Annotated in this window: 55 protein-coding genes (2 of these 55 running past the window's edge); 13 read left to right on the top strand and 42 right to left on the bottom strand. The window is 57.2% G+C overall.

Annotation, left to right across the window (positions count from 1 at the left end; translation table 11 throughout):
- From NG99_RS08850 to NG99_RS08830, 5 genes are all read right to left on the bottom strand, one after another.
- Positions 1-209, bottom strand: partial view of a PTS sugar transporter subunit IIB gene (locus tag NG99_RS08850; RefSeq protein ID WP_034890987.1) — the 5' portion only. Its footprint begins 91 nt before the window's first position; 209 of the gene's 300 nt are visible here — the first part of the coding sequence; it begins with the start codon at positions 207-209; its stop codon lies off the left edge, out of view.
- Positions 210-219: 10 nt separating this feature from the next.
- Positions 220-1,209, bottom strand: a complete 990-nt coding sequence (locus NG99_RS08845; RefSeq protein WP_034890984.1) for a 6-phosphofructokinase — start codon at positions 1,207-1,209, stop codon at positions 220-222.
- A 12-nt stretch (positions 1,210-1,221) separates the two neighbouring features.
- Positions 1,222-1,665, bottom strand: a complete 444-nt coding sequence (locus tag NG99_RS08840; RefSeq protein WP_034890981.1) for a PTS sugar transporter subunit IIA — start codon at positions 1,663-1,665, stop codon at positions 1,222-1,224.
- Positions 1,666-1,898: 233 nt separating this feature from the next.
- Positions 1,899-2,486 (bottom strand): AAA family ATPase, encoded by a 588-nt coding sequence (locus NG99_RS08835; RefSeq protein ID WP_034890978.1) that lies wholly within the window; start codon positions 2,484-2,486, stop codon positions 1,899-1,901.
- The gene (locus tag NG99_RS08830) at positions 2,479-3,417 is read right to left on the bottom strand and encodes a tagatose-bisphosphate aldolase (RefSeq protein WP_034890975.1); all 939 of its coding nucleotides are present in this window, start codon (positions 3,415-3,417) and stop codon (positions 2,479-2,481) included. The genes NG99_RS08835 and NG99_RS08830 overlap by 8 nt, the downstream gene beginning before the upstream one ends.
- Before the next feature lie 265 nt (positions 3,418-3,682).
- Here NG99_RS08830 and NG99_RS08825 point away from each other — a divergent pair, with 265 nt between their 5' ends.
- Both NG99_RS08825 and ftnA read left to right on the top strand, forming a co-directional pair.
- Positions 3,683-4,579 carry a sugar-binding transcriptional regulator gene (locus tag NG99_RS08825; RefSeq protein ID WP_034891112.1) on the top strand — a complete coding sequence of 299 codons (897 nt, stop codon included), beginning with the start codon at positions 3,683-3,685 and terminating at the stop codon, positions 4,577-4,579.
- Between the two features lie 289 nt (positions 4,580-4,868).
- On the top strand, positions 4,869-5,378 hold the full coding sequence (ftnA, locus tag NG99_RS08820; RefSeq protein ID WP_034890973.1) for a non-heme ferritin: 510 nt from the start codon (positions 4,869-4,871) through the stop codon (positions 5,376-5,378).
- A gap of 508 nt (positions 5,379-5,886) precedes the next feature.
- On the opposite strand, the gene nadS is transcribed toward ftnA, so the two are convergent.
- The 7 genes from nadS to NG99_RS08785 form a co-directional block, all read right to left on the bottom strand.
- Positions 5,887-6,183 (bottom strand): NadS family protein, encoded by a 297-nt coding sequence (gene nadS / locus NG99_RS08815; protein ID WP_034890970.1) that lies wholly within the window; start codon positions 6,181-6,183, stop codon positions 5,887-5,889.
- A gap of 2 nt (positions 6,184-6,185) precedes the next feature.
- Entirely contained in the window at positions 6,186-6,497 is a 312-nt protein-coding gene (locus NG99_RS08810) for a type II toxin-antitoxin system RelE/ParE family toxin (protein ID WP_034890967.1), read from the bottom strand.
- A 199-nt stretch (positions 6,498-6,696) separates the two neighbouring features.
- Positions 6,697-7,992: a c-type cytochrome gene (locus NG99_RS08805; RefSeq protein ID WP_052130626.1), complete on the bottom strand. Its 1,296-nt coding sequence runs from the start codon at positions 7,990-7,992 to the stop codon at positions 6,697-6,699.
- Between the two features lie 15 nt (positions 7,993-8,007).
- Positions 8,008-9,786 carry a GMC family oxidoreductase gene (locus NG99_RS08800; RefSeq protein WP_034890965.1) on the bottom strand — a complete coding sequence of 593 codons (1,779 nt, stop codon included), beginning with the start codon at positions 9,784-9,786 and terminating at the stop codon, positions 8,008-8,010.
- 3 nt (positions 9,787-9,789) lie between these two features.
- Positions 9,790-10,518 carry a gluconate 2-dehydrogenase subunit 3 family protein gene (locus NG99_RS08795; RefSeq protein ID WP_084110461.1) on the bottom strand — a complete coding sequence of 243 codons (729 nt, stop codon included), beginning with the start codon at positions 10,516-10,518 and terminating at the stop codon, positions 9,790-9,792.
- A 419-nt stretch (positions 10,519-10,937) separates the two neighbouring features.
- Complete coding sequence (locus NG99_RS08790) at positions 10,938-11,438, bottom strand: GNAT family N-acetyltransferase (RefSeq protein ID WP_034890959.1); 501 nt, start codon at positions 11,436-11,438, stop codon at positions 10,938-10,940.
- Between the two features lie 90 nt (positions 11,439-11,528).
- On the bottom strand, positions 11,529-12,803 hold the full coding sequence (locus NG99_RS08785) for an acid phosphatase (protein WP_034890956.1): 1,275 nt from the start codon (positions 12,801-12,803) through the stop codon (positions 11,529-11,531).
- Between the two features lie 303 nt (positions 12,804-13,106).
- Between NG99_RS08785 and NG99_RS08780 the strand changes: the two genes are divergently transcribed.
- Positions 13,107-14,036 (top strand): LysR family transcriptional regulator, encoded by a 930-nt coding sequence (locus NG99_RS08780; RefSeq protein WP_034890953.1) that lies wholly within the window; start codon positions 13,107-13,109, stop codon positions 14,034-14,036.
- Here the strand turns inward: NG99_RS08780 and mdcH are convergent.
- The 9 genes from mdcH to NG99_RS08735 all read right to left on the bottom strand — a co-directional run bounded on the left by mdcH (position 14,020) and on the right by NG99_RS08735 (position 23,019).
- The gene (gene mdcH, locus NG99_RS08775; RefSeq protein ID WP_034890950.1) at positions 14,020-14,925 is read right to left on the bottom strand and encodes a malonate decarboxylase subunit epsilon; all 906 of its coding nucleotides are present in this window, start codon (positions 14,923-14,925) and stop codon (positions 14,020-14,022) included. The two genes, NG99_RS08780 and mdcH, sit on opposite strands and share 17 nt — an antisense overlap.
- Positions 14,925-15,539 (bottom strand): malonate decarboxylase holo-ACP synthase, encoded by a 615-nt coding sequence (locus NG99_RS08770; protein ID WP_034890948.1) that lies wholly within the window; start codon positions 15,537-15,539, stop codon positions 14,925-14,927. Before NG99_RS08770 ends, mdcH begins: the two co-directional genes overlap by 1 nt.
- Position 15,540: 1 nt before the next feature.
- Positions 15,541-16,500: an AEC family transporter gene (locus NG99_RS08765; RefSeq protein WP_034890945.1), complete on the bottom strand. Its 960-nt coding sequence runs from the start codon at positions 16,498-16,500 to the stop codon at positions 15,541-15,543.
- Positions 16,501-16,635: 135 nt separating this feature from the next.
- Entirely contained in the window at positions 16,636-17,436 is an 801-nt protein-coding gene (gene mdcE, locus NG99_RS08760; protein WP_034890943.1) for a biotin-independent malonate decarboxylase subunit gamma, read from the bottom strand.
- On the bottom strand, positions 17,436-18,269 hold the full coding sequence (locus NG99_RS08755) for a biotin-independent malonate decarboxylase subunit beta (protein ID WP_034890940.1): 834 nt from the start codon (positions 18,267-18,269) through the stop codon (positions 17,436-17,438). The genes mdcE and NG99_RS08755 overlap by 1 nt, the downstream gene beginning before the upstream one ends.
- Positions 18,262-18,561 (bottom strand): malonate decarboxylase acyl carrier protein, encoded by a 300-nt coding sequence (gene mdcC, locus NG99_RS08750; protein ID WP_034890938.1) that lies wholly within the window; start codon positions 18,559-18,561, stop codon positions 18,262-18,264. Before mdcC ends, NG99_RS08755 begins: the two co-directional genes overlap by 8 nt.
- A 9-nt stretch (positions 18,562-18,570) precedes the next feature.
- Positions 18,571-19,431: a triphosphoribosyl-dephospho-CoA synthase gene (locus tag NG99_RS08745; RefSeq protein WP_034890935.1), complete on the bottom strand. Its 861-nt coding sequence runs from the start codon at positions 19,429-19,431 to the stop codon at positions 18,571-18,573.
- The gene (gene mdcA / locus NG99_RS08740; protein WP_034890934.1) at positions 19,431-21,086 is read right to left on the bottom strand and encodes a malonate decarboxylase subunit alpha; all 1,656 of its coding nucleotides are present in this window, start codon (positions 21,084-21,086) and stop codon (positions 19,431-19,433) included. The genes NG99_RS08745 and mdcA overlap by 1 nt, the downstream gene beginning before the upstream one ends.
- Positions 21,087-21,312: 226 nt before the next feature.
- Positions 21,313-23,019 (bottom strand): lysophospholipid acyltransferase family protein, encoded by a 1,707-nt coding sequence (locus NG99_RS08735; protein ID WP_034890933.1) that lies wholly within the window; start codon positions 23,017-23,019, stop codon positions 21,313-21,315.
- A 315-nt stretch (positions 23,020-23,334) separates the two neighbouring features.
- On the opposite strand from NG99_RS08735, the gene NG99_RS08730 reads away from it, so the two are divergent.
- Positions 23,335-24,558: a serine hydrolase domain-containing protein gene (locus tag NG99_RS08730; RefSeq protein WP_052130625.1), complete on the top strand. Its 1,224-nt coding sequence runs from the start codon at positions 23,335-23,337 to the stop codon at positions 24,556-24,558.
- A gap of 35 nt (positions 24,559-24,593) precedes the next feature.
- On the opposite strand, the gene NG99_RS08725 is transcribed toward NG99_RS08730, so the two are convergent.
- The 5 genes from NG99_RS08725 to NG99_RS08705 form a co-directional block, all read right to left on the bottom strand.
- Positions 24,594-25,304: a proteasome-type protease gene (locus NG99_RS08725; protein WP_034890932.1), complete on the bottom strand. Its 711-nt coding sequence runs from the start codon at positions 25,302-25,304 to the stop codon at positions 24,594-24,596.
- 19 nt (positions 25,305-25,323) lie between these two features.
- Positions 25,324-26,124, bottom strand: coding sequence for a transglutaminase family protein (locus NG99_RS08720; protein ID WP_034890931.1), 801 nt, complete (start codon positions 26,122-26,124; stop codon positions 25,324-25,326).
- A complete protein-coding gene (locus NG99_RS08715; protein WP_034890930.1) occupies positions 26,121-27,050 on the bottom strand; it encodes an alpha-E domain-containing protein in 930 nt (309 codons plus the stop codon). Before NG99_RS08715 ends, NG99_RS08720 begins: the two co-directional genes overlap by 4 nt.
- On the bottom strand, positions 27,044-28,480 hold the full coding sequence (locus NG99_RS08710) for a circularly permuted type 2 ATP-grasp protein (RefSeq protein WP_034890928.1): 1,437 nt from the start codon (positions 28,478-28,480) through the stop codon (positions 27,044-27,046). The genes NG99_RS08715 and NG99_RS08710 overlap by 7 nt, the downstream gene beginning before the upstream one ends.
- A 177-nt stretch (positions 28,481-28,657) precedes the next feature.
- Positions 28,658-29,257, bottom strand: coding sequence for a cupin domain-containing protein (locus NG99_RS08705; protein ID WP_034890927.1), 600 nt, complete (start codon positions 29,255-29,257; stop codon positions 28,658-28,660).
- A gap of 275 nt (positions 29,258-29,532) precedes the next feature.
- Here NG99_RS08705 and NG99_RS08700 point away from each other — a divergent pair, with 275 nt between their 5' ends.
- On the top strand, positions 29,533-30,015 hold the full coding sequence (locus NG99_RS08700; RefSeq protein WP_034890924.1) for a YlaC family protein: 483 nt from the start codon (positions 29,533-29,535) through the stop codon (positions 30,013-30,015).
- A gap of 11 nt (positions 30,016-30,026) precedes the next feature.
- On the opposite strand, the gene NG99_RS08695 is transcribed toward NG99_RS08700, so the two are convergent.
- Positions 30,027-31,451 carry an aminotransferase-like domain-containing protein gene (locus NG99_RS08695; protein WP_034890921.1) on the bottom strand — a complete coding sequence of 475 codons (1,425 nt, stop codon included), beginning with the start codon at positions 31,449-31,451 and terminating at the stop codon, positions 30,027-30,029.
- Positions 31,452-31,570: 119 nt separating this feature from the next.
- Positions 31,571-32,464 carry an SDR family oxidoreductase gene (locus NG99_RS08690; protein ID WP_034890918.1) on the bottom strand — a complete coding sequence of 298 codons (894 nt, stop codon included), beginning with the start codon at positions 32,462-32,464 and terminating at the stop codon, positions 31,571-31,573.
- 329 nt (positions 32,465-32,793) lie between these two features.
- Between NG99_RS08690 and tcuC the strand changes: the two genes are divergently transcribed.
- Positions 32,794-34,122 (top strand): MFS transporter, encoded by a 1,329-nt coding sequence (tcuC, locus tag NG99_RS08685; protein WP_034890915.1) that lies wholly within the window; start codon positions 32,794-32,796, stop codon positions 34,120-34,122.
- A 64-nt stretch (positions 34,123-34,186) separates the two neighbouring features.
- On the opposite strand, the gene exbD is transcribed toward tcuC, so the two are convergent.
- The gene (gene exbD / locus NG99_RS08680; protein ID WP_034890912.1) at positions 34,187-34,609 is read right to left on the bottom strand and encodes a TonB system transport protein ExbD; all 423 of its coding nucleotides are present in this window, start codon (positions 34,607-34,609) and stop codon (positions 34,187-34,189) included.
- A 5-nt stretch (positions 34,610-34,614) separates the two neighbouring features.
- Entirely contained in the window at positions 34,615-35,346 is a 732-nt protein-coding gene (gene exbB, locus NG99_RS08675) for a tol-pal system-associated acyl-CoA thioesterase (protein WP_072017568.1), read from the bottom strand.
- 247 nt (positions 35,347-35,593) lie between these two features.
- Between exbB and metC the strand changes: the two genes are divergently transcribed.
- On the top strand, positions 35,594-36,793 hold the full coding sequence (gene metC / locus NG99_RS08670) for a cystathionine beta-lyase (RefSeq protein ID WP_034890907.1): 1,200 nt from the start codon (positions 35,594-35,596) through the stop codon (positions 36,791-36,793).
- A 107-nt stretch (positions 36,794-36,900) separates the two neighbouring features.
- The gene (locus NG99_RS08665; protein WP_034890904.1) at positions 36,901-37,557 is read left to right on the top strand and encodes a DedA family protein; all 657 of its coding nucleotides are present in this window, start codon (positions 36,901-36,903) and stop codon (positions 37,555-37,557) included.
- A gap of 25 nt (positions 37,558-37,582) precedes the next feature.
- Here NG99_RS08665 and NG99_RS08660 read toward each other — a convergent pair whose 3' ends face one another.
- Entirely contained in the window at positions 37,583-38,476 is an 894-nt protein-coding gene (locus NG99_RS08660; protein WP_034890901.1) for an AraC family transcriptional regulator, read from the bottom strand.
- Between the two features lie 254 nt (positions 38,477-38,730).
- On the opposite strand from NG99_RS08660, the gene dkgA reads away from it, so the two are divergent.
- From dkgA to NG99_RS08645, 3 genes are all read left to right on the top strand, one after another.
- Complete coding sequence (gene dkgA / locus NG99_RS08655; protein ID WP_034890898.1) at positions 38,731-39,555, top strand: 2,5-didehydrogluconate reductase DkgA; 825 nt, start codon at positions 38,731-38,733, stop codon at positions 39,553-39,555.
- A gap of 256 nt (positions 39,556-39,811) precedes the next feature.
- Positions 39,812-40,027, top strand: coding sequence for a YdgH/BhsA/McbA-like domain containing protein (locus tag NG99_RS08650; protein WP_034890895.1), 216 nt, complete (start codon positions 39,812-39,814; stop codon positions 40,025-40,027).
- 290 nt (positions 40,028-40,317) lie between these two features.
- On the top strand, positions 40,318-40,800 hold the full coding sequence (locus NG99_RS08645) for an Hcp family type VI secretion system effector (RefSeq protein ID WP_034890891.1): 483 nt from the start codon (positions 40,318-40,320) through the stop codon (positions 40,798-40,800).
- A gap of 19 nt (positions 40,801-40,819) precedes the next feature.
- On the opposite strand, the gene NG99_RS08640 is transcribed toward NG99_RS08645, so the two are convergent.
- The 6 genes from NG99_RS08640 to NG99_RS08615 form a co-directional block, all read right to left on the bottom strand.
- Positions 40,820-41,137, bottom strand: coding sequence for a DUF1493 family protein (locus NG99_RS08640; protein WP_034890888.1), 318 nt, complete (start codon positions 41,135-41,137; stop codon positions 40,820-40,822).
- Positions 41,137-41,589 (bottom strand): STM2901 family protein, encoded by a 453-nt coding sequence (locus tag NG99_RS08635; protein ID WP_034890885.1) that lies wholly within the window; start codon positions 41,587-41,589, stop codon positions 41,137-41,139. Before NG99_RS08635 ends, NG99_RS08640 begins: the two co-directional genes overlap by 1 nt.
- Before the next feature lie 344 nt (positions 41,590-41,933).
- Entirely contained in the window at positions 41,934-43,352 is a 1,419-nt protein-coding gene (gene ftsP, locus NG99_RS08630; protein ID WP_034890882.1) for a cell division protein FtsP, read from the bottom strand.
- 111 nt (positions 43,353-43,463) lie between these two features.
- The gene (locus tag NG99_RS08625; protein ID WP_034890880.1) at positions 43,464-44,201 is read right to left on the bottom strand and encodes a 1-acylglycerol-3-phosphate O-acyltransferase; all 738 of its coding nucleotides are present in this window, start codon (positions 44,199-44,201) and stop codon (positions 43,464-43,466) included.
- Between the two features lie 196 nt (positions 44,202-44,397).
- Complete coding sequence (gene parC, locus NG99_RS08620) at positions 44,398-46,671, bottom strand: DNA topoisomerase IV subunit A (RefSeq protein ID WP_034890878.1); 2,274 nt, start codon at positions 46,669-46,671, stop codon at positions 44,398-44,400.
- Between the two features lie 149 nt (positions 46,672-46,820).
- A complete protein-coding gene (locus NG99_RS08615) occupies positions 46,821-47,588 on the bottom strand; it encodes a transporter substrate-binding domain-containing protein (RefSeq protein WP_034890875.1) in 768 nt (255 codons plus the stop codon).
- A gap of 161 nt (positions 47,589-47,749) precedes the next feature.
- Between NG99_RS08615 and NG99_RS08610 the strand changes: the two genes are divergently transcribed.
- Positions 47,750-48,331 (top strand): NAD(P)H-dependent oxidoreductase, encoded by a 582-nt coding sequence (locus NG99_RS08610; protein WP_034890872.1) that lies wholly within the window; start codon positions 47,750-47,752, stop codon positions 48,329-48,331.
- A gap of 33 nt (positions 48,332-48,364) precedes the next feature.
- Positions 48,365-48,673 (top strand): putative quinol monooxygenase, encoded by a 309-nt coding sequence (locus NG99_RS08605; RefSeq protein WP_034890869.1) that lies wholly within the window; start codon positions 48,365-48,367, stop codon positions 48,671-48,673.
- A gap of 74 nt (positions 48,674-48,747) precedes the next feature.
- On the opposite strand, the gene NG99_RS08600 is transcribed toward NG99_RS08605, so the two are convergent.
- The 5 genes from NG99_RS08600 to NG99_RS08580 all read right to left on the bottom strand — a co-directional run.
- Positions 48,748-50,004: a flavin-containing monooxygenase gene (locus NG99_RS08600; protein ID WP_034890867.1), complete on the bottom strand. Its 1,257-nt coding sequence runs from the start codon at positions 50,002-50,004 to the stop codon at positions 48,748-48,750.
- Between the two features lie 316 nt (positions 50,005-50,320).
- Complete coding sequence (locus NG99_RS08595; protein WP_034890863.1) at positions 50,321-51,358, bottom strand: ABC transporter ATP-binding protein; 1,038 nt, start codon at positions 51,356-51,358, stop codon at positions 50,321-50,323.
- A gap of 2 nt (positions 51,359-51,360) precedes the next feature.
- On the bottom strand, positions 51,361-53,133 hold the full coding sequence (locus NG99_RS08590; RefSeq protein WP_052130628.1) for an ABC transporter permease subunit: 1,773 nt from the start codon (positions 53,131-53,133) through the stop codon (positions 51,361-51,363).
- 50 nt (positions 53,134-53,183) lie between these two features.
- Entirely contained in the window at positions 53,184-54,269 is a 1,086-nt protein-coding gene (locus NG99_RS08585) for an ABC transporter substrate-binding protein (protein WP_034890861.1), read from the bottom strand.
- 62 nt (positions 54,270-54,331) lie between these two features.
- On the bottom strand, positions 54,332-56,486 hold the 3' portion of the coding sequence (locus tag NG99_RS08580) for a glycoside hydrolase family 3 C-terminal domain-containing protein (protein ID WP_034890858.1). The gene runs 215 nt beyond the window's last position; the window shows 2,155 of its 2,370 coding nt (coding positions 216-2,370); its start codon lies beyond the right edge, outside the window — the gene reads right to left on this strand; the stop codon is at positions 54,332-54,334.

The following is a 56,486-nucleotide window of genomic DNA, read 5'->3' as shown; positions in this document are numbered from 1 at the left end:
GAATTAATGGTGTAGTGCTGGAACTGCGAGCGGAAATTCTCGCCGGTCATAATAATATCGGCCCGCGATGACGTCGCGCTGGAGATATCACAGTGGGACAGATCAGCATCAACGCCCAGGTCTTTCAGCGCCGCCTCAATGCTCATTTCACAGGCGAAGCTGCTGCCCAGCCCGGCCCCGCAAACTGCAAGAATAGATAACTTTTTCATCAGGTATTCCTTAGTTGATCATCTGTAGGTTTCTTGCCGCTACCACTAAATGCGGATCTAATTGCCGTTTTTCTTTTGCGATCTCCCGCAGCGGCACGCCGATCGCGTTGCCGCGATCCATGCCGATCGCCAGCCCCAACGTCCCCTCGCGGATCGCCTGCAAAGCACGCTGGCCTAACGCCACGGCAGCCAGCCGATCTTCCGCAACCGGGATCGCCGCACGCTGGCAATACCCCGGCAGCGTATGCCGCACCGGCACGTCCAGCGCGGCGGCAAGCTGTTGGCCCAGCGCCAGCGAACCGCCCTGGCTGCCCACCACGGCCTTATCGGCAGCGCTGCCTTCCGCACAGACGACAATCCCGTAGCCGAAAGGCCCCGCCATGCACGCCCGCAATCGGGCTTGCAGCCACAGCCCGTCAACCGGCTGCTCCGGCAGAATCACCGCGTGTGCCGCGCCAGCCAGCGCGCCGCTCAGCGCGATATGCCCACTTTCCGCGCCAAACGCCTCCAGCACATAGATGCGTCCGGGCATGTTATGGGCCGTGCCGTGCAGCTGATCCAGCGCCTGCGTCACTACGGACACCGCGCTGCCAAAGCCCAGCGTGTAATCCGTGTAGCGGATATCGTTGTCAATGGTCATCGGTATCAGCAGCGTTGGCAGCCCCTCTTCATTCAGCAAATTAGCCGCCTGGAGCGAGCCGCCGCCGCCAAACACCACCAGCAAATCTATCCCCAGGCTATGCAGCCGCTGACGAATCTGCTGTCGACCCTCGATCTGCCAGGGCAGTTGACTGCGGGCGCTACGCAGCACATTACGGTTGCTGGCAACGCCCTCCCTCACCTGCTCCGGCCTCAGAATAAAAGCATCCTGTTGCACAATGCCGTCATAGCCGCCATGAAATGCCACTACCGCAAAATTATTCTGCTGGATAAGCGGTAAAATGGCCGAATTAATACCTGCCGCATCGCCACCGCTGGCAATGATAGCGATTCTTTTCATGATGACTCACGTTCAGAACTGGCTGAGAATAGCCAATACGTCCTGTTTTGTTCGGGCAGATCTTAATTTACCGACCGTCTCTTCTTCACAAAAAAGCTGTGAAAGGCTGGCAATCATCTCAATATGAGAATGGCTGTCAACCGCGGCCAGAGCGAATACAACATAAACCGGGTCATTATCAGGGCTGTCAAAACTCACTCCCTCAGAAATAATCAACAGAGACAGTGCCGTTTTAATTACGCCCTCTTCTGGTCTGGCATGAGGCATAGCAATGCCCTCTCCCAAAACATAATAAGGCCCTATTTCCCGGTGCATATCATAGATAGCTTGCAGGTAGCGAGGCTCCACGGCACCGGCCTCAACCATCGGCTGTACCGCAATGGCCACGGCCTGCTGCCACCCCTCAACATGCGTTACCATATTAAGGTTAGTTTCATTAATCCAGTCAGTCAGCATAGTCGTCCTTATATTAAAATCAGGAATTTATTTAATATACTTACCGGACATCATTAAAAACGTGATCTACTTACCTATTTGAAACTTAAATAAAATATTTTCGATATCGAAAGGGGAATTAAATTACAACAACCGTAGCCTTTCGCTGGTTATAATAACAAACCAGTAAAAGCAATATAAATAAACAGCCTTGTTCAGAATATTTCCCACTCACACCTTCAGTGGGTAAATCATTATTTATAATTAACTGTTGATAATACCTCATGAGTCCAGTTGAGCAGATTTCCGCTATCCACCGTTTTAGTCTGATCGGCGATATAAACGGGGCCCAGTCGCATGGGTTCCGCACGTTCAGCCAGCGCAATCAGTTCCGGTATATATTCCGCTCCCGGATGACCCGGTAAGCGACTCGCCAGCCTGGACTCATACCGCTGAGCGGCCAGTTCGCCCGGCAGTTGGCACCAGATTTCCGCCACGGCGGTCACCTGCGCCTGATGCAGAAAACCAACCAGGCTCTCTTTTGGCTGAAAGCCAAACCAGGCATCAACAATAAAGGTACAACCCTGTGGGGCGGCGGCAATCACAGACCAGATGGCCTGATAGCTGGCAATGCCCAGCCGACGGTTCAACGCGCGATCCACATTCTCAAGCTGACGCATAAAGGGCTCTTTGATCCCGTCAACGGACAGCACGGGCCAGCCGGTCGCGGTTGCCAACTCTCTGGCAATGCTGCTTTTTCCTGAGGCGGGGATGCCGTTCACCATCACCACGCGCTTGCCGTTATGCAAGGCGTTGCTGGCTGCCATTTGCCCTTCAGACATTCACCTGCTCCTCGCGGGTTGCCGGTTGTTGGGATGCAACGAAATATTTTCCGATCACGGCCTGGATCTCTTTCAGCCTTGGCACGGCTAAAGTTTCCAGCTTTTCACGCGTCACGCTGCGGTCCAGTGAGATGCAGTCTTTCCATAATGCCCTGCCGGCAATCACGCCGGAAGCCCCGTTGCTCATTGCATCCGCTACCTGTCCCAGGAATGTGGAGTGATCGACGCCCGCTGACAGCACGGCCCACGGAACATCACCGGCCAGCGCCGTAATAGCGGCACAGTCTTTTGCCGACCCAGGATACGGAATTTTCAGCACTTTCGCACCGCATTCCAGCGCCAGTTTGGTGCCGTCATAAATCAGCGCAGGCACTTTACTTTTATACTCAGCGTCGCTTTCACCTTCCAGCGGATAGGTCAGAAACTCGACCACCAGCAGCAGATCCTCGCGGGCAAAGTCTTCCACGCAGTGGCGGAGAATTGCCAGGTTGTGCTCGTTAGCCTCCGGGCGATCGGCGCGCAGGTACACCATGATTTTCCCGCCGTTGCCGCCCAGTTCCCGAACTCGACGAGCGGTGATGCCTTCCACCAGGCGAGAGTTGCGATACCCTTCTTTTGTGGTGTCCCAGCCGGAAGCATCCAGCCCGATGAGCAGCGCAGTATCTCTGGCAATGACGCCGTCGTCTACCAGCTCTGGCACCGCGCAAACCGGATCGACCAGCACGCAGGAGGCCTGGCTGGCAAGATATTGCGTGATATCGGCCTTAATGCCGCCCAGCTGCTTTTCAGAAATCGCTTTCTGCTGCTCAGGGTCGGAGGTGAGTAAACTGCGCATCGCGCCGCGCTGGTCGCAGGCGATAACTAACATCGCGCCGTTGCTGCCGCAAATTTGCTGATAACCACGCAGTTCTGAAGTGGACATGTGTGACATTTGACTCTCCCAGGTTCTGTTTTCAGGTTTTAAAACACGGTTACTGCCTCTACTTTCTTGCTGCTGTTCCGTTTTCCCGGCTGCGCGGACAAGGCCTCAAGATGGCGTCCTGTCAGGGTTTCGCCGGGTTTACGCATTGCAATTTAACGGGTGTTGCGCAATAATTCCCCAATCGATGAACTGAGTGTAATACATTGCAGAAAGGAATTTCAAGCTGAAAGAACCTCTTTTACAAGACGCCGCCACCACGCGGGCGATGATGCACATGGTGGCAAAGCTGCACTATCAGTCAGATATGGCGCAGGTCGACATTGCCAAAAAGCTGGGGGTGTCCACCGCCACCATCTCGCGTCTGCTGAATAAGGCCAGAGCGGCCGGGATCGTGCGCATTGAGGTGGTCGAGCTCACCTCGCCAGAAGAGATCACCGCCGATCTTATCCAGCGCCTGGGGTTGAAAAACGCTGCGGTTGTCGAGCCGCCGCCCACCAATGTGCTGGGGTCGTTGACCACGCCGCTGGCAGGATTGTTGCAGCAGGCGGGCCTGACGGCGGGTTCGGTGGTGGGAATAGGCTGGGGACGAGCGGTGCGTGAAGTCACGATGGCGGGTCTGCCGCGCGTGCCGGGCGTGCTGACCGTCGCGCTGAACGGCGGTATGCAGCAGGCGGCAGCGCATTTCCAGATCAACGAGTTTGTGCGCCAGGCCGCTGAGCTGATGGGCGGGACGCCGCATTTTCTCCATGCGCCCTATATCTCATCGCCGATGCTGCGTGACGCCTTCCTGTGCGATCCGGGCGTGCAGCAAATTATTTCACTGTGGGACAATCTCGACGTGGCGATTGTCGGCGTCGGTCTGACTCACACTCCAGCTCCGGCGGAAACCACCACCGCCACTGCGGACGAGCAGGCGCTGAGTCATGCGGCGGGCGATGTGCTGCGGCACTACGTGACGGAAGAAGGCGAGATCCTGCACTGGGAAGGCGAGGAGCGAATGATTGCCGCTTCTCCGGCCCAGCTGCGCAACACGCCGCTGACGATTGGCGTTGCCGCCACGCCGGAGAAAGCCGCTGGCATTATTGGCGCGGTACGATCGGGGATGATTAATTCACTGGTCACCGACGTGAAAACCGCCCAGGCCATTCTTGACCGGCTGATAGTGGAATAAGCGTATTTCTCCCCCTTTTCAGGGGGATAAAAAATACATCACCCAGCCGAAAACCGTTATTTTCGCTAATAGTCTCGCTCGCTATTTAATAATAAGAATGGTTATCAAAACCATTTAAAAAACGGAATGAATAAGATTACAGCGAGAATAATTATCACTTATCTTTCATGGCGTTAAGTTAAGTAAATTCTGCATAAAAAGAGTGAGCAAACGGTTTTTATTTCTGCAACAGCCGTGCATAATACGGGCAACTATTAGTTATAATTCCCTGCTTAATTATGGAGCCGCTATGCTGACTACCGACATGACCGCGAAGCTTAACGATCAGTTGAACCTCGAATTCTTCTCCGCCAACCTCTATTTGCAGATGAGCGCCTGGTGTGCCGATAAAGGCTTTGAAGGCGCTGCGGCCTTCATGCGTGAGCACTCTGTGGAAGAGATGCAGCACATGCAGCGTCTGTTCAACTACCTGAGCGATACTGGCGCGATGCCGGTGCTGGGCAGCATTGCGGCACCGCCGGTGACCTTTAACTCGCTGAACGAGGTGCTGGAGCAGGCTTACGAACACGAAAAGCTGATCACCAGCAAAATCAACGAACTGGCCCACGCGGCCATCACCACCCAGGACTACTCCACCTTTAACTTCCTGCAGTGGTACGTGGCTGAGCAGCATGAAGAAGAGAAGCTGTTTAAATCCGTGCTGGATAAACTGGCGCTGGTGGGAACCGGTGGCCAGGGTATGTTCTTCGTGGATAAAGACCTGATGAAGATGAGCAACACCAGCAACCCACAGGCTTAACTGGCTGTCGGGCGGTATGAAAGGGGCCGTAAGGCCCCAACGCCACTGCCACCTCCCCCGGCAATGCTACCGGTTTCCTGTCACAGTCGACGCTGACAGGGAACGTCAGACAACCCCTCCGTGAAAATGCCATAACCAAAGAGATAACCGCCGACGCGACACAACCGCACGGATGGACGCGGCTTTACACCACACCCGCCTGCACGATTTGGATCATAAAAATTTTGCAAAAAAAATAGTGCGCAAATCATACCGCCAACCCGCGAGGCGTCTGGTGTCCTCCACTTTAATACTGTAAACATGCTCTGGAGTCAGATCGTGATACGGAGAATGGAAGATGAGCAAAAATGTATATATGAAACTTGTGGGGTTTGCCGGCTTTTTCATATTGGGTTATGTATTTTCTTATGCCCTGGGCAGGATTCGCGGGGAGCGATGAGTGCAACAACTTGGGAACCAAAAAAGAAAACCAGCCTTAGCGCTGGTTTTCTCGTTATCAGGCTGGCGGTCAGCTTTTAGCTGATAGCGCAGGGAGTACATGCTGCGGATCCCGCTCGATAGCCCTGAGCAGTACTTTTGCTGGACCGGTTGGTTCACGCCTCCCTTGCTCCCAGTTTTTCAGCGTATCCACGCTCACAGAGATCAGTTTTGCAAAGCCACTTTGTGAAAGACCAGACGCGGCCCTGATTGCTTTGACCTGAACGGCAATCACAGTGGTTTCACGAGATGGTTCGCGGGAACCTTCAACAATTTCGTTCATTTGCGTCATGCTTTCTTTCAGACGCTCAAACAGTTTCTTGTCCATCATTACCACCTCTCGTTTAGTGCCCGAAGCTGCCGTTTTTCATCATCATTTAAATCGTCCTGAGTGCCTTTTTTGTAGATGAAAATCAACCTGATTTGTGCGTCGGAGACCTTGTGAAAATAAATTACCCTGACCCCGCTCCGTTTACCTTTCCCTTTGGCTGACCATCTGATTTTACGAAGGCCGCCAGTATGTTGGATAACGTCGCCCCAGTCGGGGTTATCAGCCAGGAATTGTTGAAACTCACGATATTCATCATCGGTCAGCAGTTCCTTTACATCCTCAGTGAAAATCTCAGTTTCAATAAATAACATGCATGTACGTCATTGGCGTAGGGTGAAATAATATTATCATAAAAAAGCCGTACGTCAATGGCGTACAGTTTAACTGATGGAATTGAGGAGAGGAAATCATGAATGGTCATCATGTGGAGATTTAAAAATAAAACACAATGCAAACAATATCTTACAAAGTAAAAAAGGAGGCTTTCGCCTCCCTGGTTATTCACTGCGTTTAAGGTTTCACCTGCTTATCAGGGTCCTTTCGCTCTACGGTCGACACCGTTTTCCGCAATTCCTTGACCCGATCCACCGTCACCGCTGACGCGTTGTTCCCCCAGCTACTGCGAACAAAGGTCGACAGATCCGCCACCTGCTGATCGTCCAGCCGCCAGCCGAAGTCAGGCATCGTTAAGCCCGTCACCGCCTTATGCGTCACAGCGGCTTTGCCGCCGCGCAGCACTATGCTTATCAGCGAGGAAGGATCGTCGCTCAGCAGGGCCGGGTTGTGCGCCAGCGCAGGGAAGGTTTTGCTGTACCCCTTGCCGTCCGTACGGTGGCAGGCCGCGCAGTTATCCATATACAGCTGGGCGCCTGGCTTGCTCATGTCGCCTTTGACCAGCGCCGCCTGGGTGGCGTCATCGGCCTTCGGCGCCTCTGCCTGGGGATCGGACGACTTGATGCTTTTCAGATACACCGCCATCGCGTTGAGATCTTCATCGCTAAGGTGCTGGGTACTGTGCTCAATCACATCGGTCATGGAGCCAAAGGCCGCGCTGTTAGCCGTCCAGCCCGTCTGCAGGAAGCTGACGATCTCCTGCTGAGACCAGCGGCCAATCCCGGTCTTCGGATTGCTGGTCAGGTCCGGCGCGTGCCAGCCTTCCAGCGTGCCGCCGGTCAGGTAAGCCGTCTCTTTTTGATCCAGCGCCTTCTCCTGGAAGCCGATGCCGCGCGGCGTATGGCAGGTGCCACAGTGCTCCAGCCCCTGAATCAGGTAGGCACCACGGTTCCATTCCGCGCTCTGCGAGCTGTCCGGCTGAAAGCGCTGGTCATCATGAAACGCCCAGTTCCAGACGATCAGCGGCCAGCGCATATTCAGCGGCCACGGAATATCGCTGTCGCGGTCGGCCTGCTTCACCGCCGGGACTTCTTTCATAAAGTAGTCGTACAGCGCATGCATGTCCTCATCGTTGATCTTCGCAAATGAGGTATAAGGCATCGCCGGGTAGAGCTGATGACCATCTTTCGCCACGCCGCCACGCACCGCCTGCGCAAAGTCGTCATAGCTGTAGTCGCCGATGCCAGTCTCTTTGTCAGGTGTGATGTTGGTAGAGTAAATCGCGCCCACCGGCGTAGCCATCTTTAGCCCACCGGCAAAGTTCGCACCGCCAGCCGCCGTATGACAGGCCGCACAGTCTCCGGCCTGAGCCAGATAATGCCCTTTACTGGTGGGGGTATCGGCAGCCGTCGCGGACGCAGAAGCCAGAGCGGCAAACAGTAAAGACGTTAACAAACCACAATGCTTGATCATGTTTTCTCTTCCCTGTTAAGCCTGAACCAGCGGTCCGGGGTTGGCCAGATAGCGCGTACGAATGGCGTTAGCCGCAAACAGCGCCGTCGCCGCCACGATCCCGGTCGGGTTATAGGCCAGGTTTTGTGGGAAGCAGCACGCCCCCAGCACAAAGACGTTCGGCACATCCCAGCTTTGCAGGTACTTGTTCACTACGCTGTTTTTCGGGTTGTCGCCCATGATCGCCCCGCCGGTGGTGTGCGTGGACTGATACGGACGCACATCGTAATGCGCGTTCATCCCCTTAAAGCCAAGTTGATAACTGTCGGGCGCCATCGCTTTGACGATCGCTTCCGCCTTGCCTTTGATGAAGTTGGTCATCTTCAGCTCGTTCTGCTGCCAGTCAAAAGTCATGCGCAGCAGCGGCTGGCCATGAACGTCGCGGTAAGTCGGATCGAGATCGAGATAGCACTGCTTGTAGGGCATCACTGACCCGGAAGATCCCACGCCCATGCTGTGCAGGTAGTGATCCTTGATCGACTGCTTCCAACCCGATCCCCAGCGCGGCGCTTCTTTCGGAATGCTCATTTGCTGGATCGGCCTGCCGCCGGTGGTGGTCGCAGAAATTGTCGCGCCGCCAACGAAACCCAGGCTACTGTGATCGAAGTTTTCCGAGTTGAAGTCATCGATAAACACGCTGGTCGCGCCGGTGGCGGCAAACGGATTGAATATTTTGTCTTTCTTGTAGAACAGTGAGATCCCGCCGTTCATCTGATAGGCATAGTTCTTTCCGACTACTCCTTCTCCGGTTTGCGGATCGTACGGTTTACCGATTTTAGAAAGCAGCAGCAGGCGGACGTTGTTGAGCTGGAACGAACTCAGTATCACGATAGAGGCGGGCTGCTCAATTTCCCGCCCCTGGGCATCAATATAGGTTACACCGGTGGCTTTTTTCCCGGTTGAGTCGGTGTTGACCCGAATCACCTGGGATTGGGTGCGCAATTCGAAGTTCTTGTACTGATAAAGTGCCGGCAACACCGTAGTCTGCGGCGAGGCTTTCGAATAGTTAAAGCAGCCAAAGCGCTCGCAGAAGCCGCAGTAGTTACAGATCCCCAGCTGCACGCCGTAAGGGTTGGTATAGGATTCGGTACAGATTGCGGCGGGCATGGTAAACGGGTGGTAGCCCAGTGACTCGGAGGCCTGAGCAAACAGCTCACCGCCGTACTGGCGCTTCTGTACCTTCGTCGGATAAGGGTTTTCACGCGGGGCTTCGAAGGGATTGCCGCCAGCGATTTTTTCACCTTTCAGGTTGCCAACGTTGCCGGACGTGCCGCAAATTTTCTCAAACTTGTCGAAGTACGGCTCCATCTCGGCGTAGGTAAACGGATAATCCTGCACGGTCATATCCTGCGGGATAAAGGATTCACCGTAGCGTTCAATCACCGTGCTACGCATTTTGAGGTCGGCCTCCAGCGGCCGCCACAGCATCCCGTTCCAGTGTACGCCTGCCCCACCTACGCCATCGCCGGGCAGGAAGGAGCCAAAGCGGCGATACGGTAGCGCGGTATCAGCGGTAGCGTGACGTACCGTCACCGTTTCCCTGGCCGCGTTTTGAAATAGCTTCAGACGAATGCCGTAGGTCAGCTCGTCAGTATTGCGTGGATAAGCAAAATCGGGGTAGGTATCACGCTGCTCACCCCGCTCAAGCGCCAAAATTTTCAGCCCGCTGTCCGCCAGTTCCATTGCCATCAGAGCTCCGGTCCAGCCGAAGCCGACGATCACCATATCCACGGGATCTTTTTTAATTGCTGCCATGGTTTAAACGCTCCGTTTGCCTGAGATACTCACCGGTCCCAGCGGATAAGGCTGGTTGGGATGGTCCATTTGATCCTGGAAATCGGCGCGCGCGCCGGGGAAGCCAATCATTTTCCAGGAGGCCAGCGTCTGATTGCCGCCATGCATCGGGTCAGCAAGGTAGCCTTCTTTGGTATTTTCCAGCAGTTGCTCGAAGAACAGCTTGCCCGGCACGTTATCGAAAGTCAGCTTGCCGCCGTCCAGGTCGTGCAGCAGGGCTTCCTGCTGCTGCTGGCTCAGATCGGCAAAAACCTTCTGAAACTGCTGCTGACAATGCTGATTAATCGCCTTGATGCCCTGGCGATAGGTTTCACGCGGAACAAGGCTGGACTGATAGCCCAATTCAGGTACGGCGTTAGCAAACGGCGGCTGCATATACCACAAATGACCGTAGCCGTAAGGCAGCTCCATTTGCTTGTCGATATAGACCGGAACGCCCTCGCTGACCGCGCCTGGGCCATTGCTGTCGGCAGGGATCAGCCGATCGCAGGCGGCTAAAATAAAGCGCCATTCATCATTGTTGAAATAGACAGGAACGTAATGGGCGGAGACGCCCTCGGATTGAGACTCTGCGGCAGGCGCTGAAAGCGCCACGACGCTACTTCCGCCTGCGGCTGCAAGCGGGATCAGCGACAGGGTTTTTTGCAGGAATCGCCTACGGGCAGGCGCCTGCGGTACGGTTTTTTTTTCCATGACGACATTTCCACTCAAAAAGCGCGCGAGGAGAGACTCCAGGCACAATAGTTACTTTAGTAATTGTTTTAGTGCTAATGGTTATATGCTTATAAAATATCCGTTAATGCCGTTATGTAGAAGTAACGCCAAAGTTAAATATGTTATTAAATGTTTCTGAAATGGTAGAATTGCACCACTTTCCATAGGGTTAAATCGATTCAACACAATGAAAAATAAAATAATTTTCAAAAAGTGCTCTTATGCGTTTTTTGGCATAACAGCTCCTGTTGATTTGCCTTAAGCCAGCAGTGCGCAGAAAGCGAAGTGAAGGCGGAAATAAGCTAATTGGACAGGAAAAGAAAGGAGGGCAGAAGTAAACAGAATGAAGCGAGAGGGATGGCAAGCGAAAACAGGCCGCATTGCTGCGGCCTGTAGACTTATTTCGGTAGGGAAAGGCGGTAGAATTTCGTGTCGACGCTCATCAGCGGGAAGCTGGCCGGCAGGTTTTGCCGATCAACCTCACGGAAGCCGTTCTTCTCATAGAAACGGTGGGCGGCGATGAATTTATCCGTGGTGCCCAGCCAGATGTCGCTCAGCTTGCTCTGGCTGGCGTGCCACAGCACGGTATTCAATAACGCATTCGCCACGCCGTGCTCTTTGCCGCGAAACGGGCTGGCGACAAACATTTTCCTCAGCGCAACCTGCTGCTGGCCGATATCCTTCAGGCCGATGCAGCCCACCACTTTGTCCTCATCCAGCGCCAGCCAGAAGTCACCCAGACCGCGCTGGTAAAACGATTCGATCTCATTGAGATCCGGCTGCTGTTCGGCAGTGATGGCAATGCCGAACTCCTGATTCTGGATGGGCAGAATCAGATCCACTACCCCCTGCTGATACTGCGGTTGATAGCGATGAAGTGACACGGTTGACGTCTTCATGCCTGCCCTCTTAGCGGTAAATAATGAAAATCACTCTACCACGTCAACCGACGATTTTTACTTATCAGCGGTACAAAAACCTGCGCGGAATTAACGATGCTGTCCAGCGACGACCGCATCATGCAGGTTCAGGCGCTGCCAGAAGTTCTGCTCTGGCGTGCTGCCGGAAAGCGGATAGCCCCCGGCAATCGCGGTAGACACCATCAGCCTGCGGCGCTGGGCATCGCTCAGCTCGGGCAGCGGCCCTTTCAGCAGGACTTCCGCCCCTTCCGGCACCACCACTGGCGAGTATTTCACCTTTTGCTGCGGCAGACCGTAGGTCATGGTAAAGCTATAGAACGCTTTCATCTCTGGCGAAGCGTAAGGGTCCGCCGCGCCGGCTGATTTAGCGCAGACTTCCAGCGTGGTGCCACACTCTTTTTCCAGCGCCTGACGAAGCTGATCTCTGGCCTCAATAAACAGAACGCGGTATTTCGCATCGTTCAGATAATAAGCGACATTACGCTGCGCCACCATTCGCGATCCCATCAGATCGATCGGATAATGCACGCCCAGCACCATGCGGGAATAGCCGTAACGTGCCGCGCGGTCAACCAGCGGCACGAAGCGTTCCGGCAGCATCTCGCCCAGCAGCAGCGCATCGGTGTAGGCGGTGTTGGTGTGGCCGCTTGGATAGGAGCCTTCGGTTGCGCTGTAAGGCTTGCCGTCTTTCACCACCGCCGTGTCCGGCACAAAGTGAATGGTATTGCCCGGGATCAGGAAAGGACGCGGATTGTTATACTGCTTTTTCGCCACGCTGGTTCCCACCTCGGTGGCTTTAATCAGCGCCGCCGCCTTGCCAATCTCACCCTGGTTATAGGCATGGAGAAACGCCTGCCCCAGCTTCGGCCCCAGCGCATCCGCAAGGAAAAACAGATGGTCTTGCCCTTCGGCATCGATCAGCGCCTGGGTACGCTGGCCCTGGGTGGCGTTGAGGTTGACGTTTTCTACCGTGTTCAGACTGGCCTCAATGGTGCTCTTCGGCAGCGCCGGGAAAGCGCTCAGCAGCGCCACGCCCGCCGCCTGCTGTTGTTTCTTGTTGAAGTCATAGCCGCTCTCTTTCAGCCACTTTTTATCGGCCAGCTTTTTGCTCTGTTTGGTGTCTTCAAGCTGGTCACGCGTCAGAGTGTCGGCATCGCCCTTCAGCGCGGCAATCAGCGACTGCTGGATCGCGGCATCAAAAGCGACAAACTCAGGACTGTCGCTGGCTGGGGTGGTGGTGTCAGCGATGGCGCGGATAGCGTCGAAAGTCGGGGTCGCAGGTTTTGCCTGGGCAAACTGGCTGAGAACCAGCGCGGCAGCCAACAGGGAGTAACGATAGCGCATTGCCGTTCCTTATAAAATTGAGGGAGTTAAGTGTCTGGCAGCCAGGCTAGACGACAATTATGGCAGAAATGTGGCAAGGTCTATTTTTGTTACCGATTGCCGCTCCCTGACACACTAAAATATCCTGCCCATGCTTTTATTATGTCGTTATCGCTCAGGATAACCCAGTAAATCAATCACGTAATGTAAAATAATGATTCGCAGTGAGCGCCTCTGCCGCGCAACTTTCGCACCATTCACCCATCCGGCCCGGCATTAACGGAGTAAAATCCTGCCAGAATCCGCCACAGACAGGCCGACAGCATGAAAATTGATGTGGATATCACCTTTCGTAAACTGGAGATATTTATGGCGTTTATGCAGCGCGGGAATATCGCCCGCACCGCAGAGGCGCTGGGGATCAGCAACGTCAGCGTCCATCGCGCCCTGCATACGCTGGAAGAGAACGTTCGCTGTCCGCTGTTTATCCATCAGGGGCGTAACCTGGTGCCGCTCCCGGCCGCGCATACCCTGCTGGAATACAGCCAGGAAGTGACCGATATGATGTCGCGAGGGATTGAGGAAACGCGTAAAACGGCCGGAATTGGTCAGGGTCGAATGCGACTGGGAACGCTCTATTCGCTGACGCTGGAAACCGTGCCGCAGCTGATTATGGGCATGAAAATTCGCCGCCCCGACCTGGAGCTGGACCTGACGATGGGATCTAACCAGACCCTGCTGAGCAAGCTGGAGGAGGGATTTCTGGATGCGATCCTGATTTCGCTCACCGACAGCGAGATCGATATGAGTCGTTTCGAGGCCCTGCCGCTGTTTAAAGACGATATTTTTCTGGCCGCGCCGGTGGCATCGGGACTGGATACCAGTCATTACGCCGATCTGCGGGATTTTCGCCAGCATAAATTTGTGTCGCTGGCGGAGGGCTTTGCCACCTATCACGGCTTCCAGGAAGCGTTTCACGTCGCCGGGTTTGAGCCAGAAATTGTGATGCGGGTGAACGACATTTTCTCAATGCTGAGCCTGGTACAGGCTGGCGTTGGCCTGACGCTGATCCCCGGACGAATGAAGCGAGTGTATGAAAATACCGTGCAGCTGATGAAGCTGGCCGCGCCCTATCAGATGCGCCAGACGCTGGCGATCGTCTTCGAGCGTAACCGCGAGCACGATCCCAACCTGCTGGCGCTGGCGGCCGAGGGCCGGATGTACAGCCGCCAGCGGGTTACCGCTGGTTTTTGATCCTGCCAGCCAGCGTCAGGGCCAGAGCGCTACCGCCCTGCTCCAGCGACAGCGCTTCTCCCTCGCTGAAAGCCTGGCGGGTCAACCCGGTCAGGATCGATCCCGGCGGCATTTCAATCGCCAGCCGCACTCCCCGTTCGTTGGCGGCAATCATCGCCTCGTGCCAGCGCACGGTGCGCGACATATTCCAGGCCAGATCGTCGGCAATCTGCTGCGGCTGCCACAGTACCCTGCCGCTGCTGCCGCTGAGATAGGCGCAGTGCGGCCTGCAAAGCGTGACCTCAGCGAACGCCTTCGCCAGCTTTTCGGCCGGTTTCGCCAGCAGCTCGCAGTGTGACGGCACGCTGACCGCCAGCCGGTGGACTTTCTGCGCACCGGCCAGTCGGGCCTTTTCACCCACCTGCCGCATCGCCTCGTCGCTACCGGCAATCACCAGCTGTTGTTCCGCATTGATATTGGCAATCCAGCTCTGCGACCCCAGCAGCGGCTCCAGCTGAGTCAGCGTCAGCCCGATAATCGCCGTCAGACCATAGCCGTGGGGATAAGCTTCCTCCATCAAATCGCCGCGCAGCGAGACCAGCCGCAACGCATCCTCAAAAGCCAGGGCTCCGGCTACCACCGCCGCAGGATAGGAGCCGATGGACAGGCCGCTGGTCATATCCACCTCCAGCCCCTGATCCTGCAACGACCGGGCATGGGCCACTCCGGCAATCAGCAGACAGAGCTGCACGGCACGGGTATGACGCAGCGCCTCAGCGCTGTCCAGCCCCGCTGCCGACTCGCCCAGCACCTCGCTGGCCTGGCGAAGCAGCGCTTCACCGCCCGGCAGGCGTTGCAGCATCCCTGCACGCTGCGGCCCCTGCCCGGGAAAAGTCAGTAAAAGTTTCATCAGATTCCGCTCCAGGGCCGGGCGGTCAGCCGCGGCCCTCGCGTTGTTTTTAGCATTACCCGGCGATCCCGCAGCCATTCCGCCAGCGCAAAAGCACCGTGCGGCGTTTCGACCTGGGTATCCACCCGACAGGGCAGCAGCTGGCAGAACTGCTGCCAGCGTGCAAGCTCGCTCTCCACGACCGGCTCCTCGCAGCGCAGCACCAGATCCAGGTCGCTGTCGGCGTGCATCACCGGCACTTCAGTCGCCAGCGCGTAGCCCACGCTGCCCGTGATGCCCCACGGCCACGGCCAGCGCTGCTGCGCCAGCTGGACGGCGGCCTGAACCGGCGGCAGCGAGACGAAAGGCGAGCGCAGCAGCAGCTCGCTCTGGCCGAGGGATTCGGGCGTCACACGACGTTGAACGGCGTCGGGCTGCACCCAGGCCGCCGCACGCTGATCGCGGCGTAACCCCCTGATCCCCACGGGGACCCGCCCGCCCTCCTCCTCATCGCGCCTGACCACCAGCGGCAGAGAAGCGCGCCACTGCTCGCTAACCCAGTCGGGCAGATCTCCCTCCGGGTAACGGCCGCTGGTAAGCCAGACAAGATCGTGAGCGAGAAGGGAAACCGGCATCTTATATTCCTGAAGTTAAAGAGATAAACAGCGGTAGCGTCAGGATACACAATACCGAACTTATCAGCAGTACGGCTTCCGCATCCGGTGAGGCCACGCCAAAACGGTTGCCAAAGACCACGCCAAAGAAGCCAGCCGACAGCGCAATCATCAAAATCGCCGTCACCGCTATTTGCCCATGCAGGCCGAGCGCAATCACCAATCCCCAGGCGATCAGCGGCTGAATAAGCAGCTTGGTCAGGCTGGCGACCACCACCGCTTTGTTGATTTGCAGCCTGCGCGCCGAGAGGATCAGCCCGGTAAGGAACAACGCGGAAGCCGTAGCCGACAGTCCCAATGGTTTAATGGTCGACAGCAGCAGCTCAGGCATGCGGATGCCAAGCGCGGAGAGCACCACGCCCAGCAAAGGCCCCCAGACAATCGGCTTGGTCACCGAGCGCCACATCAGCACCGGCAGCATTGCCAGGCTGGATTTTTGCTCGCCTCCGGACTCGCGGGCCTTTTCACGCTCAAGGATCAGCAGGCAGAACGGCGTCATCAGTACCGAACCGCAGGCAATGGATACCGCGACCGACAGCGAGGTGCCCGAGCTTTCGCCCAGCACGCTGCCAAGGATAGGCAGCCCCAGCGCGGCATAGTTGGGCAGCGCTACGGTCAGCGTCAGTACCGCCGCATCCTGCGGAGATTTGCGAAACACTTTGGTACAAAGAAAATAGAACGCGGCGTAGGCGATCCACATCGCCAGCACCAGCACCACAATCAGCGGCGCCTGCCCAACAATCCCTGACCAGGGAGTCTGTACGGTGGCGGTAAACAGCGCCGCCGGTAAAGCAAAATCCATTACTAAAATATTCAGTAAGGAGACATTTTTATTATCCACCATCTTCGCTTTGCCCGCGTAAAAACCGAGCAGCATAATCACAAAGATTGGCGCTAAAGCATGAACTATTACATAAGTCATAACATCACCTGTAGAGATTGAGGGGAGCACAGGCGCGATAATTATTATATTTTTCAGGCTGGTGTTGCTGAGCACGCAAGGGCGTGCTCAAAAAGCGGCCTGGCAGGTTGTCTTATTGTGTATAACGGTGAATCGTTACCAGGCGGCCCGCATTTTCTCGCGGACCAGCGCGGAGCTGCGACGGTTTTCCGCCTTCAGCCGATCTTTCAGGCTCGCATCGCGGCGGGCGGCGCTGAGCGCGTCCGTCAGCGCCTGGCGTACCGTGGTAATGTCGGCAGCGGAAGGGGCATCGGGATCGCTGAGGTCGAGCAGGCTTTCCAGCAGCCCAAGCGAACGGTAGTTACTGATGTCGTAAGCCATCGGCGGAATGGTTTCGGCCAGCTTTTCCAGCGATTCCACGCTGCGCAGCGTGATACGCGCCGCCGCCTCTTTACCCATCGCATGGATCATCACGCCCGGATCGTTGAAGGCAATCAGTCGGTTCGCCTGGTAACCGTGCGCCAGAAACGCGCCGGACATGGCTTTGCCGACGATCAGACCGATCACCGGGTGTCCCGCCAGGCGCGCGTTAGCATAGGCTCCCGCCGCTGCCGCCAGCGCCTGATGGATACCGAATCCTTCCTCACGGCGGCCGTAGGCCTGGCTGGGCACGTCAATCACCGCCACGATGGTGCGCTTTTCGGCTTTATCCGCGTCTTCGGCAACGGTTTCGCCGACCACTTTTGCCAGCGTCCATCCTTCCAGCAGGCCGACTTCGCCTCTGGCGGCGCGCGGATAGTGATTCTGCGCGTCGGGGACAACGGCAATAAAACGTGCGCTCAGGTTATTCACCTGGCCGTCGGCAACCTGCACGGAGGGACAAAGTCCCGGCAGGCGCGGTGCATTATCGGTAAGCAGGGATAGCCACTGCTCACCACGGCTGATGTTGTGGCTCATTACTGGTCCTCCCGGGCAAAAAGCTGGTTGATTTGCTGGCTGTCCGCCTGCCTGCTGGTATCAAAACGGCTCAGGCGCGGCAGATAATAGTCATAGCGATCGGAGCGATGCTGGGCCGGAACGCCTTTGGCAAGCGCGTCGTTCATCGCCTGCTTCACCGCCTGCTGACCATCGTCGACCAGCGCCTCGACCAACCCGCTGCGGAAGCGGGTTTCGCCGCCGGTCATACTCCAGATAAACGGCCTGTCGCGGGAGTCGTACTCTTCTATCCCGGCTTCCTGCTCGATAACCTGCGGGCCGTTCAGCCCCAGACGCGCCTCGCGGGTCACAATCAGGTAGCTGCAAAGCGCCGCCGCAATCGACATGCCGCCAAAGCAGCCCACGGTACCGGCCACAATGCCAACGACCGGCGTGTAGCGACGCAGATCGACGATGGCCGCATGGATATCGGCAATCGCGGCAAGCCCAAGATTGGCCTCCTGCAACCGCACGCCGCCGGTTTCCAGACACAGCACCGCCTGAGTGGGAATGCCGTTACGGTTATCTTCCGCCGCCAGCTCAAGGGCCGCCGCCATTTTCGCGCCGGAGACTTCCCCCATGCTGCCGCCCTGGAATGCGCCTTCAATCGCCACGACGACCGCAGGCTTGCCGCCAATCGTCCCTTTCGCCACCACCATTCCGTCATCGGACTGCGGCACAATGCCCTGCGGACCAAGCCACGGCGAAATAATGCCCGCGAACGGGTCCAGCAGCTCGCGATAGCTGCCTTCGTCCAGCAGCAGATGGGCGCGCTGACGGGCTTTTAACTCAATAAAGCTGCTGTCATTACGCATTTTCCACCCCCTCGAAAACCTGCTCAATGCGGATGCGGGCCACGCCCGGCGTCGCGCCAAAATCATGAATGGTCATCTGCCCGCCCGGAAGCGGCGAGAACTCCGCCAGCCGGTTAAACAGCGCCTGCCAGCGTTGCTGGCTGTTATCCACGGAGGTGGTCAGCGTGACGGTCAGCTGCTGGCCGCCATCGGCGACAAACAGCACTTCCATATCCCCGGAGCCCACCACGCCCGCCAGCGCTTTACCGCTGAGCTGGCGCGTGGCCGGAAGGGAAATTGTGATCTGTTCCATAACGTCCTCTTAAAATGTGAGATCGCCTAAACGGTCTGTAAATAGGGTGGCGGCCAGCAGATCGGCCGCGCCGCCGGGCGAAGCGTTCAGCGCCAGCATTCCGGCATCCAGCGCAGCCAGCGCCTGACGACCAGCCAGCGACTGCATACCACCGGCGGACAGCACCGCGCTGGCCCCCTGCTGCATGGCCTGAAGGCCGGTTTCGCCGGCGCGGGAGAGCACGCAGGTATCGCTGAGCGAACTCATGATCGCCATCAGCGCATCCAGCTGGGCATGAGCCTCGCTGGCTCCGGCGCGGCGGCTGCGATGCAGCTGCGGCAGCGCCAGCCTTACCACATGCGGAAAGCCCTGCTGAGCCTCTTCGCGCGCTCCCGGAACCCGATAACGCTGGCTGGCCCGCTGCCCCTTGCTGAAGGTTTTGGGCGCTGCCATATCGGGAAGACGAGCCAGCTGAGCGGCGGCCTGAGCCACCTGCTGCGGGTCACTTTCCCCCGCCAGCCTCGCGCTGGCGCTGACCAGCAGCCCCAGCGCCCAGATAGCGCCCCGGTGAGTATTTACTCCGCCTGTAGCCTGCATCATGTCCTGCTCGCCTTCGCGCCCTAACCGACCGACCAGCTGACGCAGCGCGATGTCCGCAGGACGGTTCCAGCAGTGCAGCGCCAGCGCGTGGAAGGTACGGGTCAGGCTGTGCGCGGAGCGCTCCATCAGCGAAAGCGACAGATCCTGATGCGCCCCGTTGCCCCGGCTGTCCACCAGGCCCGGCTTCGGGCTGAGGCGCGCTTCATCAATCAGGCAGCGCGTAGCCAGAGCGGCCAGGCGTTCAGCCTTCAGCTCAATATTGCTGAGCGAGATCTGCGGTTGTCGGCTCATTACCAGCTCCGGAATTTTGCTGGCGGGTTATAAAGGCCGCCGGACCACTCAACCAGATCGGCTACGCTCCCCGCAGCCAGCAGCGAACGGCTGGCATCGGTACGGCGGATACCCAGATCTTCCGGGAAGGCGACTTTGCCTTCGCGGCGCAGCTGGGCGACCCGTTTGGCATCCACGCCCAGGCCAATGTCGGTGATACCGGCAACCGCCGCGACCATCGCCCGACGCTCTTCCAGCGTTTTAGCCCGGTAGAGATAGGCAATGCCCTCCTCGGTCAGGACGTGGGTCACGTCGTCACCGTAGATCATCACCGGCGCCAGCGGCATCCCGGCGGCTTTAGCCACATCGACAGCTTCCAGGTTTTCCACAAAGGTCGGCTTAGCGCCCGCCTGGAAGGTTTCCACCATCTGCACCACCAGCTTGCGACCGCGCGCCAGCGGATCTGGCTCGTTGATCATCGCCAGCCAGGCCGGCGTGGCGTGGCGGCGACCGTGCGGGTCGTGTCCCATATTTGGCGCGCCGCCGAAGCCGGAGAGGCGACCACGAGTGACCGTTGAGGAGTTCGCCAGCCCGTCCACCTGTAGCGTGGATCCGATAAACATATCCACCGCATACTGTCCCGCCATCTGACAGAACGCGCGGTTAGAACGCATCGAGCCATCGGCGCCGGTAAAGAACACGTCCGGGCGAGCCGCCACGTAGTTTTCCATTCCCAGCTCGCCGCCGAAGCAGTGCACGCTCTCTACCCAGCCGCTTTCAATGGCGGGGATCAGCGTAGGGTGAGGATTAAGGGTCCAGTGCTTACAGATTTTACCTTTCAGCCCCAGCTGTTCGCCGTAAGTCGGCAGCAGCAGTTCGATGGCGGCGGTGTTAAAACCAATACCGTGATTCAGCGACTGCACCTGGTGCTCGGCGTAGATGCCTTTGATCGCCAGCATCGCCATCAGCACATGTTCCTGCTTGATCAGCCGGGGGTCGCGGGTGAACAGCGGTTCGATAAAGAACGGCTTGTCGGCGACCACCACAAAGTCGATCCACGAGCCGGGGATATCCACGCGGGGAAGATCGTTTTCGTCGTCAACCAGCTCGTTGACCTGCGCGATAACGATGCCGTCATGGAAAGCGGCGGCCTCCACCAGCGCTGGCGTATCTTCGGTGCTGGCGCCGGTGTAGAGGTTGCCCTTGCGGTCGGCTTTGAAACCGGCAATCAGCGCCACGTTAGGGGCCAGATCGACGTAAAGGCGGGAGTAGAGTTCGATATAGGTGTGAATCGCGCCGATTTCCAGCTGACCATCTTCCAGCAGCTGCGAAATACGCAGGCTTTGCGTGCCTGAAAACGAGAAATCAAGCTTGCGCGCGATGCCTTTTTCAAAAATATCCAGGTGTTCACTGCGGCCTACGCTCGGCATAATCATATGCAGATCGTGTACTACGGCGGGATTCACTTCAGCCAGAGAGCGCGACAGAAAATCAGCCTGCTTCTGGTTATTCCCTTCCATTACCACGCGATCGCCTGGGGCGATCAGTTTTTCCAACATACCAACCAGATCGTCAGTTGGCAGTACTTTGCCGCTGAGTCCCAGGGAGTCAACACGACGCCGTTTATCACTACGGCGGCTGTCCCAGGCGCGGGCGGGCGTTTGTCCAGATAACATTCTTGCCTCCTGTAAGGTCATCCCCCTTCAGCATCAGGGTCTGTTTGTTAAGTCTGGTCCCGAATGAACTGGGCATCAATGAAGCCTGGAGCATGAACGTTAGCCTGAGAGTAATAATAAAAAATACCAACAGTAAATCAGTGAGTTAGAAAGAGTGATGCTGCGGGAGATCGCAAAAAAAGCCTGCGCAGCAGGCTTTATCAGACGTTCCGCAAATGGCGTGTTTTTAATCGGGCTGATGAACGGCAATATAGCGTTCGAAGCGGGTCGCTTTCAGTTGGGTGAGGTCGACCACCACCAGGCCATCAATGCAGTTGTTGAAATCCGGATCGCTGCCGAAGTCAATAAACTGCACGCCGCCCGGTTCGCACAGTTCGGAATACTGTTTGTAGAGCGGCGGAATGCTGGTGCCGAGGTTATTCAGCATTCGCTTAAGTGTTTTAAGATCTTCCTGATAATTGTCGCCGCTGAACTGCGCCAGCACGTCGGGCAGAGAGGCCGGATAAGGACGCCGCGAGGTAGCCAGCGGCAGCGCCGGAGCAAAATAGAGACGGTAGAAGGCCACCAGCAGATCGCGGGCGGCAAGCGGCAGGCCGCCGGAGATCGACACCGGCCCAAACAGATAGCGATAGTGCGGATATTTCGCCAGATACGCCCCAATCCCCAGCCACAGGTAATCCAGACCGCGTTTGCCCCAGTAAGCAGGCTGAATAAAACTGCGCCCCAGCTCGATACCCTGCATCAGCACCGGGTTCATGCGGTGATCGTAATGGAACAGGCTGTGGCTGTAGATCCCTTCCAGACCTCTACGCTCCAGCTGTTCTGCCGTTGGCAGGAAACGGTAGGCGCCGACAATATCCAGCGCTTCCTGATCCCAAAGGATCAGGTGGTAATAGTCGTCGTCATAGTCATCCAGATCGCGGCGTCTTCCGCTGCCTTCACCCACTGCGCGGAAGGCAATTTCCCGCAGCCTCCCCAGCTCACGCAGGATCGGCACATAATCCTCGCCGTTGCGCCGCCAGAGATAGATGATCTTGCCATCGGCCGTCTGCCCCAGCACCTCACAGACTGACAGCGCCCGTTTCAGCACCGCGCGATCTTCCGCGCGGGCAATCGCTGGCTCCGTCTGAAACAGCGCCGATCTGCCCTGAGCGATGCGATAAAGATGACGACGAAAGCGCGCCGCCAGCTCTTTGGCCGGCGTATGGCCGTCGTGCCAGCTGGCGTAAGGAATGCGGGCGCCAATGGTCAGCTTCAGCCGCGCCCCCCGGTTTTTGAACATCTCGCGCACCAGCAGCAGCATGGAGAGCGGCCGGTAAACCACCGAGGTCAGATAAAATAACGCGCTGTTGCGCCCGCTGACGTGAACCGGCACCACCGGCGCACGGCTGCGGGCCGCCAGGCGCACAAACCCGTGGCTCCACTTGCCGTCCTTCACCCCTTTGCTGCCAAACCGCGACACTTCACCGGCGGGGAAAAAGATCAGCACGCCCTGGTTGTCGAGCTGCTCCTGCATCAGCGCGACCTGCTGGCGGCTGGTGCGGTTGCCCATATTATCCACCGCCACCATCAGGCTGGTGAGCGACTCAAGGCAGTTCAGCAGGCGATTAGTTACAATTTTCACGTCGCGCCGCACCTGTGATACCGCGTGCAGTAGCGCCAGACCATCCAGCGTGCCGAGCGGATGGTTGGCGACAATCACCACCGGCCCGTGGCTGGGGATCTGTTCCAGGTCGCGCTCGCTCATTTCGCAGCGGATATCCAGGTAGTCGAGCACCTGCTCAACCATATCCAGCCCCTTCAGGTGCCGGTTTTTGTCATTGAACTGCTGGAATTCTTTTTCGCGCAGCAGCGTTCTGAGGAGGGATTTTTGCCAGCCGGGGGTATTTCGCGCTGGGCAGAGGTCATCTAAAACCGATTCAATTGTAAACACAAGTTTCTCTCCTGGCGTTTTAACGCGACAGTAAAGAGCCTCAATGACGGTTTCATGGCAATAAGATGACGACCGCAAGAACTCAGCCGCGCGGCTCAGAATATGCCGAGAACGATCCGCCGCGCTTGCCGTTCACGCTGCCGCCAGGATAGAATAAAGGATAATATAACTCATTATTTTTATTGGTATTTTCAACCATCCGCAACCCCATATCTCTGGCATTAAGCGAAATCTGGCGGCGATCCTTCCGCCGCTGTGCTGTTGATGAAGCTAAAAAGCGCGCGGCCGCCAACATCATCAGGACGGCATACCGCCATGACTAGCCTGAACGCTTTGTGGCTGTGCGGCTGCCTGCTGCTTAGCGGCTGCGCCTCGCTGTCCAGCAACAGCATCGATGCCTCCCCGTATGCCAGCCTGCTGGCGACCTGCCACATCCCGGTTAAGCAGCAGATTGACGCGCTGGCACGGCCGCTGATCCAGCAGCAGCGCACGCCCGGCGTGGTCGTGGCGCTGCTGCATCACGGCCAGCGCCAGGTCTTCAGCTACGGTTTTACCGACACCGACCGCCACATTCCGCTGAGCGGCGACACGCTGTTTGCCGTGGGATCGGTCACCAAAGGCTTTACCGCCGAGAGTGCGGCGCTGCTGGTGCAGGAAGGCAAGCTGAAGTGGAGCAGTACCCTGCGCGAGATGCTGGGGAATAAGGCCCCGCTTAGCCCGGACGCCAGCCGGATCACTCTGCTGTCGCTGGCGACCCACACCTCCGGCCTGCCGCGACAGATGACCACGCTGCATATGCTGGGCAAGCTGACCGACTATTTGTTTACCGGCCATCCCTTCTATGACGATTTGGATAACGGCGAGTTTATTGACTATCTCAGCCATTTTGAGCAACCGGCGCAACGATCGGTGGTTTACTCGAACCTCGGCTACTCCATTCTGGATTACGTGATCGCCCAGCACAGCGGTCAGACGCCGCAGGCGATTGCCAGCCAGCAAATTATTGCGCCATTGGGCCTGAAGCATACCGGGTATCAGCCGGAAAACTTACCCGGCTACGCGCTGCGCGCAAGGGGCCACGCGGGCGATCAGCCGAAGTTTATCCAGCGAGGCCGCAGGGTGCCGGACTGGCATTTCAGTGGCTATATGGTAGGAGCGGCCTCGCTGTGGAGCAGTGCGAACGACCTGCTGAGCTATCTTGATGCGCACATGAGCGGCAGCGGAGATCCCGTGCTGGATCGCGCCTTTAAGGACGCCACCAGCGTTCGCTTTAAGCAGCCGCAATACGACTCTTCCGCGCTGGCCTGGCTAAGCAACAACCGCGACGGGCAGAGCATCCTCTATCAGTCGGGCTTTATCGGCGGCTACGCCAGCTATATCGGTATGGACATCAGACACAGAACCGCGATTGTGGTGCTGCAAAACAGCTTCAACTGGAATAACGATATTGGTTACCGGATGCTACTGCGGCTGGCGCGCGCGGACGAGAGCGCCGACGGGTGCAGCGCAAACGCCATAAATCCGGCCCCGGCAGACTGATGTTCCCCAGGGGCTGAATCTGCGATACGCCAAATCTATTCGTCGAGCTGTAGCGGCGGCAGCTGTGCAAATACGCTGAGCAGCCCTGCGCTCCAGAGCTGACGGATCTGCGAGAAATAGGGGTGTTTATCGGTCAGATGATACTGCTGAACGGTGCTAAAGCTGTCCGAAGGGTAGATCATCACGTCAAGCGGCAGCCCGACCGAGATATTACTCGCCAGGGTGGAATCCATTGAGATCAGCGCGCACTGCATCGCCTGATCGAGCGGCGTGTCATAACGCAGCACGCGATCGATAATCGGCTTGCCGTATTTGCTTTCGCCAATCTGGAAATAGGGCGTGTCGGTGCTGGACTCAATAAAGTTGCCCTGCGGGTAGATCTGAAACAGCCGCGGCTCTTCCCCTTTGATTTGACCACCGAGCATCAGCGTACCGCCAAACTCCTCCCCGTCTCGCTTAATCACCTCGCGCAGCGTCTCCCCCACCAGCAGGGCGACGTCGTACATGTTGTTACAGCTCATCAGGTTAGGTTTTTCGACGTCTTCGCACCCTCGCCGCAGCAGGCTGAGGGCGCTCTGAGTGGTGGCAAGATTTCCGGCGCTTTGCAGCACCAGCGTGCGCTCATCATCCTGGTGAAAAACATGAAGCTTACGGAAGGAAGAGATGTGATCGACCCCCGCATTGGTACGGGAGTCGGAAACGAAAATCATCCCTGACGATAAACGCATTGCCACACAGTAAGTCATAGTTTGCCCGATAAAATAATTACTGCTGCGAGTTCACCAGTTGCACCGCAGCCACCGCTAACATGTCCTCGCTCCCGCCGCCCAGTCTCATACCGCGTACCGGACAGGCATCCATATAATCCACGCCCACCGCCAGCTTCAGATGCTGGTGCGTGCTGCGGGTATTATTGGTAATGTCAAAGCTGTGCCAGCTACCGTCCACCCAGGCCTCAACCCAGGCATGGGTCGCCACATGCTCAACGCTATCAGTATAAAGATATCCGCTTACATAGCGAGCGGGGATATGCAGGCTCCGGCAGCAGGCGAGGAATACGTGGCTATGATCCTGGCAAACCCCGGTGCCCGCGGCAAATACTTTCGCTGCGGTATCAGTCACTATCGTGCTGCCAGGCTGATAAGGCATCTTCAGCAGCAGCTCGTCCATCAGGCGATCCAGCCCCGCCAGCGGCGCTTCAGGGCGGAAATAACGCAGGGCGAAATCGCGGATCGCCGCGTCAGGCTGGGTTAACGGCGTGACGCGCAGGAAAATCAACGGTGAGAGCGCGCTGTCAGGATCGGGCGCCATATCCCCTTCGTCGAGGATCTCCACCACGCCACGCGCTTCAATTTCTATTGACTGGTGCGGCTTATCCAGCGTCAGCACATGCAGCACGTTACCGTAGGTGTCAGTGGTACAAATCGCCTGCTCCGGCAGGAACAGATCCCATGAAACGATATGCTGGTGCACCGAGTCCTGAGGCGTCAGGCGCAGATATTGCGTGCTTTGTTTGACCAGGCTTTGATAGCTGAAGCAGGTCTTGTGAGCGATATCCAGTTTCATTTGGCCTCCAGGTAAGTATGTTGAATGCTCTCTGCAATGTTGCCCAGGTCGCCAAGAAAATCGCGCAGCCAGCTGTGGATGCCTTCTTTGACCAGCGAATCGTAAGAGCTAAAGCGCAGCTCAGCCTCCAGCGTGGTGACCAGCAGACGCGGCCGGTTTTCACCGCTGCCGCCGATCAGGTTCAGCTGGTTGGCGATCTCTTCGATGCAGGATCGCAGAGATCGCGGGCTTTCTTCCCGCAGGATCAGCATCTCGTTAACGCTGTCGCTAGCCAGCTGCTGCCGGTAAATGGTGTGGTACGCCTCGCGCGCAGATACCGAACGCAGCAGGGTGTCGAGGCGGTAATATTCCCGCACGGTATCGTCATCCTGCTCGGTCAGATAGAGCGTGACGTCCAGCAAACGGGCGGTGCAGTCGGCCCTTTCCAATAGCGTGCCGAGGCGAATAAAGCTCATCGCATCGCCGCGCATCAGCGTGCCGAACATCGCGCCACGGAACAGGTGAGAGCGCTCTTTTACCCAGTCAAAAAAGGCATCGGCGCCGATGCTGCTCACCCCTTTTCGCCGCAGCTTGCGCAGCTCAATCCAGCTGGAGTTGATACTTTCCCATACTTCAGAAGAGAGGCTGCCACGCACCGCGTGGGCGTTGTTCCAGGCCGATTCCCAGCAGCAAAAAATACTGCCGGGATTGCGCTCATCCAGCACAAAGAAGTTGAAAAGCTGCGGCATCGCCAGCCGGTCGTTGAACGTCCAGAACAGCTCGCTGGTGCTGGTCAGGTTCAGCGGCACGCGCAGCTCATCATCATGGCTGCTGCGCACCGGCATCAGCGACAAACGGTTGGTGACGTCCAGCACGCGGGCAATGTTTTCGGCGCGCTCCAGATAGCGCGCCATCCAGTACAGTCCACTGGCTGTGCGACTCAGCATACGTCATCCTCCAGAACCCAGGTATCCTTGGTGCCGCCGCCCTGCGACGAGTTCACCACCAGCGAGCCTTCCGTCAGGGCGACCCTGGTCAGCCCGCCCGGCACCAGGCGGATCTCCGCTCCGCTGAGGGCGAAGGGGCGCAGGTCGATATGTCGCGGCGCCAGCCCCTTTTCGACGAAGGTCGGACAGGTCGAGAGCGCCAGCGTATTCTGCGCAATGTAGTTTTGCGGCCTGGCAATCAGCAGCGAGCGGAACTCCTCCAGCTGTTTCTGGCTGGCGACCGGACCAATCAACATGCCGTAGCCCCCCGCGCCGTGCACCTCTTTCACCACCAGCTTCGGCAGGTTAGCCAGCACCCAGGAAAGTTCGTCAGGCCGCCGACACTGCCAGGTCGGGACGTTATTGAGGATCGGCTCTTCGGAGAGATAAAACTTCACCATATCCGGGACGTAAGGGTAGATTGACTTGTCGTCCGCCACCCCGGTTCCGATGGCGTTAGCCAGCACGACATTGCCTGCGCGATAAACCGATAGCAGCCCCGGCACGCCCAGCATCGAATCCGCCCGGAACGCCAGCGGATCGAGGAAAGCATCGTCCACGCGGCGATAAATGACGTCGACCTTGCACGGCCCAGCCGTGGTACGCATCATCACCGCGCCATCCTTAACGAACAGGTCGGCACTTTCTACCAGCTCCACGCCCATCTGCTGGGCCAGAAAGCTGTGTTCAAAATAGGCACTGTTGAAGCGGCCAGGCGTCAGCACCACCACCACCGGGTCATTCACCGGCGAGCTTTCCCGCAGGGTTTGCAGCAGGTGCGAAGGATAGCGCTCTACCGGCGCAATGCGCTGCTGCGCGAACAGCTCCGGGTAGAGGCGCATCATCATTTTGCGGTTTTCCAGCATGTAGGAGACGCCCGACGGCGTGCGCAGGTTGTCCTCCAGCACGTAGTATTCACCGTCGCTGTTGCGAACCATGTCCACGCCGCAGATATGCGCATAGATATCACGGTGCAGGTTGATGCCCTGCATACAGGGTTGATACTGGTCATTCACCAGCACCTGCTCCGCCGGGATGATCCCCGCTTTGAGGATGTGCTGCTCGTGGTAGATATCATGCAGAAAGGCATTCAGCGCCTGAACGCGCTGACGGATACCTTTGTCCAGCATCGCCCACTCGCTGGCGGGAATAATGCGCGGCACGCTGTCGAAGGGAATAAGGCGCTCGGCGCCGCCGTCCTGGCCGTAGACATTGAAAGTAATACCAACACGGTGAAACAAAAGTTCGGCCTCTTCGCGCTTACGGGCGATGGCCTCCCGGTCGGCGTTTTTCAGCCAGCGCCAGTAGTCACGATAGTGCTGGCGATGCTGCCCATTACTCAGCAACATTTCATCATAAAAGGTTGATGCTAATTCATAGCCTTGATTCATGATTTCCCTTCCACTGTCGGTGAACCCAATAGTGATCTGCACAAAGCGTGCCAGTCCCCCTGCGAGCAGGCCGGAGCGTGACGGAGCGCAAGCGCCATCTTGCGGCAAGCCCGGGTTTTAGCGACTGGGCTGGTCCCTGGAAAGATAATCAGAAAGGTAACGCACCATAATGGTGCGTTAAGGGAGAGTCAGATTTTGCGCCAGCGGATGCCAGATTTCCGTGACGGCCCCTTCGCCGCCCGTAATCGGGTCGTACTGCGGCACCGGAACCCGCTTAATTTCAACTATAGACTGGTTCAGCGTTTCCTGCTCATCACGGCGGGTCTCAGGCTGCATCCCCCGTGGGTAGGCCCCGACCGCGAAAAAGTCATCGCTGGCGGCAAGCTGCTGATGCCCCACGCCCGCCGGGATCAGCACGGCATCCCCGGCATAGACGGTTACCGCCCTGCCCGTCTCCCCGCCGAACAGGATCTGCGCCCATCCGGCCGCGATCCCCAGCAGCTCATGGCTGTTCGGATGGTAATGGGTGTAGGGGAAAATGGGATAGCGCCAGCGCGGCAGCCACTGGTGGCTGGCGAAGAGATCTTCAAAAAAGCGGGCGACATCCTCCTCCTCACCCGGCGCGACCTGCGGATAGATGATCAGCGGCAGCGGATTATTCGGCACGCCGCTGGCGGGCTGGAAGGTCATATATTGCGGATTGTTTGACGCACCGGCGGAAAAGGTTCCGGCAGCGAACGACATCATGGCGAGTAAACTACCCGATTGCGGCAACATACGGCATCTCCTGTTTCCGGTGGGGTTCATGTTAATTAATTGTGGCAACTTTGGCGCAAGTTGCAACGTCAGCGACACGCCGGACATCACATAACCCACTAATTTATCTGTACTTAAGCCAAATCAGCGTGGCGCAGACGGTTGGGGGCAATGCGCCAGCAATCCGACACGAGTTTCTGAGTGACCAAACTGTTATAGCCGGATTACTGGAAACTGTGTCTGCTCTGCGTTTGCTATTTGTGGTTAACTGTTCACAGTGACGAGTGAGGTGCAAAATGCAGGATGTTAAACAGATATTGCTGCGCGAGATTGAAGCGCTGAATCGGGAAGAACGGCGTGACAACAAGCCCCGCCTGAGCATGAGTTTTCTGAAAAACCACCCAGGCCTGTGGGCGTCAATGTATGTCTGCTATGCGCTGACCGTGGCGCTGATTTTCACCACCGAGTTTCTCGGCTGGCCCGCTTTTTGGGGCGCAACGATTTTCGTGCTGCTGATGAGCGGCCTGATGATGCTGGACGTCAACCCGCGCTACCGCTTTGAAGATATTGATGCGCTCGATCTGCGCGTCTGTTACAACGGCGAGTGGTATTACGTGCGCACGCTGTCCGACGCGGCCATCAGGGATATCCTCAGCAGCAGCCAGGTGTCTGACAAGGTGAAGCAGGGGATTGAAAAGCTGCTGGCGCTGAAGGGCGAAGTCGATTTTTATGACGTCTACCATTTGACCTGGGGCCAGCAGCCGGCTTCCAGCGTCTGATCGCTGCAGGGTCAGCCCGCCTGGCCCTGTAGCATATCCGCAACGATGCCACCCAATATCGCGGCTGCGGCTTCCTGCGCATCGCCCCATTCCCAGGAAGCGTTAAAGCGGAAATAGTTCTTATACTGCTCGCCGGACGAGAACATTTTTCCCGGCGCGATGCTGATATTGAGGTCCAGCGCGCGGTAGTAAAGCTCCGTGGTGTTCACCTGATGCGGCAGCTCAACCCACAAGAAATAGCCCCCCTGCGAATCGTTGATTTTGGCCTCTGGCGGTAAATGCCGCTTCAGCGACTGTCGCGCCTGATTCTTTCTCTGCTCCAGCACCAGCCGCAGCTTGCGCAGATGGCTGTCGTAGCTGCGGGTCAGCAGGTAGTTCGCCAGCGCCAGCTGCATCGGCGTGCTGGTCGACAGCGTGCTCATCAACTGCAGGCGCTGAATGCGCTGTGCGTGTTGCCCGGCCACCACCCAGCCAACGCGAAAGCCCGCCACCAGATTTTTGGAGAAGGAGGAGCAGAGCAGCACGCTTTGCTGCTGCTCAAACGCTTTGGCGGGCAGCGGCTTTTCGCTGCCGAAATAGAGCTCGCTGTAAACATCATCTTCGATCAGCGTGACCTGATGCCGCGACAGGATCTCCACCAGGCGCTGCTTCTTCTCGGGGGTTAGCGTATGCCCGACCGGATTCTGCTGGTTGGTCATCATCCAGCAGGCTTTGATCGGCCAGCGTTGCAGCGCGCTTTCCAGTTCGTCCAGCGCCATGCCGTGCTGCGGATCGGTCGCGATAGCCACGGCCTTCAGTTTCAGCCGCTCGATCACCTGAAGCGCGCCGTAAAAACACGGGTTTTCGATGGCTACCCAATCACCGGGCTCGGTGACCGCCTGCATACTCAGGTTGAGCGCTTCCATCGCGCCGTTGGTAATGATGATTTCATCTGGAGAAACCTGAATGCCCTGTAGGGCATAGCGTTGGGCCAGCGTTTTACGCAGGGCTTCGTTGCCAGGCGGCAGATTATTCAGGGCGTCGGCAGGTTTCAGCGTGTGGGATACGGTCGCCAGCGAACGCATCAGCTGGCGCTGAGGAAACAGTTCCGGGTCGGGGAATGCCGAACCAAACGGTAAAATACGGGGATCGCGACAGGCCTGCAGGACGTCAAAAATAAACGCATTGATATCGACCGACTCCGCCAGCTGCACCTTCTGGTGGCTGTCGGGCCGACTGAGAAAATCCGCTCGCGGCGCAACATAGTAGCCCGATTTCGGTCGGGACTGAATCCAGCCCTGGCTCTCCAGCACCTGATAAGCGTGCATCACCGTCATCAGGCTCATGCCGCTCAGCGCCACCTGCTCACGCAACGAGGGCAGTTTCTCCCCAGACAGCCAAACCTCCTGAGAAATTTGCTGCTGGAGCTGGTCGATTAGCTGCTGGTATTTTGCCAAAACTGTTACATACCCTAATCAGGAATTTGGCAACTATTATAGGTCGATACTGACGGATTAGACAGCCCCGCAGCCGACGAAATCTTTTCAAAGCGGAGCTGTGGTTTTCAGGCTCAGGGCTAGCTCAGATGATTACCGCCGGTGACGCCGTGCACTTCCGCAGTGACATAGCTGGACTCCTGCGAGGCCAGATAGACATAAACGCCTGCCAGCTCGGCGGGCTGACCGGCGCGTTTAAGCGGCGTCTGCTGACCGAAGGCCGGGATCTTTTCCTGAGTCTGACCGCCCGCAATCTGCAGCGCGGTCCAGATTGGTCCCGGCGCCACGCAGTTCACGCGGATCCCCTTCTCAGCTACCTGCTTAGCTAATCCTCTGGTGTAGTTCAGGATCGCGGCTTTGGTAGACGCATAGTCCAGCAGATGCGCGCTTGGCTGATAAGCCTGAATAGAGGAGGTAGTAATGATGCTGCCGCCAGCAGGCATGTGCGGGATAGCCGCTTTGGTTATCCAGAACAGCGCCAGCAGATTAGTGTCCAGCGTCTGGCGAAACTGCTCGGTGGTCAGGTCGGCAATATTTTCAACCGCAACCTGCTTACCGGCAACCAGCGCCAGGATATCCAGGCCGCCCAGCTGTTCGCGGGCATCTTCAACCAGCTTTATGCTGAAGGCTTCATCACTGATATCGCCAGGCAGCAGTACCGCTTTACGTCCGGCCTGCTCAACCAGTTTTGCCACGTCCTCCGCATCGCGCTGTTCATCAGGCAGGTAGGAGAGCGCCACGTCGGCCCCTTCGCGGGCATAAGCAATGACCGCCGCACGGCCAATCCCGGAGTCTGCCCCGGTGACCAGCGCTTTGCGGCCTTCCAGACGCTGGCTACCGCGATAGCTTGTTTCCCCACAGTCTGGAACCGGTCGCATCTCAGCCTGTACACCTGGCGCATCCTGCAACTGACGAGGATATTCTCCAGTGAAATACTGGCTGAGAGGATTTTGCATTTTGTATTGATCGGTCATGGTTCCTCCTGAATTTAAGTAAACATTTTTCACCCTTAACCCTGGCAAACTCAGCGCGGCTGTCCAGTCGGGAAACATTTAACTCAGGCAGCCCGCTGATTCAGCACGAAATCCCCCCAGAGCCAAATGCAATAAGATATTAGGAAATGTGAACGAACCTGAGTTAGCCGATCGGCTTAGCGTTAACCAGGGCCTTTTTGGGCCAGTGAAGATTAGTGTTAATTTTTTGTTACCAATCGTCGATAAGACGGCGGAAATAAGGGTGATCGCCATCACATTAAATCCTCCTCTGGCAGGCTAAAACGAAAGAAAACCAATAAGGATGCTGTATGACTGCCGTAACTTCTCCCCCTAATCGCGAAAAAAAACCTCAGGGCAATGCCCGAACCATTTTCAACGTGACCAGCGGTAACTTTCTGGAAATGTTCGATTTTATGGTATTCGGCTACTACGCCACCGCCATTGCCAGGACCTTTTTCCCCGGCGACAATCCTTTCGCCTCGCTGATGTTAACGCTGATGACTTTCGGGGCTGGCTTCCTGATGCGCCCGCTGGGTGCGATTGTGCTCGGCTCCTACATTGACCACCACGGTCGCCGCAAAGGACTGCTGGTCACGCTGGGCCTGATGGCAATTGGCACGCTGACCATTGCGGTGGTGCCAGGCTACAACACGCTGGGCGCGGCCGCACCGATCCTGATCCTGCTGGGACGCCTGCTGCAAGGCTTTTCAGCCGGGGTTGAACTTGGCGGCGTATCGGTTTATCTGGCCGAAATCGCACCGAAGAACCGTAAAGGCTTTTACGTCAGCTGGCAGTCCGGCAGCCAGCAGGTCGCGGTGATCTTTGCCGCCCTGTTAGGACTGGGGCTGAACCATCTGCTGGCAAAAGATCAGGTGACCGACTGGGGCTGGCGTATCCCGTTTGCGATCGGCTGTCTGATCGTGCCCTTCCTGTTCTGGATCCGCAGTATGCTGGAAGAGACCGAAGCCTTTGCACAGCGCAAAGCGCATCCTTCGATGAAGCAGATCGTTCGTTCCGTTGCCAGCAACTGGGGGCTGGTACTGGCCGGTATGCTGATGGTGGTCACCACGACGGTGATGTTTTACATGATCACCGCTTTCACCCCGACCTTCGGCAAAACCGTGCTGATGATGAGCGACAAAGAGAGCTTCTTCGTCACCCTCTGCGTGGGGATTTCTAATCTGATCTGGCTGCCGATTATGGGCTCCCTGTCTGACCGCTACGGTCGCCGTCCGATGCTGATCTTTTTTACCCTGCTGATGATTGCCACCGCGTGGCCGGTGCTGCACTGGCTGGTGGGAGCGCCTTCCTTAGCGCACCTGCTGGAAGCCGAGCTGTGGCTCTCGTTCCTTTACGCCAGCTACAACGGCGCGATGGTGGTATATCTGGCAGAAGTGATGCCTGCCGAAGTGCGCGCCACCGGCTTCTCGCTGGCCTACAGTCTGGCAACCGCGCTGTTTGGCGGCTTTACCCCGGCCGTTTCCAGCTACCTGATCCATGCCACCGGCGACAAAGCGATGCCGGGCGTGTGGCTGACCTTTGCAGCCGTGTGCGGCCTGATCGGCACGATGATTATCAAGCGGCTAATCCGCCAGTATCAGGTGAAACACAGCGGCGCGCCAGCGGTGCAGATGTAGCCACCGCGCAATAAAAAAGGGCCGAATGCAGCGAGTGCATCGGCCCTTTTTTTACGTCCGGCGTCTATTTCCCGGCGCTTTCCATGCCCATCAGACCTATCTTCAGATAGCCCGCCTGACGCAGCTTATCCATCACGCCCATCAGCGTTTCATAATTCACCGACTTATCAGCCTGGAAGAAGATGGTCGTTTCTTTATTCCCTTCCGTCTGGCCGTTCAGCGCATCCAGCAGGGTTTCCTGCGTCACCGCATTATTGCCAATGAACAGCTGATTGTCGGCCTTGATCGAGAGGTAGACCGGCTTCTCCGGGCGCGGCTGTGGCGCGCTGGTGGAGGCGGGAAGGTTAACGCGAACGTCAACGGTGGCCAGCGGCGCGGCGACCATAAAGATAATCAGCAGCACCAGCATGACGTCGATAAACGGCGTGACGTTGATTTCATGCATTTCGCCGTTGCTTTCAAGATCCTCATTCAATCGCATAGCCATGATGCTTATCCTACCCGCAGCTTCTGAGCCGGTGCCTGCTGCGCTCCGCTGCTGGCGGCCAGGTCCAGATCGCGGCTTTGCAGCAGCATAATCTGTGCCGCCACGTCGCCCATCGTCGCTTTATAGCTGCCGATCATGCGGGCAAAGATGTTGTAGATCACGACCGCCGGGATCGCGGCAACCAGGCCGATAGCGGTAGCGAGCAGCGCCTCAGCGATGCCTGGCGCGACCACGGCCAGGTTGGTGGTCTGCGTCTGCGCAATACCGATAAAGCTGTTCATGATGCCCCAGACGGTGCCGAACAGGCCGACGAACGGCGCAATGGCGCCGATAGTGGCGAGGAAACCGTTGCCGCGTCCCGCGTGACGGCTGAAGAACGCTACGCGGCGTTCCAGGCGAAAAGCGGTACGCTCTTTGATACCGTTGTCGTCTTCCGAGCCTGCGGAGAGGTCCAGCTCGTTTTCCGCTTCTTTCAGCAGTTGGGTGGTCAGGCTGTTGGCTTTGAACGTAGCGCAGGCGTCAGCCGCTTCTTTCAACGATCGCACGCCAGCCAGCGCCTTCTGCTCACGCTTAAGGCGGCGCTTCGCCGAACTTAACTCTGCGCTTTTGCTGAAGAAAATCGCCCAGGTCACGACCGATGCTAACAGCAAGCCGATCATCACCACCTTAACTACGATGTCCGCATGCTGGTACATGCCCCAGACGGAAAGGTCCGTCTGCATCAAATCATTCGTCACGCTGTGTCTCCAACGTCATTAACGGGTAAAAAAAACCAGTGCGTATCGTATCAAATCAGTGCTGAATTGATAGTGGTTATCATTACTATTTACTCCGCAGCAATATTTTTTACATACTTTTCTGATTTACCGCATGAGCAGCGGCATTTTGCTGAAACTTTGTCTCTCAGCCCCCGACTGAATTTCCCGCTGGCTTCCGTCGTGTTAACGTGAACAGAAACCAGACATTCGCTAACAGAGCATTCCGATGACCAGTAAAAAAATTGAGACCGCGCTGATCGCAGCCGGACGCAGCAAACGTTACACCCAGGGCTCCGTCAACAGCGTTATCCAGCGGGCTTCTTCGCTAGTGTTTGATAGCGTTGCCGACAAAAAACGCTGCTCGGCAGGACGCGCCGAAGGCGAGCTGTTTTACGGCCGCCGCGGCACCCTGACCCATTTTTCGCTCCAGGAAGCAATGACCGAGCTGGAAGGCGGCGCGGGCTGCGCGCTCTACCCTTGCGGCGCGGCGGCCGTCGCCAACGCCATTCTCGCGTTTGTCTCGGCAGGCGATAACGTGCTGGTGGCGGGATCCGTCTATGAGCCGACGCAGGATTTTTGCAGCAAAATCCTCAGCAAAATGAACGTTTCCACCACCTGGTTCGATCACTCGCTCGGCGCGGAGATTGCGGAACTGGTTCAGCCCAACACCAAAGTGGTGTTCCTCGAGTCTCCGGCTTCGATCACGATGGAAGTGCAGGATGTTCCGGCCATCGTGGCGGCGGTGCGCAGCAAGGCGCCTGACGCGGTGATTATGATCGATAACACCTGGGCGGCAGGTATCCTGTTCCGCGCGCTGGAATTTGGCGTCGACATTTCGATTCAGGCTGGCACCAAGTATCTGATTGGTCATTCCGACGCGATGATCGGCACGGCCGTCGCCAACCAGCGCTGCTGGGCGCAGCTGCGCGAGAACTCCTACCTGATGGGACAGATGGTCGATGCGGATACCGCCTATATGGCCAGCAGAGGCCTGAGAACGCTGGCCGTACGCCTGCGCCAGCACCAGGAGAGCGCCCTGAAGGTGGCAAACTGGCTGGCGACCCGGCCAGAAGTGGCGGTGGTTAATCACCCTGCCCTGCCGCAGTGTAAAGGGCACGAGTTCTGGCAGCGCGATTTTAGCGGCAGCAGCGGCCTGTTCTCCTTCGTGCTCAAGGCGCGGTTGACGGATGCGCAGCTCGCCGATTATCTCGATCGCTTCGAGCACTTCAGCATGGCCTACTCGTGGGGCGGCTATGAGTCGCTAATCCTGGCGAACCAGCCCGAAGAGCTGGCGGCCATTCGACCAGCCAGCGGCGTGGCGTTCAGCGGCACCCTGGTGCGCCTGCATATTGGCCTGGAAAACGTTGACGATTTGATTGACGATCTGGCAGCCGGATTTGACCGCCTTGCCGCCTGCCCGGCCTGATTAAGATAAACAGACGCTCAACGGTGCGCTATCCGCGCCCTTGATCAAAGTGTCATGCAGTGATTAGCGGTACAATCGGCAGACTAACGCAGTAAACAGGAACTGAGATGGCTGTTCTTCATGAGATTGTTCAGGCGCTGTGGCATCAGGATTTTGCAGCGCTGGCCAATCCAGACGTAATTTGGATTGTCTACGGCATTATGTTTACCACTTTGCTACTGGAAAATGGCCTGCTGCCCGCCTCATTTCTGCCCGGCGACAGCCTGCTGCTGCTGGCTGGCGCAATGATTGCCAAAGGCGTGATGGACTTTATTCCGACGGTGATGATCCTGACGCTGGCCGCCAGCCTCGGCTGCTGGCTGAGCTATTTGCAGGGGCGCTGGCTGGGCAACACCAGGCTGGTGAAATGCTGGCTGATGCATTTGCCCGTGCACTACCATCAGCGGGCCTGGAATCTGTTTCATCGCCACGGCCTGACGGCGCTGATTGTCGGCCGCTTTCTCGGTTTTGTGCGCACTATCCTGCCCACAATGGCCGGTATCTCCGGCCTGAAAAACGCTCGTTTTCAGCTATTTAACTGGCTGAGCGGCACGCTGTGGGTTGGGGTGCTGGTTTCGCTGGGCTTTGCCCTTACCCAGGTGCCCTTTATCAAACGCCACGAAGATCAGGTCATGACCATCCTGATGGTGCTACCGCTGGTGCTGCTGTGTATTGGGCTGCTCGGCAGTATTGTGCTGGTGATTCGGCGCAAAAAAACGGCGTAAAAGGCCGGCATCCCGGCCTTTCTGACTATCCCGCCTGACGCATGCGCATCGCCTCTTCGCCAGGCGTCACGCCAAAATAGCGCTTAAACTCCCGCGAGAACTGAGAGGCGCTCTCATAGCCCACCCGCATCGCCGCCGCGCTGGCCTTCAACCCTTCGTGCAGCATCAGCATCCGCGCCTGGTGCAGCCGGTAGCTCTTCAGATACTGCAACGGCGAGGTGCTGGTTACCGCTTTAAAGTTATGGTGAAACGCCGAGACGCTCATGTTCACTTCGGCGGCCAGCAGATCGACGCTCAGGTTATCGGTGTAATGGTGCTCAATACGCCTTAGCGCGCGGGCAATCTGGCTGAACTGCGTGTGACGGCTCACCAGCGCCATCAGCGCGCCGCCGCAGGGCCCCAGCAGCACATGATAGAGGATCTCTCTGACGATCTGCGGCCCCAGCACGCGGGCATCGCGTGGATTTACCAGCACGTCCAGCAGCCGCTCGGCGGCACACAGCATCTCTTCCGTTAGCGGCGAGGAGTGAATGCCGCGGGTTTGTGGCTCAGGGTGGAAGCTGTCGTCGTCACCAATGTCGATCAGCAAATCCTGAAGCTTTACCGGGTCCACGTTGAGCAAAATGCCCGCCAGCGGAGCCTCAGGCGTGGCAAAAGTTTCACATTCCACCGACAGCGGCACGGTCAGCATCAGGTATTCCGTGGCGTCGTAATGGAAAACGTGGTTACCGAGATAGCCCGTTTTTTGCCCCTGGAACAGGATCACAATGCCGGAAGAATACAGTACCGGCGTGCGACCACTCGGCTGATCGGCATAAATCAGACGCACGTCAGGCAGGGAGGCGAGCGGCGAAGCGCCTGAAGTCACCAGGTGCACAACCTGCCTGGCGAGCTGAGTACAAAGCGTATTGCGATCCATAGACGACTCTTACGGGTAGACGGTTCTTAGCATCATCATGCCGAATACTGCGGCTATTCTCCAGAACTTTGGAGGATCGGGCAAGATTGTGGCAGAAACGAGCATTGAGCCAGACGCGTCCTGCAGAGAGAATAGTCCGCTCGGTCCGGCTACTCGCTGCCATAAGATTTATCCAGACGCCCGATAAACTCAACTAAGCTTAGAGTCATCACCCGACACAGAAGTGTCGGTTCATTCGCTGCAAAGGAGATAACATGGCAGAGCAACCTGTAATCAAACTCCACGATGGCAACATGATGCCGCAGATCGGCCTTGGCGTCTGGCAGGCCAGCATCGACGACGCGCGTAAAGCGGCCGTTAAGGCGCTGGAGGTGGGCTATCGGTCAATCGATACCGCCGCAATTTATAAAAACGAGGAAGGGATTGGTCAGGCACTGAAGGAAACGGACGTTGCGCGCGATCGGATCTTCGTCACCACGAAACTGTGGAACGACGACCAGCTAAATGCGCCGCAGGCGATGGAAACCAGCCTGAAGAAGCTCCAGCTGGACAGCGTGGATCTCTATCTGATGCACTGGCCGTGCCCGGCAAAAGATAACTATGTTGAGGCCTGGAAAGCGATGATTGAGTTGCAAAAACAGGGACTGACCAAAAGTATCGGCGTCTGCAATTTCCAGGAAGCCCATCTTAAAAGGTTGATTGAAGAGACTGGCGTCAGCCCGGTAGTGAACCAGATTGAGCTGCACCCGATGCTCCAGCAGCGCACGCTCCATGCCTGGAATGCGATGCACCAGATTCAGACAGAATCCTGGAGCCCGCTGGCGCAGGGCGGTAAGGGGGTATTCGATCAGGAGATCGTCAAAAAGCTGGCGAAGAAATATGGCAAAACCCCGGCGCAGATCGTTATTCGCTGGCACCTCGACAGCGGACTGGTGGTGATCCCTAAATCCATTACTCCCTCGCGCATCAAGGAAAACTTCGAGGTCTTTGACTTCCGTCTGGAGAAGCCGGAAATCAGCGAAATGACGGCTCTGGATAAAGGGAATCGTCTGGGACCGAATCCGGACGAGCTGAACTAATCCTTAGCGTACGGGGCAACTTTCCCCTGCCCCGTACTTCTGCAACCACTCCATCCCCTGCCGTTGTCAGACCGTGGCGCGAAAAAACCCACGGCGGCGGACTTTCTCGGCTGCCCCTGACGAACTAACTACAAGGGTAAAGTTAGCACGATCACAGTTACAGCATTTATTGTTAACTAACTAATAATAACTATGGTTATAATTATTTCATCGGAAGCAAACGGCTTCCCCCCAAAAAGAATGAAGGATTATGACCATGAAAACCATCAAAACGCTGTCCGTTGCCGCTGTAGCCGCCCTGTCACTGATGTCATTTGGTAGCTTTGCTCAGAGCATCTCCGTGACCTCATCTACGCTGGACGGCGCCGAAGCGAAAATTGCCGCTCAGGCACAGCAGCATGGCGAGCAGTATAAAATTACCGAGGCGAATACCAATAACCTCGTGCATATGACGGCTGAGCTGTATAAATAACGCCTGGTGACGTAATCACGTACCGAGAGAGGCCGCCCAATGGGCGGCTTTTTTTTGCTTCATCACCGGTACGGACTTCGCGCGGTATAAATCGCCCCGGACGCGCTGCTTTCAGGGCACCCGCTTGCGCCGCTGCTGGCTTTTGATCGGGCTGTGGCGCGTCAGCAGCTGAAATAAATTAAATGATTACGCCGGTACAGCAGAGGCGAGAAATTGATCCAAGCCAAATTTTAGGATGGCTAACCACAGTAGTATAAAAATTCTTTCTTGCTGATATAAAAGGATTTCGTGTGCCAATACCCGCATATATGTGGCTTAAGGACGACGGCGGCGCACTGATTAAAGGTGGTGTGGATGTTCAAGACCGCGACTATAGCATTGAGATTAAAGGGTTTCATCATAACCTCATGATCCCCACAGATAACGCAACCGGCAAAGTAACCGGGACGCGTATGCACTCGCCGATGCTCATCATTAAGGAATTCGACTGCTCCAGCCCATATCTGTATAAGGCCGTGGCAACAGGGCAGAATCTCGCCTCAGCAGAAATTAAATGGTATCGCATTAATTATGCAGGCCAGGAAGCCGAATACTTCAATATGCTGCTGGAAGGAGTCAGGATAGTCTCTATTTCCCCAGCTATGGCTTCGGGCGATAATCCGAACGAAAACCATATGGAAACAGTGGAACTTCGTTACGAGAAAATTACCTGGAAGCACAACGACGGGAATATCATCTTTACCGATTCGTGGAATGACCGCCAGACGGCGTAAGCATAAAGGGCGTGGCCTCTTAGTCATACAGCCAGCGCCCTGCCTTTGCCGACTCAATAATCATTTCAAGCGTGAGCGGCTTAAACTGCCGACCGCGCCATTCTTTTTTGAGCCTGAACTGCCACCAGTACAACTCCGGCATGAAATAATCATCTAAATTAAAATTTCTGTGTCCGATGTTATACCGGGTGAACAGGTCAAACAGCATGTCCTCCAAATCTTCCGGTACTAAATTGAAATACTCCTGGAATGTCCATTCTTTCTGCGCTGGGCGCTTGCGCTCACTATAATTCTCAGTGACGTATTCTAAAAATTCTTTCTCATCAAATAGCTGCATTAGAAATATGTCCATGCAATCCGATCTTTCGGCCGGGCTATAAGGTTGTATTTATTTCTCGTTTCTCCAGCAACTATGACACAAATAATCGCCGCCTGAGCGTAGCCGATAGATGGAACAGCCCTGCCTATTACCGTGGCTATTTTGTTTGTGGAGCGAATTTTACCCATGCCGATGATAGTGTCGATCCTGACCCCACCTGGAAAACGGGCCTCTTTGAAAATTCTACGGGCTACTTTTGAGGCCATGCTGGTTCGGGAAGCTGATGCACCTAATACTTTGCGTTTCGGTACAACGGGCAATCCTGCCAGGATCATTGCTGCTGTCTCTATTTCAATCCTCAGATGATCCGCCAGACTCTCAGCGAATATCAGCAAGAATAGTTCTTGCGGGGTTACGTTCGCGTTGCCATGGTAGAAATACGTGCCGCCCAGTTCTTCTACAGTATCCATCAAATCATCCCTGTTCGTGGTTTATTTTAACATTGCTCCAGCGTGCTCAATAATAGATCCTGTCAGTCGTTGAAAAATTGAGCTAAGGCAAAAATCATGCAGCCGAAAGTCAGGGTTTCGGCTCACCTAAGTTTGAAAATAGCCTCCCTAATCGAAGAGGCTTTTTATGCATGATGATGACAAAAAACGCCTGACGGTGCTGAGCGACAAACTCACCGACGCTGCGATCAATCAGGCCGCCCCGGCCAACTGGCCCGGAGCGGAAACATCCATTAAGCAGTTGACGAAAGGCAAACGGGGCGATAAGGATCTTCTTGATGCCCGTAATGTTACGATTGCGTTGATTAAACGGCGGGTTGAACCAGCATCTGCCCGGCAGAGCCACGATCGGCCATTTCCAGCGTCTGGCTGTAGTAGACAAACGGGAAATGCTCGGCTGAGGACTGCGTCAGCGAAACCAGAATCTCCACCGTTCCGTCTACCCAGACGGTATCTTTCCAGCCGCGATCTTCCGCCATTGGCTGCGCGCCATTGACGTTTTTCAGCAGGAATTTCACGCCCTGAATATGGAATGACTGCGGCAGATCGGCATGGAGAATCCAGCGCTCAAAGGTGCCCTGCTGCGCCTGAACATCAATTCGTTCCATGTCCCACAGCGCGCCGTTGATGCCCGGCAGCGAGTCGCCCAGGTTGAATTCACGCGTGCGGCTGACGCTGCCCTCAAGCAGCTGATCGGCCAGCATCCGCATCGGCAGATTATCGGTCACCAGCGGCAGCATCCCGGTTGGGCGCAGAGTCAGGATCAGGGTTGAGGTCAGAATGCTGGAGGGTTCAAACAAGCCGCGCAGACGATCGACAATGCCCGCAGCGGTTCCGGCGGTAATCGACACTTCATCGCCTTTGCTCATATCCACCAGAATCTCGCGGCGCTCGCCCGGCGCCAGCGAGAGCTGCTGTACGGTAACGGGCAACGGCAGAAAACCCTGATCGCTGGCGATGACGTTGAAGGGACGACTGTCGCTCATTTGCAACTGGTAGCGGCGTGAGTTTGACGCGTTCAGCAGGCGCAGGCGAACCCAGCCGCGCGATACGTCGACATAGGGATTCTGCACGCCATTAACCAGCAGCGTATCGCCAACGAAGCCGCCGCTGGACGGTGGGTCATACTCGGGGGTGCCAAAATTATCCAGCCGTTTATCCTGAATAATCAGCGGGAAATCATCAACGCCGTAATGGTTAGGGATCGGCAACGCTTTGCTGACCTCATCCTCCACCAGCCACAGTCCGGCAAGGCCGTTGTAGACGTGGGGAGCCATACGATTTGGCGTATTCGCATGATACCAGCATGTTGACGCGGCCTGGCGAATCGGCATCACCGGGGCCCAGTCAACGCCCGGCGACATCATTCTTGGCGCGCCGCCGATCAGTGCGCCGGGCACCTGGAGTCCGCTGATGGTCATGGCAACCGGCTCGTTCAGCCGGTTGCTGTAAATCAGCTTAACGTCATCGCCGCTCCAGACCCGCACCGTTGGCCCAAGATAGAGGCCGTTAATACCCCAAACCTGTGCCTTGCTGCCGTCACCGGTAAAAGACCAGTGGCTACGCTGTAACGTCAGGAAAATAGGCTGCCCCCGGCGCGACTCAATCAGCGGAGGCACTGGCAAAGGAATACCTGGCCCAGCGGCAAGGGCATCAATCGGCAGGGTACTTGCGCACAGCGCGATACCCGATGCCTGAATAAACTGACGTCGACTGAAGGACATAAAAACTCCGTAAACCAAAACGCAGCCCGCTTGCCGGGACGCTATCTATTATTCAGGGTTCTGGTCATTGCTGTGTGGTGGTTTGCCAGCCAGCGCTCAGGCTGGCTGAAATTACCGTTTACCGGAGGCTTCTCGTCCGGCGACTTCGGCATTGAGCTCATCCAGTTTCGTCAACATCAGTTCCCGACAGTGAGTAGCCAGCTTGCGCACGGATTGATCGGCAAACGCCGCCGTATCAACCGGAGGAAGCATTTCGACAATCACCAGACCGTTGTTCAGGCGGTTAAGTTTAATCTTGTCGTGGGTATTGGAAACCACGATAGGAATAATCGGCACGCCAGCGGCCATGGCGGCATGAAACGCCCCGGTTTTGAACGGCAGCAGGCCGCGTCCACGGCTGCGGGTGCCTTCAGGGAACATCCAGAAGGAAATTTTCTTCTTTTTGAACTGCTCAATCAGCTCGCCGATCGTCCCGTGCGCTTTGGCGCGATTATCCCGATCAATCAACAGGTTGCCAGTCAGCCAGTAGAGCAGGCCAAAGAAAGGGATCCACAGCAGGCTCTTCTTGCCCACGGTCACCGTCGTCGGCTGTACAATCTTGGCCGCCGTGACCATATCGTAGTTGTTCTGATGGTTCGCAATGTAGATCGCGTTGGGATAGTTATCCGCGCCTTCGGGTTTGCGAAGCTCCACTTTCAAACCGAAAACGGACGATAACCTGCCGAAAAGATGACCAAAAGTGGCGACGTGTCGCGGGTTTCGCGGGCTGAACAGGCAGTAAATGCAGCCGAACACGCACACCAGGATCGAATAGATCACCACGACGATAAAACGTAAAATTGAGAGCATCACATCCTCGTTATTGCTGTCGGACTCCCCCTGTGGCCGCCGTCTGACCGAAAGACGGCAGCCTTAACGGCTGCCGTGGCTCAGTCCCTGCTGCTGGGGGTACCGATGAAGTATACCCTTAATTCGCTAAATACGCTGCATTTCACCGGGTTAGCCAGCTTTTCGCCCTGCTTTCCCCCTGCGAACGGGCGGCGGATTATTCCTCGCTCTCACCGACCGGCGGCCTGGCGGGACCGTCAACCTCGACCCGATCGATGCGCTGCAAACCACGCGGCAGCAGCGTCCCCCTCCGCCCGCGCTCGGCGCGGAACTTTTGCAGGTCATCCGGCTTCAGCGTCAGCTTGCGTTTGCCGACGTGCAGCGTGACGGACGTTTGCGAGGTCAGCAACATCAGCCAGACCAGCGAATCTTCGCCTGAGGCCGCCTGAGCGGAAGGAATGGAGATGATTTTGTTGCCCTTGCCTTTCGACAGCTGCGGCAGATCGCCCACCGGGAACAGCAGCATCCTGCCGGCAGCGGTGATGGCGAGCAGCAGGTCATCATCATGATGGATGGCCATTGGCGTCAACACTTTAGCATTCTGCGGCAGGCTCAGCAGCGCCTTACCGGCTCGGTTGCGCGACACCAGATCGCTGAAGGTGCAGACAAAACCGTAGCCCGCGTCGGAAGCCATCAGCAGCTTCTGCTCATCAGCCTCCATCAGCACCTGCTCCATCACCGCGCCCGGCGGCGGCGTCAGCTTGCCGGTCAGCGGCTCACCCTGACCGCGCGCCGAAGGCAGGGTGACGGGATCGAGCGTGTAACTGCGCCCGGTGGAGTCGATAAAGGCCACCGGTTGGTTGCTCTTGCCTCTGGCCGCCGCGCGATAGCTGTCGCCCGCCTTGTAGCTCAGGCCGCCCGGATCGATATCATGTCCCTTAGCGCTGCGCACCCAGCCCATCTGCGACAGTACAATAGTGACCGGCTCAGAAGGCACCAGCTCGTTTTCGCTAATGGCTTTCGCTTCTTCACGCTCGCGCAGCGGTGAACGGCGATCGTCACCGTAGGTGTCGCTGTCGGCCTGTAATTCTTTCTTCAGCAGGGTGTTCATTTTGCGTTCCGAAGCCAGAATGCCCTGTAGGTTGTCACGCTCTTTCGCCAGCTCATCCTGCTCGCCGCGAATTTTCATCTCTTCCAGTTTGGCGAGGTGGCGTAATTTCAGCTCAAGGATCGCTTCGGCCTGGGTTTCGCTGATGCCAAAGCGCGACATCAGCACCGGCTTCGGCTCGTCCTCGGTACGGATGATGTGGATCACTTCATCGATATTCAGGAACGCAACCAGCAAACCTTCAAGGATATGCAGGCGCTTCAGCACCTTATCGAGACGGTGCTGCAAGCGGCGACGAACCGTGTCGCGACGGTAAACCAGCCATTCGCTGATGATCTCCAGCAGGTTCTTCACCGCCGGGCGATTATCAAGGCCGATCATGTTCATGTTGATGCGGTAGCTTTTTTCCAAATCGGTGGTGGCAAACAGGTGGTTCATGACCTGCTCCATATCCACCCGGTTGGAACGCGGCACAATCACCAGCCGCGTAGGGTTTTCGTGGTTGGACTCGTCGCGCAAATCCTCCACCATCGGCAGCTTTTTATTGCGCATCTGGGCAGCGATCTGCTCCAGCACGCGCGCGCCGGAGACCTGATGCGGCAGCGCGGTGATCACCACGTCGCCGTCCTCTTTTTTCCACACCGCGCGCATACGCACCGAGCCGCGACCGGTCTGATAAATTTTGCGAATTTCGTTACGCGGGGTGATGATTTCCGCTTCGGTCGGGTAGTCCGGGCCCTGCACGATATCCAGCAGATCTTCCAGCGAGGTTTTAGGGGCGTCGATTAGCGCGATCGCCGCTTTCGCCACCTCGCGCAGGTTGTGCGGGGGAATATCCGTTGCCATCCCCACCGCAATGCCGGTGGTGCCGTTCAGCAAAATGTTCGGCAGCCGCGCGGGCAGCATCTTCGGCTCTTGCATTGTGCCGTCGAAGTTCGGGATATAATCGACCGTGCCCTGCCCCAGTTCGCTCAGCAGCACTTCAGCATATTTGGAAAGGCGGGATTCGGTATAACGCATCGCGGCGAAGGATTTAGGATCGTCCGGCGCCCCCCAGTTTCCCTGGCCATCCACCAGCGGATAGCGGTAGGAGAAAGGCTGCGCCATCAGCACCATCGCTTCATAGCAGGCGCTGTCGCCGTGCGGATGGTATTTACCCAGCACGTCACCAACGGTACGGGCCGATTTCTTAAATTTGGCGCTGTTGTTCAGCCCCAGTTCCGACATGGCATAGACGATGCGGCGCTGAACGGGCTTCAGCCCATCGCCGATATACGGCAGCGCACGGTCCATGATGACGTACATGGAATAGTTGAGGTAGGCCTCTTCCGTAAACTTATGCAGGGCACGACGCTCTGCACCATCCTGCGTCAGGTCACTCATTACTCTTAGTTCCTCACATCGCGGCGCGTCCGGCACGCCGCATCGGGGTCGTTTGGCGAGGATAGTACCCTATCCGCACGGGGTCTGTCACAGGTAACCGTGGCGCTGCACGGGAATCTGGCAACGAAAGAGCGCCCCGCCAGCAAAGGTTATTTTTTTACGGCCAGCCACTGACTGACCACCTGCTGGTACTCACCGGTGGCAGTGCTCAGATGCAGCCACTGATCGACGTACAGCTTCCAGCTCAGATCGTCGCGCGGCAGCATATAGGCCTTCTCGCCGTACTGCATTGGCTGGTCAGGATTCACCGCGCAAAGCTGTGGATAGTGCTTCTGCTGAAACAGCGCTTCCGAGGCGTCGGTGATCATCACGTCCGCTTTTTTATCCACCAGCTGTTGGAAAATGGCGGCATTATCATGGGACAGCGTCAGATTCCCCTGCGGCAGGAAGCGATGGACAAAAGCTTCGTTGGTGCCGCCAGCAGGCTCGATCAGCCGTACCGAAGGCTTATTCAACTGCGCAATCGTACGGTACTTCGCTTTGTCGGCGCAGCGCACCAGCGGGATTTTACCGTCGGTTCCCAGCGGCGTGGCGAACCAGGCGGTCTGCTGTCGCTGAAGCGTCACCGATACGCCGCCCAGCGCGATATCACACTGCTTCGCGAGGAAATCCGGCGTTAAGGTTTTCCAGGTTGAAGGAACCCATTTGACCTCGGCCCCGAGGCTTTTCGCCAGCGAGTGGGCCATCTGCACATCAATTCCTTCGTATTGCCCGTCGGCACGCAGGAAGGTATAAGGTCGGTAGTCGCCAGTGGTGCATACCGTCAGTACTTTGCTTTGCAGCACCCGATCCAGATGCGACTGCGCGCTGGCGCTACCGGCAACCAGCAGTAAGGCAGCAATCCCCATTTTTATCATTATTCTCTGTCCCATCATGTTCATAGTGAAGGTGTGAAATCCTATCCTGAGAAGCGGTATTATTGCTCAAAATGCAAAAGTGTTGTGATCAAACACACGTTTTTCTCGTCAGCTCTCGCGCGTAGACTGCGTTCAACGTCATGAACTGGAGAACAAAGAGCATGAGCAAGATTTTTATTATTGATGCGGGTAAGGCCTTCGCCCATTCCAAAGGCGAGCTGAACCATACGCTGACCGAAGTTGCGGCAACCTTTTTACGCGACGCGGGCCATCAGGTTGAGGTGACCGTGGTCGACAACGGTTATGTGGTTGCTGACGAAGTGCAGAAGTACCTCGACGCCGACACGGTGATTTATCAGATGCCAGGCTGGTGGATGGGCGAGCCGTGGATCCTGAAAAAATACATTGATGAAGTCTTCACCGAAGGCCACGGCTCGCTGTACGCCAGCGACGGCCGTACCCGTTCAGACGCCGCGAAGAAATATGGCTCGGGTGGCCTGATCCAGGGGAAAAAATATATGCTTTCCCTCACCTGGAATGCGCCGCTACAGGCGTTTACCGACCCGGAACAGTTCTTTGAGGGCGTGGGCGTCGACGGCCTGTATCTGCACTTCCACAAGGCCAATCAGTTCCTGGGGATGGAGAGTCTGCCGACCTTTATTTGTAACGATGTGATTAAACTGCCGGATATTCCAGCGGATATTGCGCGCTATCGGACTCATCTGAGCGAAATCTTTGCTTAACTAGTCAGACGACCCTCTCATTAAGGAATAACCATGCTTACCGTGATCGCTGAAATTTGCGTCAAGCCGGGCCGCCGTACGGCCGTGCTACAGGCTATTGAGAAACTGACGCCTCTGGTGTTGCAGGAAGAGGGGTGCGGCAGCTATCAGGCGCTGACCGATTACAAAGCGCAGGTGCCGTGGAAGCAGAATTCGCCTGACTCAATTTTTATGGTGGAGCACTGGGATTCCCTGCGCCATCTGGAACAGCATCAGCAGGCGGATCATATGGAAGCGCACCGCGCCAACATTAAAAATGACGTGGTGGACGTGAAGATTTTCGTGCTGGAACCGGCGAAATAAATTTCTCGCCAGTCGGAGATTTAACTCGGGGGCGAATTTATTCGCCCCCGATGTCTTATTTCTGTAATTTCCGGTCAGACCTGTCCATACTCACTGTATTTCCGCTGGGTGGCAATATGGTCGGCAATATATTTCGCATCGTGCCAGACGCCCCAAATAAAGGTGGAGCCCCGGCGTGATAACCACGGCAGGCCTAAGAAATAGACGCCAGGCTCGCTCGATACCCCTCGCTGATGCTTCGGCTTATTATTTTCATCGAAAGCCGCAACCTTTAGCCAGCCATAATCCAACCCATAGCCAGTTGCCCAGATAATCGTGGTAATTCCCGCTTCCTTAATGTCCAGCTGCAATACAGGGTTGGCTACGCAGTCAGGATTTTCCAGGAAATGGCGCGCTTCCGGCTCCTCCGGCAGATCCAGTCCGTTACGGGCGATATAAGCATCGGCCGCATCCAGCAGAGCGAGGTAGTTCTCATCGCCGCGGGCAATATTTTCCGCCAGGTCGGGCTGGAAAGTGACTTTCCCGTCCTTAAACGCTTTGGTCAGGCCGACCAGCTTAACGCCCTGGTGGCCCAGCGCCCTGAAGTCCACGGTGTGGCCGCCGCGTGCGCCGCTAACCGCAATAGTAACATGCTCCTTACCCGGCTGGCTGGCCGTGGCATCCCACAGCCCCAGCACGCCCAGCCACCAGCAAAAATCTCGCTGACGATAGGCGCGAGGCGGACGATCGTGCGCGCCGACGGAAAGATAAACTTCCTTACCCGCACGCTGCAACTCATCGGCAATCTGTACTCCAGAAGAACCAGCCCCCACCACCAGTACCGCGCCCTCTGGCAACTGCTGCGGGTTGTAGTAAGCAGCGGAATGGATCTGGTGCAGGCTTTCCTCTTGCGGTGCGATAGCGGGGATTACCGGGCGCTGGAAAGGCCCGGTCGCCGCCACCACATGACGGGCTTCAATAATCCCTTCGGAGGTTTCAATCGTAAAGCCGGGACGGCCTTCATTTCGCACCACGCTTTTTACCTCAACGCCGGTGCGGATCGGCAGCGTAAACTTAGCCGCATAGGCTTCAAAATAGTCGGCAACCTGCTCTTTCGGCACGAAACTGTCGGCGCCGATGCCGGGAAATTCCATGTTTGGAAAACGATCGTGCCAGGCCGGGCCGTTAGCTACCAGCGAATCCCAACGGCCGGTGCGCCAGGCTTCGGCGATGCGCTTTTTCTCCAGCACCAGATGGGAAATACCCAGATTGGTCAGATGCTCGCTCATCGCCACACCTGCCTGCCCAGCGCCGATTACCACGGTATCGATCACGGTTTTTTCAACGACCATCACTGCATCCTTTAATAAGGTTATCTGGATTTATTATCCATCTCTGCGTCATACGCCAAGGTTATTCAACTGCCGCTGCAAGGTAAAATAGTAAAAAACGTCCCTCTGAAGATAAAATAATGAGGCAGCATTCCCTGGGTTAACAGACAGGATTCCATTGCAGATTTTCGATAAGGCATTTTTTAATTTATGCCTCATGGCTATTTTATTTAGCCAGCAGAAAACCTGCCGCGCAGAATAGCTACCCTGCGCGGTTATATTTAATGAGAGAAATAACGCTGGCCCTTGACCAGCATGATGACTCCGTAATATTTCGTCAGGCGGAGAGCAGTAAACTCTGCTGTACGTCCCAACCCAGCGAAACCCGGTCGCCTATTTTATCGCCCGACATGCCGTTGCTGCGCACAATGAAGCGGGCGCCCTCGGCCAGCTTCACCACCAGACGAGTTTCCGAACCAGCGTAAATCCGCTCGCAAATTTCACCCTCAAGCAGCGCCGCGCCCGAGCGCTGGATGCGGATGTGTTCAGGGCGAATAACCAGCGAGGCCATCCCCGGCAGAGGGTCTGAAGAAGGCAAAGCAAAAACGCCCTGCTTCGTCACCAGTTGGTCACCGCGAACCTCTCCCGTCAGGATATTCGACAGCCCGATAAAGCCAGCCACGAAGGTAGATTCCGGCTTTTCGTAAATCGCCTGAGGCGTATCGATCTGCACAATACGCCCCTCGTTCATCAGGCAGATACGGTCAGACAGCGCCAGCGCCTCTTCCTGGTCGTGAGTGACAAAGATGATGGTCGCGCCCGATTCACGATGAATGCGGCGGATTTCCATCTGCATGGTTTCGCGCAGCTGACGGTCCAGCGCGCCCAGCGGCTCATCCATCAGGATGATCCCCGGCTGGTACACCAGACATCTGGCCAGCGCCACGCGCTGCTGCTGCCCACCCGATAAGGCGCGCGGGAAACGCTGGGCGGCGTGGCCCAGCTCAACCATTTCCAGCGCCTTTTTCACCTGGCGCGCCACCTCGGCGGCCGGCATTTTACGCATCCGTAAAGGGAAGGCGACGTTTTCCTCAATGGTGAGATGGGGGAAAAGCGCATAGTTCTGGAACACCACGCCGATATCGCGCTGGTGTACCGGCGTCCAGGTTTCGTCCTTGCCGTCGATCAGCAGGCGGCCTGAAGTGGGTTCCGTCAGCCCGCTGATAATCTGTAGCAGCGTGGTTTTCCCCGAGCCGGAGGAGCCAAGCAGGGTTAACAGCTCCCCTTTTTGCACCGTTAAATCCAGATCCTGCAATACCCTGGTTGGCCCGTAGTATTTCGCGATCTGTTCTACTTTCAACTTAACAGAGGACATGCTTACTCTCCTTGCAGCGCATCGGCTTTACGACGCGAACGTTCGGCAATAATGAACAACAGCGTGACCACCGACAGGATAATCACCGAAGCGGCCGCCAGCGTGGGCGTCACCGACAGCAGCACGTCATCCCACATCTGTTTTGGCAGCGTTTGCTTGACGCCGCCGCCGACAAACAGCGCCACCGTCAGCTCTTCAAAAGAATTGAGAAAGCCGAAAATAAAAGCCGCCAGCAGGCTGCTTTTGATCATCGGCAGGGTTATCTCCCGCAGGGTCCGCCAGCGACTGGCGCCAAGCGTGCCTGCCGCCTGATCCAGCCGCCAGTCGTACCCTTTGAAAGTGGTCAGAATGATGATAAAGACCACCGGGATCGCCATCACCGTGTGCCCAAGGATGATGCCGAGGTCGGAACCAATCAGCCCCATCGTGGCAAACAGATAGAACAGCGATACGGCGGTGACAATATTGGGGATGATCATCGGCAGCAGGAAGGTCATCACCACCAGGCTACCGGACTTGCCCTGATGACGGGCGAGGCCAAAGGCGGCAATGCCTGAAATCAGCACCGAGAGGATACCGGTCACCAGCGCGATGCCAAATGAACGCACGGTAGCGCCGGTCCATATCGGCGACTCCAGATAGGTTTCCATCCAGCGCAGCGAGAAGCCCGGCGGCGGAAACTGCAAAAAGCTGGAGCTACTGAACGCCATTGGCAGGAAGGAGATGACTGGCGAGATCAGCACCAGAATCACCAGGCTGCTAAACAGCGGCAGCAGCCAGCCGCAGCCAGGACGACCAGGTATTCGGGCCAGCACGGCCCCTATCCAGTCGGAAACCGCTGCCGCCGAAGCGGTAATCCCGTGCCCCAGGCGACGAATCAGCCTGCCGCTGGCATGGCTTTCACCGCCGGAAATGGCCGACATGCCGAACAGTTTGTCGTAGCAGAAGCAGACTATCAGCGTGATCACCAGCAGCAACATCGCCACGGCACCGGCCAGCCGCCAGTTAAGCAATTGCTGTACCTGGGTAATCAACAGCTGACCAATGACCGAATCCTGCGGGCTGCCGAGCAGCGCTGGCGTGATAAAGAAGCCCAGCGAACCAATAAAAATCAGCAGGCAGGCGGCGACAACGCCAGGCATTGAAAGCGGGAAAAAGATACGCCAGAAGCTCTGCGCGCGCGATGCGCCCAGCGTGTTCCCCGCGCGCATCAGTCCGCGATCAATCCCGGTCATCGTCGGCAGCATGGTGATGATCGCCAGCGGCAGCATACTGTGCGCCATCGCAAACACCACCACGCCGCGCGTGTAGAGCACGTTCAGCGGCTGCTCAGCGCCCAGCGACATCAGGATTTCAGACAGAATACCTCGCCGGGAAAGCAGCACCAGCCAGGCGAAGTTTTTTAGCAGCGCGCTTGTCCAGAACGGAAGTAAAATCAGCCACATAAGGCGACGGCGCGTATTTTCACCGCGCTGAGACAGCCAGTAAGCCACTGGATAGCCCACCAGCAGACATGCCAGCGTGGTTTGCAGCGCAATCACGAAGGTATTGACCATGACCTTCACGTAGATGCCCGCGCCAAACATCTGGCTCCAGACGTCCAGCGAGAAGCCCCCTTCGGCGCTCTGAAAGCTGAGCAGCATCAGTTTCAGCGTGGGCCAGGCGAGAAACAGGGCTAGAAAGATCAGCCCCGGGGCGGTCAGCCACAGGGGATGCCAGCGCCTTTTGGCGGCCCCTGGCTGTTTTTTTACGGTCGATGTTGCAAGCTCTGCCAAGGAAATATCCTCCAGAAGGCAGGGTGGCGCTGACTGCGCCACCGCACGGATTAACTCATTACCCACTTTTCAAAGCGTTCAGTCAGCGCTACCTGATTGTCGCCCCAGAAGTCTGCTCCCAGCTCCGCCAGACCCTGAATATGGTCGGGGGCCGTTGGCAGCAGTGCCGCTTTCTTCTTATCGATATAGTCGTAGGCTTTGATATTGGTCGGTCCGCAGGCCAGGTCGTTGGTGTACATCGACTGGCGCTTCGCATCCATACAGAACTGAATAAACTTGCGGGCGGCTTCCTGCTTAGGGCTGCCGTGCGGAATAGTGAAGCCGTCAATGTTGTACAGACCCTGTCCCCAGGCAATCGACGCAGGCGTGCCGGCATCAATGGCGGTCTGGGCGCGGGTGCTCCAGATGCTCATCATATCCAGCTCGCCGCTTTGCAGCATCTGCGTAGCCTGCGCGCCGCTGGTCCACCAGACATCAATGCTGCTGCGGATTTTATCCAGGCTGCGAAACGCGCGATCCACGTCCAGCGGGTAGAGTTTTTTAGGGTCGACGCCATCGGCCATTAATGCCAGCTCCAGCGTACAGACCGGGCTGCGCCACAGGCCGCGGCGTCCCTTAAATTTGGCGGTGTTCCAGAAGTCGATCCAGTTAGCAGGCACCGGTTTGCCGTCGAAGCTGTCGGTGCGATAGCCAAGCGCGAGGGCGTAAATGCTGACGCCGCCGAACTGTGGAGTGATCGAACCTTTGACATAGTTCTCCGGATCAGGCACCTGAATATGCAGATCTTCCAGATACGGCTTCGGCATTTTGTTCAGACGCACCAGGTGCTCAGGGTTCAGCAGGGCGACGTCGAACAGGTAGTTTTTGGTATCTACCATCATCTGGAATTGCGGAACCGGGTCCGGCCCCAGCACGGTATTGACGATCTTGATGCCGGTCGCTTCTTCAAACGGCTTGTAGAAAGCCTTGCCGAATCCCGCGCCGTACGGGCCACCCACGTCGGCGACCGTTAGCGTGCTGACTTCAGCCGCTCTTGCCGGACGGCTGACGATCATCGGAGCCACGGCAGTGGCGATCGCCGCTCCCACGCCGAGTTTGAGCGCATCACGACGGGTATACTGTTTAGTGTCTTTCATCCTGATTCCCCTGCTGCATAGCGAAACGTTGTTATATGTCGGCCTGAAAGCCGCTGATTTTTTTACTCTGTTTCCTGTTCGACGATGGCGCGATTAACCGTCGCGATCAGTTGCTCAATCGCGTCGTCCACAAACCGCTGGCGGAACCGACGATCGAAGGTGGTGAAGATACTGAAAAAGGAGTTTTTGCAGTGTTCCAGCATCCGGTCAGCGTCTTCGGCATTCACCGACAGCTGGACCTGCAAGAAACGGTTGAAGTATTCGCGAGCCAGCGGATTTTCCAGCACAAATACCGGCTGCGTATCGCGCGATATCAGGCGATAGCGCGCAACCTTACTCAGGCAGTGCAGCTCAGCCTGTAGCGGCAGCTCTCGCGAGTTCGGACCGACGCTGAGAGAAACGCGCCCCTCTTCCAGTACCCACTGCTGGCGGCCGGTGTCGTAGTAACGCAGATCGCTGGCTGGCACCGTCAGGGTAATGCGCCGCTGTTCGCCGGGTTGCAGGGCTACTTTGCAGAAGGCCCGCAGTTCCCTGACCGGACGCAAGCGTTTGGTCGTCTGGTAGCCGCTGTAAAGCTGGCAGATCTCTTTACCGGCGCGCGCACCGGTATTGCTCAGCGTAAAGCTGACGTTCACCGCTTCGCCTTCGCGCAGGCTGTCTCGGTCCAGTTCAATCTCGCTATAGGTAAACTGGCTGTAGCTGAGGCCGAAACCGAACGGGAACAGCGGCTCAATGCGGCGGGCGTCGTACCCGCGATAGCCGACAAAGATCCCTTCGCTGTAGTAATGGCGGCCGTTTTCGCCAGGATAGCTGAGCCAGCCGGGGATATCTTCCATCCGCTGAGGGAAGGTGACCGTCAGCTTGCCGCAGGGGTTTACCTCGCCAAACAGTACGTCGGCCAGCCCGCCGCCCATCGCCTGCCCGGCGTAGAAGGTCTCCACCACCGCGCTGACCTGCTCCAGCCACGGCATCACCACCGCATCCGGGTTAGCCAGCACCACAATCACCCTGTCGTTGACGGCGGCCAGAGCGCTAATCAGCGCATCGTGCCCCTGCGCCAGGCCAAGGGTACGGCGGTCGGAACCTTCGCCGTCGTAACCGTCTTCACTGTTAACAAAAACCACCACCCGATCGGCCTGGCGCGCCGCGGCACAGGCTTCTTCACGCAGTGTGGCTTGCTGCGAGGCATCCTCGCTGGTGCCCTGACGCCACTCCAGCGTCATGGCATCGCCGCAGTACCGAAGGATTTCGTCATAAGGAATGTCTACGCGAGTGGGAGTCGTGGTAGCGCAGCCAGAGCCCTGAATAACCGGTTTTTTCGCCCCTTCGCCAACGATCAGCAGCCGACGACAGCTTGCGGCTTCCAGCGGTAAGGCCGAATCGGTGTTTTTCAACAGGACAATAGATTCTGCCACCATCCGGCGAGCCAGCCGGTGGTGAGCATCCGTCTCCATCGGCGTACCGGGCTGCTCAGCCGTTTTGGCCCGGTGGATCAGGCGCAGAATACGTTCCGCAGACTGCTCCGCCGGTTCGCGAGAAACGTCGCCGGATTTCAGCGCTTTGATCAGGCTCGCCTTGCGGGTTTCGCTTTCAGGCATGTCCAGATCGTTGCCCGCCAGTAAAGAGGCCGGACGGTCCTTGATGCCGTGCCAGTCCGCCACGACCACGCCTTCAAAGCCCCACTCGCTGCGCAGCACGTCAGTCAGCAGCCAGCTGTTTTCAGCGGTGTGTACGCCATTCAGCCGGTTGTAAGAGCTCATGACCGTCCACGGCTGAGACTGTTTTACCGCCCGCTCAAAGCCACGAAGATAGATTTCCCGCAGCGCGCGCTCGTCGATAACCGAGTCCATGCTGGTGCGCTCAACTTCGGAGTTGTTACAGGCAAAGTGCTTCAGCGAAGCGCCCACGCCGCGCTGCTGCAACCCGTTGATCACCCCGGTCGCGATTTCCCCGCCGATCAGCGGATCTTCAGAATAGTATTCATAGCTGCGGCCGCCGAGCGGCGTACGGCGAATGTTGATGCCCGGCCCGAGCAGCAGATTGACGCCCAGATGCTGGCACTCTTTGCCCAGCGCGTCGCCGAGCGTGTGCGCCAGCTCCACGTCCCAGCTACAGGCAAAGCTGGAGCCATTCGGGAAGCAGGTAGCCGGTTTCATCGTGCCCCAGGCGACCTCCACATCCTTCGCCCGCTGGTTCACCACGTTGAGGAAGGCCTCG

The sequence above is a fragment of the Erwinia typographi genome (genome assembly GCF_000773975.1).
Classification (GTDB): Bacteria; Pseudomonadota; Gammaproteobacteria; order Enterobacterales; family Enterobacteriaceae; genus Erwinia; species Erwinia typographi.
The sequence above is the reverse complement of the archived record's forward strand: the minus strand, read 5'-3'. Positions and strand labels throughout refer to the sequence as shown.

Excerpts from the sequence above, each read along its gene's own strand:
- NG99_RS08845 (WP_034890984.1), bottom strand. The coding sequence starts at position 1,209 with ATGAAAAGAATCGCTATCATTGCCAGCGGTGGCGATGCGGCAGGTATT.
- NG99_RS08840 (WP_034890981.1), bottom strand. The coding sequence starts at position 1,665 with ATGCTGACTGACTGGATTAATGAAACTAACCTTAATATGGTAACGCAT.
- NG99_RS08835 (WP_034890978.1), bottom strand. The coding sequence starts at position 2,486 with ATGTCTGAAGGGCAAATGGCAGCCAGCAACGCCTTGCATAACGGCAAG.
- NG99_RS08830 (WP_034890975.1), bottom strand. The coding sequence starts at position 3,417 with ATGTCACACATGTCCACTTCAGAACTGCGTGGTTATCAGCAAATTTGC.
- NG99_RS08825 (WP_034891112.1), top strand. The coding sequence starts at position 3,683 with ATGGTGGCAAAGCTGCACTATCAGTCAGATATGGCGCAGGTCGACATT.
- ftnA (WP_034890973.1), top strand. The coding sequence starts at position 4,869 with ATGCTGACTACCGACATGACCGCGAAGCTTAACGATCAGTTGAACCTC.
- nadS (WP_034890970.1), bottom strand. The coding sequence starts at position 6,183 with ATGGACAAGAAACTGTTTGAGCGTCTGAAAGAAAGCATGACGCAAATG.
- NG99_RS08810 (WP_034890967.1), bottom strand. The coding sequence starts at position 6,497 with ATGTTATTTATTGAAACTGAGATTTTCACTGAGGATGTAAAGGAACTG.
- NG99_RS08805 (WP_052130626.1), bottom strand. The coding sequence starts at position 7,992 with ATGATCAAGCATTGTGGTTTGTTAACGTCTTTACTGTTTGCCGCTCTG.
- NG99_RS08800 (WP_034890965.1), bottom strand. The coding sequence starts at position 9,786 with ATGGCAGCAATTAAAAAAGATCCCGTGGATATGGTGATCGTCGGCTTC.
- NG99_RS08795 (WP_084110461.1), bottom strand. The coding sequence starts at position 10,518 with ATGGAAAAAAAAACCGTACCGCAGGCGCCTGCCCGTAGGCGATTCCTG.
- NG99_RS08790 (WP_034890959.1), bottom strand. The coding sequence starts at position 11,438 with ATGAAGACGTCAACCGTGTCACTTCATCGCTATCAACCGCAGTATCAG.
- NG99_RS08785 (WP_034890956.1), bottom strand. The coding sequence starts at position 12,803 with ATGCGCTATCGTTACTCCCTGTTGGCTGCCGCGCTGGTTCTCAGCCAG.
- NG99_RS08780 (WP_034890953.1), top strand. The coding sequence starts at position 13,107 with ATGAAAATTGATGTGGATATCACCTTTCGTAAACTGGAGATATTTATG.
- mdcH (WP_034890950.1), bottom strand. The coding sequence starts at position 14,925 with ATGAAACTTTTACTGACTTTTCCCGGGCAGGGGCCGCAGCGTGCAGGG.
- NG99_RS08770 (WP_034890948.1), bottom strand. The coding sequence starts at position 15,539 with ATGCCGGTTTCCCTTCTCGCTCACGATCTTGTCTGGCTTACCAGCGGC.
- NG99_RS08765 (WP_034890945.1), bottom strand. The coding sequence starts at position 16,500 with ATGACTTATGTAATAGTTCATGCTTTAGCGCCAATCTTTGTGATTATG.
- mdcE (WP_034890943.1), bottom strand. The coding sequence starts at position 17,436 with ATGAGCCACAACATCAGCCGTGGTGAGCAGTGGCTATCCCTGCTTACC.
- NG99_RS08755 (WP_034890940.1), bottom strand. The coding sequence starts at position 18,269 with ATGCGTAATGACAGCAGCTTTATTGAGTTAAAAGCCCGTCAGCGCGCC.
- mdcC (WP_034890938.1), bottom strand. The coding sequence starts at position 18,561 with ATGGAACAGATCACAATTTCCCTTCCGGCCACGCGCCAGCTCAGCGGT.
- NG99_RS08745 (WP_034890935.1), bottom strand. The coding sequence starts at position 19,431 with ATGAGCCGACAACCGCAGATCTCGCTCAGCAATATTGAGCTGAAGGCT.
- mdcA (WP_034890934.1), bottom strand. The coding sequence starts at position 21,086 with ATGTTATCTGGACAAACGCCCGCCCGCGCCTGGGACAGCCGCCGTAGT.
- NG99_RS08730 (WP_052130625.1), top strand. The coding sequence starts at position 23,335 with ATGACTAGCCTGAACGCTTTGTGGCTGTGCGGCTGCCTGCTGCTTAGC.
- NG99_RS08725 (WP_034890932.1), bottom strand. The coding sequence starts at position 25,304 with ATGACTTACTGTGTGGCAATGCGTTTATCGTCAGGGATGATTTTCGTT.
- NG99_RS08720 (WP_034890931.1), bottom strand. The coding sequence starts at position 26,124 with ATGAAACTGGATATCGCTCACAAGACCTGCTTCAGCTATCAAAGCCTG.
- NG99_RS08715 (WP_034890930.1), bottom strand. The coding sequence starts at position 27,050 with ATGCTGAGTCGCACAGCCAGTGGACTGTACTGGATGGCGCGCTATCTG.
- NG99_RS08710 (WP_034890928.1), bottom strand. The coding sequence starts at position 28,480 with ATGAATCAAGGCTATGAATTAGCATCAACCTTTTATGATGAAATGTTG.
- NG99_RS08705 (WP_034890927.1), bottom strand. The coding sequence starts at position 29,257 with ATGTTGCCGCAATCGGGTAGTTTACTCGCCATGATGTCGTTCGCTGCC.
- NG99_RS08700 (WP_034890924.1), top strand. The coding sequence starts at position 29,533 with ATGCAGGATGTTAAACAGATATTGCTGCGCGAGATTGAAGCGCTGAAT.
- NG99_RS08690 (WP_034890918.1), bottom strand. The coding sequence starts at position 32,464 with ATGACCGATCAATACAAAATGCAAAATCCTCTCAGCCAGTATTTCACT.
- tcuC (WP_034890915.1), top strand. The coding sequence starts at position 32,794 with ATGACTGCCGTAACTTCTCCCCCTAATCGCGAAAAAAAACCTCAGGGC.
- exbD (WP_034890912.1), bottom strand. The coding sequence starts at position 34,609 with ATGGCTATGCGATTGAATGAGGATCTTGAAAGCAACGGCGAAATGCAT.
- metC (WP_034890907.1), top strand. The coding sequence starts at position 35,594 with ATGACCAGTAAAAAAATTGAGACCGCGCTGATCGCAGCCGGACGCAGC.
- NG99_RS08665 (WP_034890904.1), top strand. The coding sequence starts at position 36,901 with ATGGCTGTTCTTCATGAGATTGTTCAGGCGCTGTGGCATCAGGATTTT.
- NG99_RS08660 (WP_034890901.1), bottom strand. The coding sequence starts at position 38,476 with ATGGATCGCAATACGCTTTGTACTCAGCTCGCCAGGCAGGTTGTGCAC.
- dkgA (WP_034890898.1), top strand. The coding sequence starts at position 38,731 with ATGGCAGAGCAACCTGTAATCAAACTCCACGATGGCAACATGATGCCG.
- NG99_RS08650 (WP_034890895.1), top strand. The coding sequence starts at position 39,812 with ATGAAAACCATCAAAACGCTGTCCGTTGCCGCTGTAGCCGCCCTGTCA.
- NG99_RS08640 (WP_034890888.1), bottom strand. The coding sequence starts at position 41,137 with ATGCAGCTATTTGATGAGAAAGAATTTTTAGAATACGTCACTGAGAAT.
- NG99_RS08635 (WP_034890885.1), bottom strand. The coding sequence starts at position 41,589 with ATGGATACTGTAGAAGAACTGGGCGGCACGTATTTCTACCATGGCAAC.
- ftsP (WP_034890882.1), bottom strand. The coding sequence starts at position 43,352 with ATGTCCTTCAGTCGACGTCAGTTTATTCAGGCATCGGGTATCGCGCTG.
- NG99_RS08625 (WP_034890880.1), bottom strand. The coding sequence starts at position 44,201 with ATGCTCTCAATTTTACGTTTTATCGTCGTGGTGATCTATTCGATCCTG.
- parC (WP_034890878.1), bottom strand. The coding sequence starts at position 46,671 with ATGAGTGACCTGACGCAGGATGGTGCAGAGCGTCGTGCCCTGCATAAG.
- NG99_RS08615 (WP_034890875.1), bottom strand. The coding sequence starts at position 47,588 with ATGATAAAAATGGGGATTGCTGCCTTACTGCTGGTTGCCGGTAGCGCC.
- NG99_RS08610 (WP_034890872.1), top strand. The coding sequence starts at position 47,750 with ATGAGCAAGATTTTTATTATTGATGCGGGTAAGGCCTTCGCCCATTCC.
- NG99_RS08605 (WP_034890869.1), top strand. The coding sequence starts at position 48,365 with ATGCTTACCGTGATCGCTGAAATTTGCGTCAAGCCGGGCCGCCGTACG.
- NG99_RS08600 (WP_034890867.1), bottom strand. The coding sequence starts at position 50,004 with ATGGTCGTTGAAAAAACCGTGATCGATACCGTGGTAATCGGCGCTGGG.
- NG99_RS08595 (WP_034890863.1), bottom strand. The coding sequence starts at position 51,358 with ATGTCCTCTGTTAAGTTGAAAGTAGAACAGATCGCGAAATACTACGGG.
- NG99_RS08585 (WP_034890861.1), bottom strand. The coding sequence starts at position 54,269 with ATGAAAGACACTAAACAGTATACCCGTCGTGATGCGCTCAAACTCGGC.